Origin of the sequence: Streptomyces sp. CAI-85 (assembly GCF_013363615.1) — a bacterium.
Classification (GTDB): Bacteria; Actinomycetota; Actinomycetes; order Streptomycetales; family Streptomycetaceae; genus Streptomyces; species Streptomyces antibioticus_B.
The window spans coordinates 1-46,577 of sequence record NZ_JAANNX010000040.1; the positions used below are offsets into that span (position 1 = coordinate 1).

A 46,577-nucleotide genomic window follows, 5' to 3' on the forward strand; every position below is an offset into this window, starting at 1 on the left:
CTACGTCGTCGTCAAGGCCCCGCGCTTCGCCTTCGAGAAGTTCCCCTCCGCCGACTCCACCCTCACCACCACCATGAAGTCGGTGGGCGAGGCCATGGCCATCGGCCGCAACTTCACCGAGGCGTTCCAGAAGGCGCTGCGCTCGCTGGAGAAGAAGGGCAGCCAGTTCACCTTCACCGGCGAGACCGGCGACAAGGCCGAGCTGCTGGCCGCGTCCGTGCGCCCCACCGACGGCCGGATCAACACCGTCATGCAGGCGATCCGCGCGGGCGCCACCCCGGAGGAGGTCTTCGAGTACACGAAGATCGACCCCTGGTTCGTCGACCAGCTCTTCCTGATCAAGGAGATCGCCGACGAGCTGGCGGACGCCCCCGAGCTGACCGGCGAGCTGCTCGCCGAGGCCAAGCGGCACGGCTTCTCCGACCAGCAGATCGCCGAGATCCGCGGACTGCGCGAGGACGTGGTGCGCGAGGTCCGGCACGCGCTGGGCATCCGCCCGGTCTACAAGACGGTCGACACCTGCGCCGCCGAGTTCGCCGCCAAGACCCCGTACTTCTACTCCTCCTACGACGAGGAGAGCGAGGTCGCGCCCCGCGAGAAGCCCGCGGTGATCATCCTGGGCTCGGGCCCCAACCGCATCGGCCAGGGCATCGAGTTCGACTACTCCTGCGTCCACGCCTCCTTCGCGCTCTCCGACGCCGGGTTCGAGACCGTCATGGTCAACTGCAACCCGGAGACCGTCTCCACCGACTACGACACCTCCGACCGGCTCTACTTCGAGCCGCTCACCCTGGAGGACGTGCTGGAGATCGTCCACGCGGAGGCGCAGGCCGGACCGATCGCCGGTGTCGTCGTCCAGCTCGGCGGCCAGACCCCGCTGGGCCTGGCGCAGGCGCTCAAGGACAACGGCGTGCCGATCGTCGGCACCCCGCCCGAGGCCATCCACGCCGCCGAGGACCGCGGCGCCTTCGGCCGGGTGCTCGCCGAGGCCGGCCTGCCGGCCCCCAAGCACGGCACCGCCACCACCTTCGCCGAGGCCAAGGCCATCGCCGACGAGATCGGCTACCCCGTCCTGGTCCGCCCGTCGTACGTCCTCGGCGGCCGCGGCATGGAGATCGTCTACGACGAGACCCGGCTGTCCGCCTACATCGCCGAGTCGACCGAGATCAGCCCCACCCGGCCGGTCCTCGTCGACCGCTTCCTCGACGACGCCATCGAGATCGACGTCGACGCCCTCTACGACGGCCACGAGCTGTACCTCGGCGGCGTCATGGAGCACATCGAGGAGGCCGGCATCCACTCCGGCGACTCGGCGTGCGCCCTGCCCCCGATCACCCTGGGCGGCTTCGACATCAAGCGGCTGCGCGCCTCCACCGAGGCGATCGCCAAGGGCGTCGGCGTGCGCGGCCTGATCAACATCCAGTTCGCGATGGCCGGCGACATCCTCTACGTCCTGGAGGCCAACCCGCGCGCGTCCCGCACGGTCCCCTTCACCTCGAAGGCGACCGCGGTGCCGCTGGCGAAGGCCGCCGCCCGCATCTCGCTGGGCGCGACCGTCGCCGAACTGCGCGCCGAGGGCCTGCTCCCGGCCCACGGCGACGGCGGCGAACTGCCGCTGGACGCGCCGATCTCCGTCAAGGAGGCCGTGATGCCGTGGAGCCGCTTCCGGGACACCTCCGGACGCGGCGTCGACACCATCCTCGGCCCGGAGATGCGCTCCACCGGCGAGGTCATGGGCATCGACTCCGTCTTCGGCACGGCGTACGCCAAGTCGCAGGCGGGCGCGTACGGCCCGCTGCCCACCAAGGGACGGGCGTTCATCTCGGTCGCCAACCGCGACAAGCGCTCGATGATCTTCCCGGCGCGCGAGCTGGTCGCCCACGGCTTCGAACTCCTCGCCACCTCCGGCACCGCCGAGGTCCTCAAGCGCAACGGCATCAACGCCACCGTGGTGCGCAAGCAGTCCGAGGGCACCGGCCCGAACGGCGAGAAGACCATCGTCCAGCTCATCCACGACGGCGAGGTCGACCTCATCGTCAACACCCCGTACGGCACCGGCGGCCGCCTCGACGGCTACGACATCCGTACGGCCGCCGTGGCCCGGTCCGTGCCCTGCCTGACGACGGTCCAGGCGCTCGCCGCCGCCGTCCAGGGCATCGACGCCCTCAACCACGGAGGTGTGGGCGTCCGCTCGCTCCAGGAACACGCGGAACATCTGACCGCGGCCCGCGACTAGCAGCCCGAGGGGGACACCGGAAACGGTGTCCCCCTCCGTATGAGGACACAGTGATGTACAAGCTTTTCTTCCGTCTGGTGTTCACCCGGATGGACCCGGAGCAGGCGCACCACCTGGCCTTCCGCTGGATCCGCCTCGCCGCCCGCGTCCCCGTCCTGCGCACCTTCGTCGCCGCCGCCCTCGCCCCCCGCTTCGAGGAGCTGCGCACCGAGGCGTTCGGGCTGCGCATGCACGGCCCCTTCGGGCTCGCCGCAGGCTTCGACAAGAACGCCGTCGCGATCGACGGGATGTCGATGCTGGGCTTCGACCACGTCGAGATCGGCACGGTCACCGGCGAGCCGCAGCCCGGCAACCCGAAGAAGCGGCTGTTCCGGCTCGTGCAGGACCGGGCGCTCATCAACCGCATGGGCTTCAACAACGAGGGCTCGCTGGCCGTCGCCGCCCGACTGGCTTCCCGTACGCCGGTGTTCCGCACGGTCGTGGGCGTCAACATCGGCAAGACCAAGGCCGTACCGGAGGAGGAGGCCGTCGGCGACTACGTGAAGTCGACCGAGCGGCTCGCCCCGTACGCCGACTACCTGGTCGTGAACGTCTCCTCGCCGAACACCCCCGGGCTGCGCAACCTCCAGGCGACCGAGGCCCTGCGGCCGCTGCTGAGCGCCGTCCGCGAGGCCGCCGACCGCACCGTGCCCGCGCGGCACGTCCCGCTGCTGGTGAAGATCGCCCCTGACCTCGCCGACGAGGACGTGGACGCGGTCGCCGACCTGGCCGTCGAACTCGGCCTGGACGGCGTCATCGCCACCAACACCACCATCGCGCGCGAGGGCCTCGGCCTGCGCTCCGACCCCGCGACGGTCGCCGAGACCGGCGGACTGTCCGGAGCCCCGCTCAAGGCCCGCTCCCTGGAGGTGCTGCGCCGCCTCTACGCGCGCGTGGGCGACCGGATCACCCTGGTCGGCGTCGGCGGCATCGAGGACGCCGAGGACGCCTGGCAGCGCATCCTGGCCGGCGCCACCCTGATCCAGGGCTACAGCGCCTTCGTCTACGAGGGGCCCTTCTGGTCCCGCGCCCTGCACAAGGGGCTCGCCGCCCGGCTGCGCACGAGCCCGTACGCCACTCTCGCCGACGCGGTCGGCGCCGACGTGAGGACAACGGCATGACCATGGAACCCTTCGGCGCGCGGCTGCGGCGGGCGATGGACGAACGCGGCCCGCTCTGCGTCGGCATCGACCCGCACGCCTCCCTGCTCCTCGAATGGGGCCTCAACGACGACGTGGCGGGCCTGGAGCGGTTCAGCCGTACGGTCGTCGAGGCGATGGCCGACCGGATCGCCGTCCTGAAGCCGCAGAGCGCGTTCTTCGAGCGGTTCGGCTCGCGCGGGATCGCGGTGCTGGAGAAGTCGGTCCAGGAGGCCAGGGCCGCCGGCGCCCTGGTGGTGATGGACGCCAAGCGCGGCGACATCGGCTCGACCATGGCCGCCTACGCCGAATCCTTCCTGCACAAGGACGCCCCGGCGTTCTCCGACGCCCTCACCGTCTCCCCGTATCTCGGCTACGGCTCGCTGAGCCCGGCCGTGGCGCTGGCCCGGGAGAGCGGCGCGGGTCTGTTCGTCCTGGCGCTGACCTCCAACCCGGAGGGCGGCGAGGTCCAGCACGCGGTGCGCGCGGACGGCCGGGACGTGGGCGCGACCATGCTGGCGCACCTGGCGGTCGAGAACGCGGGGGAGGAGCCCCTGGGGTCCTTCGGGGCCGTCGTCGGCGCCACCCTGGGCGATCTGTCGTCCTACGACCTCGGCATCAACGGTCCGCTGCTCGCGCCGGGAGTGGGCGCCCAGGGGGCCACGCCGAAGGATCTGCCGCGGGTCTTCGGCAGCGCGCTGCGCAACGTCGTGCCGAGCGTCAGCCGGGGTGTGCTGCGCCACGGTCCCGACGTGAGTGCCCTGCGTGACGCGGCGGAACGCTTCGCGGAGGAGATCCGCGTCACGTTGACGGCCGCCTGAGACCCCGTCCGCACGCTTTTCAAACCTCCGATGAGTGGCTCTTGGACCATTTGAGGCTGGATACATCCTCAAATCCGGGGCAGTATGTCTGGAATGTCCCGTCCTGACAGAGGCTGACCAGGACTTTTCCGCTGTTCTCGCTGACTCGGGCGGACTTGGCCGCTAGTCTCCGAGCAGAGTGAACGGGCAGACCGTCTTGCCCGTAGCTCCAGTAGGTGAGGCGCCTTCGGGTTCCTCATCGGTCCGTATCCGACAGTTCGACATCCGAGGTGACGTAGGCGTGGCTCTTCCGCCCCTTACCCCCGAACAGCGCGCAGCCGCGCTCGAAAAGGCCGCCGCGGCTCGCCGGGAGCGGGCCGAGGTCAAGAATCGACTCAAGCACTCCGGCGCCTCCCTGCACGAGGTCATCAAGCAGGGTCAGGAGAACGACGTCATCGGCAAGATGAAGGTCTCCGCCCTGCTCGAGTCCCTGCCGGGCGTGGGCAAGGTCCGCGCCAAGCAGATCATGGAGCGACTCGGCATCTCCGAGAGCCGCCGTGTGCGCGGTCTCGGGTCCAACCAGATCGCTTCCCTGGAGCGTGAGTTCGGCAGCACCGGCGCCTGACACCGGTCACTGCCGGGAAGGGAGTCCCGGGCACTCCGGGATTGCTGGAATAATCGCTGCATGGCTGCAACATTCCGGGGGACGACCCCCGAGCCCCCGGACGTACGTCCGCGGCTGACCGTGCTCTCCGGCCCCTCAGGGGTCGGCAAGAGCACGGTCGTCGCCCATATGCGCAAAGAACACCCTGAGCTGTGGCTCTCGGTGTCGGCGACGACCCGCAGGCCCCGGCCCGGGGAGAAGCATGGCGTCCACTACTTCTTCGTCTCCGACGACGAGATGGACAAGCTGATCGCCAACGGCGAGCTGCTGGAGTGGGCCGAGTTCGCCGGCAACCGCTACGGCACCCCGCGCGCCGCGGTGCTGGAGCGTCTGGAGGCGGGCGAGCCCGTCCTCCTGGAGATCGACCTCCAGGGTGCCCGGCAGGTCCGCGAGTCGATGCCCGAGGCCCGGCTCGTCTTCCTCGCCCCGCCCTCCTGGGAGGAACTGGTGCGCCGGCTCACCGGCCGCGGCACCGAGCCGCCCGAGGTGATCGAGCGCCGTCTGGAGGCGGCGAAGGTCGAACTGGCGGCCGAGCCGGAGTTCGACGAGACGCTGGTCAACACCTCCGTCGAGGATGTGGCGCGCGAGCTGCTAGCCTTGACGGATGTCGTGTGATCACAGCCTGTTCCGTGATCACGGTGCATGATTTCGGTCTTTTCCCATCCATCGGAAGGTAGAGCGTGTCCTCTTCCATCTCCGCGCCCGAGGGCATCATCAACCCGCCGATCGACGAGCTCCTCGAGGCCACCGACTCGAAGTACAGCCTCGTGATCTACGCGGCCAAGCGGGCCCGTCAGATCAACGCGTACTACTCGCAGCTCGGCGAGGGCCTCCTCGAGTACGTCGGTCCGCTCGTGGACACGCACGTCCACGAGAAGCCGCTCTCGATCTCCCTGCGCGAGATCAACGCGGGTCTGCTGACCTCCGAGGCCATCGAGGGCCCCGCGTAACAGCACCCCGCCACAGGCCCGGCAGCGCGACTGCCGGGCCTGTGGTGTGTCATGGAGGGCGTACGTTTCCGAGCGTGGGGAGAGACGGTGGACAAGCCGAAGGTCGTACTGGGCGTCAGTGGTGGCATCGCCGCGTACAAGGCGTGCGAGCTGCTGCGCAGACTGACCGAGTCCGGCCATGACGTGCGGGTGGTCCCCACCGCCTCCGCCCTGCGCTTCGTGGGCGCCCCCACCTGGTCCGCGCTCTCCGGCCACCCGGTCTCCACCGAGGTCTGGGACGACGTGCACGAGGTGCCGCACGTCCGGATCGGCCAGCACGCCGACCTGGTCGTCGTCGCCCCGGCCACCGCCGACCTGCTGGCCAAGGCCGCCCACGGCCTCGCCGACGACCTCCTCACCAACACCCTGCTCACGGCCCGCTGTCCGGTCGTCTTCGCCCCCGCCATGCACACCGAGATGTGGGAGCACCCGGCCACCCGGGAGAACGTCGCCACGCTCCGCCGCCGCGGCGCCGTCGTGATCGAACCGGCCGTCGGCCGGCTGACCGGCGTGGACACCGGCAAGGGCCGGCTGCCCGACCCCGCCGAGATCTTCGAGGTCTGCCGCCGTGTCCTGGCCCGGGGCGTCCGCGAACCCGACCTCGCCGGCCGCCATGTCGTGATCAGTGCCGGCGGCACCCGCGAGCCCCTCGACCCGGTCCGCTTCCTCGGCAACCGCTCCTCCGGCAAACAGGGCTACGCGCTCGCCCGCACCGCCGCCGCCCGGGGCGCCCGGGTCACGCTGATCGCCGCCAACACCGGGCTGCCCGACCCGGCCGGCGTCGACGTCGTCCCCGTCGGCACCGCCGTGCACCTGCGCGAAGAGGTCCTCAAGGCCGCCACCGACGCCGACGCGGTCGTGATGGCGGCCGCCGTGGCCGACTTCCGGCCCGCCGCGTACGCCTCCGGGAAGATCAAGAAGAAGGACGGCAAGGAGCCCGACCCGATCGTCCTCGTACGGAATCCGGACATCCTCGCGGAGCTCTCCGCCGACCGCGCCCGCCCCGGGCAGGTGGTCGTCGGCTTCGCGGCCGAGACCGACGACGTGCTGGCCAACGGCCGCGCGAAGCTTCGCCGCAAGGGCTGCGATCTGCTGGTCGTGAACGAAGTGGGGGAGCGTCGCACGTTCGGCTCCGAGGAGAACGAGGCAATCGTGCTGGCCTCCGACGGGGGCGAGACACCGGTGCCCCACGGACCCAAAGAGGCATTGGCCGAAATCGTATGGGACCTGGTGACGGCACGCTTGACCTGAGGGTTTGATGCGTTTCGCCGTTCCCCGTCCCGCGCTCGATCCGGGCGTGGCGACCCTGGCCAAGGGTGCCCAGCATTGGGCAGAATGCCCGTGCCGCAGGTCACAGCGCTCCCGAGAGGCGAGACAGGTGGGCCGGTGGTCGAGCGCGACCGATAAACTGTTTCTCGGACGGCGCCGGGCGCAGCCCCCGAGCCCGTCCGCCCATGATCAGCCAGCAGCCGCTGCAACCCCAGGGAGCGTTGTGTCCCGTCGCCTGTTCACTTCGGAGTCCGTGACCGAGGGTCACCCCGACAAGATCGCTGACCAGATCAGCGACACCATTCTCGACGCGCTCCTGCGCGAGGACCCGACCTCTCGGGTCGCCGTCGAGACCCTGATCACGACCGGCCTGGTCCACGTGGCCGGAGAAGTCACCACCAAGGCGTACGCGCCGATCCCGCAGCTCGTGCGGGACAAGATCCTCGAGATCGGCTACGACTCCTCCAAGAAGGGCTTCGACGGCGCCTCCTGCGGTGTCTCGGTGTCCATCGGCGCCCAGTCCCCCGACATCGCCCAGGGCGTCGACACGGCGTACGAGTCCCGCGTCGAGGGCGACGAGGACGAGCTGGACCGGCAGGGCGCCGGCGACCAGGGCCTGATGTTCGGCTACGCCTCCGACGAGACGCCCACCCTGATGCCGCTGCCGATCTTCCTGGCGCACCGGCTGTCCAAGCGCCTCTCGGACGTCCGCAAGAACGGCACCATCCCCTACCTGCGCCCCGACGGCAAGACCCAGGTCACCATCGAGTACGACGGCGACAAGGCCGTCCGCCTCGACACGGTCGTCGTCTCCTCGCAGCACGCCTCCGACATCGACCTGGAGTCGCTGCTCGCCCCCGACATCCGCGAGTTCGTCGTGGAGCCGGAGCTGAAGGCGCTCCTGGACGAGGGCATCAAGCTGGACACCGAGGGCTACCGCCTGCTGGTCAACCCGACCGGGCGCTTCGAGATCGGCGGCCCGATGGGCGACGCCGGCCTCACCGGCCGCAAGATCATCATCGACACCTACGGCGGCTTCGCCCGGCACGGCGGCGGCGCCTTCTCCGGCAAGGACCCGTCCAAGGTGGACCGCTCGGCCGCCTACGCCATGCGCTGGGTCGCCAAGAACGTGGTCGCCGCGGGCCTCGCCTCCCGTTGCGAGGTCCAGGTCGCGTACGCGATCGGCAAGGCCGAGCCGGTCGGTCTGTTCGTCGAGACCTTCGGCACCCACAAGGTCGACGTCGACAAGATCGAGAAGGCCATCGACGAGGTCTTCGACCTGCGTCCGGCCGCGATCATCCGCGACCTCGACCTGCTGCGCCCGATCTACGCCCAGACCGCCGCGTACGGCCACTTCGGCCGTGAGCTGCCCGACTTCACGTGGGAGCGCACGGACCGCGTGGAGGCGCTGCGCAAGGCCGCGGGCCAGTAGGAGCCAGGGTTTCCACTCACGCACGTTCACGTCCGACGCCCGGTTTCCCGAGGGGAGGCCGGGTTTCGGCGTTGTTCAGGGGTTCCGGAGTTCCGGCGTTTCCGGGGCAACGGTTTCGGAGGGTCGCGGACTCATAGGAGTAGTCGCGCGAAGTGGCGGCGGTGCGGGGCCGGTGGGCGGTGGCGGCGGGGTGCCGGGTGCGGGGCGTCGGGGGAGGGGGCGTTGTCAGTGGCGTTCGGTAAGAATGCTGGGGTGAGCGGCGAGAACGGGCAGGGGGGCGGTGGCGCGGCCGCGGAGGGCGGGCCGCCCGAGCAGCTCGCGCTGATCCGGGAGAGCGTACGGCGGGCCAAGGCGCCCCGCGCCAAGCCGCGGACCTGGCGGGGGGCCGAGCTGGCCCCGGAGCTGCCGGTGGCGCGGGTCCTCGTCGACAAGGGTGTGCTCCATCTCGACCGCTACTTCGACTACGCGGTCCCCGCCGAGCTGGACGCCGAGGCACAGCCCGGGGTGCGGGTGCGGGTGCGGTTCGGCGCCGGGCGGGGCCGGGTGCGGGAGGGCCGGCGCGAGGGCGGCGGGCTCATCGACGGCTTCCTGATCGAGCGGCTCGCCGCGTCCGACTACTCCGGCCCGCTCGCGGCGCTCGCCCAGGTGGTCTCGCCCGAACCCGTGCTCGGCGAGGAGCTGCTCGGGCTGGCGCGGGCCGTCGCCGACCGGTACGCGGGCAGCCTGGCGGACGTCCTCCAGCTCGCGGTGCCCCCGCGCAACGCGCGCGCCGAGCAGCGGCCCTCACCCGCCCCGCTGCCCCCGCCCCCGGCACCCGAGCCCGGGTCCTGGGCGCGGTACGAGCGGGGGAGCGCCTTCCTGGAGTCCCTGGCCGCGGGCGGAGCACCGCGCGCCGTGTGGAACGCGCTGCCGGGACCCGAGTGGAGTCAGGAGCTGGCCCGGGCCGTCGCCGCGACGCTCGCCTCGGGGCGCGGGGCCCTGGTCGTCGTGCCGGACGGACGGGCCGCCGCCCGGGTCGACGGCGCGCTGACGGCCCTGCTGGGCGAGGGACGGCACGCCCTGCTCACCGCGGACGCCGGGCCGGAGAAGCGGTACCGCGAGTGGCTGGCCGTACGGCGCGGGAGCGTACGGGCGGTGGTCGGCACCCGGGCCGCCATGTTCGCCCCGGTCCGCGACCTCGGCCTGGTCGCGCTCTGGGACGACGGGGACGACAGCCACAGCGAGCTGCACGCCCCGCAGCCGCACGCCCGTGAGGTACTGCTGCTGCGGGCCGCGCAGGACCGGTGCGCCTTCCTGATGGGCGGCTGGAGCTGCACCGTGGAGGGCGCGCAGCTCGTGGAGAGCGGCTGGGCGCAGGGGCTGGTCGCCGCCCGGGAGCAGGTGCGGCGGGCCGCTCCCCTGGTGCGCACCGTGGGGGACCAGGACCTCGCGAGGGACGAGGCGGCGCGGGCCGCCCGGCTGCCCACGCTCGCCTGGCAGACGGTCCGGGAGGGGCTGCGGCACGGGCCGGTGCTGGTCCAGGTGCCCCGGCGCGGGTACGTGCCGCGGATGGCGTGCGCGCAGTGCCGGGCCGCCGCCCGGTGCCGGCACTGCGCCGGTCCGCTGGAGGCGCGGGACGGCGGGGCGCTGGGGTGCGGCTGGTGCGGGCGTGAGGAGAGCGCCTGGCACTGTCCGGAGTGCGGGTCGTTCCGGCTGCGGGCGCAGGTCGTGGGGGCCAGACGGACCGCCGAGGAGCTGGGGCGGGCGTTTCCGGCCGTGCCGGTGCGGACCTCCGGGCGCGAGCAGGTGCTGGACACGGTGCCGGGGGCTCCCGCGCTGGTGGTGAGCACCCCGGGCGCCGAGCCGGTCGCCGAGGGCGGCTATGCGGCGGCGCTGCTGCTGGACGGCTGGGCGATGCTCGGCAGACCCGATCTGCGGGCCGGGGAGGACGCGCTGCGGCGGTGGATCGCGGCGGCCGCGCGGGTGCGCCCGCAGGGGGACGGGGGGACGGTCGTCGTGGTCGCCGAGCCGACGCTGCGGCCGGTGCAGGCGCTGGTGCGGTGGGACCCGGTCGGGCACGCGGTGCGGGAGCTGGCCGAGCGGGCCGAGCTGGGGTTCCCGCCGGTCTCGCGGATGGCGGCGGTGTCCGGGAAGGGGGAGGCGGTGGCCGCGTTCCTGACGGCGGTCGAGCTGCCGGGGGAGGCGGAGGTGCTGGGTCCGGTGCCGCTGCCGCCGAGCCCCGCCGGGCGGCCCGCGCGGCCGGGGGCGCCGCCGCCCGGGGAGCACTGGGAGCGGGCGCTGATCCGGGTGCCGCCGGGGAGAGGGGCCGCGCTGGCCGCCGCCCTGAAGGCGGCGCAGGCCGCGCGGATGGCACGCGGTGGGCAGGACGCGGTGCGGGTGCGGATCGATCCGCCGGACATCGGCTGAGGGGCCCGAGAGGGAGCGAGAGGGAGAACGTCCCGAGGAGGATGTGCGGCTGCCCTCCCGGGCGGGGGCCGAGAGGGCAGGGGGGAGGACGGAAGGGGGCGACGGAGGGTGGATCAGCCGTTGCGGGGGCCGGGGAAGGCGGTGGGTCTCGCCTCGTCGCGCAGGGCCGGGCTGCCGGCGGTCGGCTGGGTCGGCATGGAGCGGGCGGCGGGGACCGTGGGCAGCGCGGTGGTCACGCCGACCGTGCGGGTGGTGCCGGCCGGCTCCGGGGCGCGCTCGGGCTCGGGGGTCTGCTGGGCGGCGGCGCGGCGGGCGCCGTAGCGGCGGTGCACGGCCTGCTTGGTGACGCCGAGCGCGGAGCCCACCGCGTCCCACGAGAAGCCGAGCGAGCGGTCGAAGTCCACCGCCGCGGTGACCAGGGTCTCGACGCTGTCCCGCAGTTCCTGGGCGAGGCGGACCGTCGGGGCGGGGGCGCGTCCGTAGACGACGAAGCCCGTGGCGGGGCCGGAGCGGCGGGGACGGTAGACGTTGCCCAACTGGGCGGTCAGGGTGCGCAGCGCGTCCACCTGCCGGCGGACCCGCTCGATGTCCCGCACCAGCAAGTGCAGGCTGGCCCGGGCCTGGGCGTCGTGGGTTGCATGGTCGGCCATGAACAAGCCTCTCGAACCGGCGTAGAAGAGATGGGAAGTCAACTCGTTCTTGACCAACGCGGGTTCGCTCCGCTGGTCACGGTGTGGGGGCGTATGGGCATATGCGTACGCCCCCCGTGAGGTTGGCCTCGGGGGCGGTCATCTGGTGTGTCGTCATAAAATTGTGTGCTGCGTGTGCAGCCCGTCTTCCCGTTCCGTCCGAGAGGCCCGTGTCCCTTCATGAAGCTCGTCTTCGCCGGTACCCCCGAGGTCGCCGTTCCCGCCCTGGACGCCCTGATCGCCTCCGGGCGGCACGAGGTGGCCGCCGTCGTCACGCGGCCCGACGCGCCGGCCGGGCGGGGGCGCCGGCTGGTCGCGTCGCCCGTGGCCCAGCGGGCCGAGGAGGCCGGGATCGAGGTGCTCAGGCCGGAGCGGCCCCGGGACCCCGACTTCCTGGAGCGGCTGCGGGAGATCGCGCCGGACTGCTGTCCCGTCGTCGCCTACGGGGCGCTGCTGCCCCGGGTCGCGCTGGACATCCCCGCGCAGGGCTGGGTGAACCTGCACTTCTCGCTGCTGCCGGCCTGGCGCGGCGCCGCCCCCGTGCAGCACGCGATCATGGCGGGCGACGAGATCACCGGCGCCTCCACCTTCCTGATCGAGGAGGGGCTCGACTCCGGGCCGGTCTACGGCACGGTCACCGAGGTGATCCGGCCCACCGACACCAGCGGGGACCTGCTGACCCGGCTCGCCTTCGCGGGCGCCGGGCTGCTCTCCGCGACCATGGACGGCGTCGAGGACGGCAGCCTGAAGGCCGTACCGCAGCCGCACGACGGCATCAGCCTCGCGCCGAAGATCACCGTCGAGGACGCGCACGTCGACTGGGCCGCCCCGGCGCTGCGCGTCGACCGTGTGGTGCGCGGCTGCACCCCCGCGCCCGGCGCCTGGACGGTCTTCCGGGGCGAGCGCCTCAAGCTCATCCAGGTTCAGCCCGTCCCGGGCCGTGACGACCTCGCCCCGGGCGCCCTGGCCGTCGGCAAGAACAGCGTCCACGTCGGCACCGGCTCCTACGCCGTCGAGCTGCTGTGGGTCCAGGCCCAGGGCAAGAAGCCGATGCGGGCGGCCGACTGGGCCCGCGGGGTGCGGATCGCCGACGGGGAGCGGCTGGGGGAGTAGGCCCGGCGGCCCCGGCCGGCCGGCGGCAGGCGCCGCGCGTCCGGGTCCCGGCACCGTCGTACGCTGGGACGCGGACCCCGAATTCCAGAAAGCGGAGCACCTTTTTCGTGAGCGAGTCGTCCTCCCGTCCCCGTAAGCCCGCCAAGCCGTACCGGCGGCCGCAGAAGGACCCCGTCCGTTTCCTCGCCTTCGAGGCCCTGCGGGCCGTGGACGAGCGGGACGCGTACGCGAACCTCGTGCTGCCGCCGCTGCTGCGCAAGGCCCGGGAGAAGGAGGGGCCGGAGAAGTTCGACGCGCGCGACGCGGCCCTCGCCACCGAGCTGGTCTACGGCACACTGCGCCGGCAGGGCACCTACGACGCCGTGATCGCGGCCTGTGTGGACCGGCCGCTGCGGGAGGTCGACCCGCCGGTGCTGGACGTGCTCAGCCTCGGGGTGCACCAGTTGCTCGGCACGCGCATCCCGACGCACGCGGCCGTCTCCGCCTCCGTCGAGCTGGCGCGGGTGGTGCTCGGCGACGGCCGGGCCAAGTTCGTCAACGCCGTGCTGCGCAAGGTCGCCGCCCAGGACCTGGACGCCTGGCTCGCCCAGGTCGCGCCGCCCTACGACGACGACCCCGAGGACCATCTCGCCGTCGTGCACTCGCATCCGCGCTGGGTGGTCTCCGCGCTGTGGGACTCCCTGGGCGGCGGGCGCGCCGGGATCGAGGACCTGCTGGAGGCCGACAACGAGCGCCCCGAGGTGACCCTGGTGGCCCGGCCCGGCCGTGCCACCACCGACGAGCTGCTCGACGTGGAGTCGGCCGTCCCGGGCCGCTGGTCGCCGTACGCGGTGCGGCTCGCCGAGGGCGGTGAGCCTGGCGCCGTCGACGCGGTGCGCGAGGGGCGCGCCGGGGTGCAGGACGAGGGCAGCCAGCTCGTGGCGCTGGCCCTGGCGAACGCCCCGCTGGAGGGCCCCGACCGGCTCTGGCTCGACGGCTGCGCGGGCCCCGGCGGCAAGGCCGCGCTGCTCGCCGCGCTCGCCGCGGAGCGCGGGGCGACCCTCCTCGCCGCCGAGAAGCAGCCGCACCGGGCGGGCCTGGTGGCGAAGGCGCTGAACGGCAACCCGGGCCCCTACCAGGTGATCACCGCCGACGGCACCCGTCCGCCGTGGCGGCCCGGCTCCTTCGACCGGGTGCTGATGGACGTGCCGTGCACCGGCCTCGGCGCCCTGCGGCGCCGTCCCGAGGCGCGCTGGCGCCGCCGTCCGGAGGACCTGGACACCTTCGCGCCCCTTCAGCGCGGGCTGCTGCGCACCGCGCTGGAGTCGGTCCGGGTCGGCGGGGTCGTCGGCTACGCCACCTGCTCGCCGCATCTCGCCGAGACCCGGGCGGTGGTCGCCGACGTCCTCAAGCAGTTCCCGGACGCCGACCTGATCGACGCCCGCCCCCTGCTGCCGGGCGTGCCGGCCCTGGGCGAGGGGCCCGACGTCCAGCTCTGGCCGCATCTGCACGGCACCGATGCCATGTATCTGGCGCTCATCCGCCGGACCGGCTGACCTCCTCCGGTCCCGTGGCGGCGGCCGTGCCGTCCTCGTGTGCGAGGCGGTGCGGCCACCACACCTTCGGGCCGATGTCCAGGAACAGGGACGTCACCAGGACCGAGCGCACCACGAAGGTGTCGAGAAGGACGCCCAGGGCGACCGCGAAGCCGATCTCGGCGAAGGCGACCATCGGCAGGGTGCCGAGGGCGGCGAAGGTGCCGGCCAGCACCAGACCGGCGGAGGTGATGACCGCGCCGGTGGCCGCCAGGCCCGTCACCACGCCCCGGCGGGTGCCCTGGCGGCCGGTCTCCTCGCGGATCCGGGTCGTCAGGAAGATGTTGTAGTCGATGCCCAGGGCGACCAGGAAGACGAAGACGAAGAGGGGGAAGTCCGTCGACTCGCCCGCGTAGTCGAACACATGCCGGAAGGCGAGCGCGCTGAGGCCGAGCGCCGCCGCGAACGACAGGATCACCGTCCCGACCAGCAGCAGTGGCGCGATCACGGCGCGCAGCAGGGCGGCCAGGATCAGCAGGACCACGATCAGCACCAGCGGGATGATCAGCAGATTGTCGTGGGTGGTCGCCCGGTCCATGTCGAGCAGGGCCGCCGTGCCGCCGCCCACCTGGGCGTCGGCCTCGGGCACCGCGTGCACGGCGTCCCGGACCCGCTCGACGGTCTGTTTCGCGGCCTCGCTGTCCGACGGGTCGGTCATCGTCGCCTCGAACAGCACCTGGCCGTCGTGGACCGGTTTCGTGCCCGGCGGCCGGCCGAGGGAGTCCGGCACCACGCCCTCGGTGCCCGCGACCGCCCGGCTCACCTCCGCCGCCTGGGCCTCGTTGGAGACGATCACCAGGGGATCGCCGCTGCCCGCCGGGAAGTACTCCTCGGAGACCCGCTGGCCGGTGATGGAGTCGGGGGTGCCGGTGAAGGCGTCGGCGTTGCTGATGCCCTCGGCGCGCAACTGGATCAGGCCGAGCGAACAGACGGCCAGAACCAGGGCCGTCACGATCCAGACCGTGCGCGGACGCCGGGCGATCCCGCGCCCGGTGCGGGCCCAGACGCCTCTCTCGGTCGGGTCGGGCGCCCCGAAGTGCGGGATCACCGGCCAGAAGATCCAGCGGCCGAAGATCACCAGCAGGGCCGGGAACAGGGTCATCATCGCCAGCAGCGCGACCGCCACCCCGATCGCGGCGACCGGGCCGAGCCCGCGCGTGGAGTTCATCTCGGCGGCCAGCAGCACCAGCATGCTCAGCACCACCGTGGCCCCGGAGGCCAGCACGGCCGGGCCCGCCCGGTGCAGGGCGAGCGCCATCGCCTCGTGCCGGTCCTCGTGCCGGCGCAGTTCTTCCCGATAGCGGGCCACCAGCAGCAGGGCGTAGTCCGTCCCCGCGCCGAACACCAGCACGGTCAGAATGCCCGCGCTCTGTCCGTTCACGGTCAGGCCCGCGTGCTCGGCCAGGAAGTAGATCACGGACTGCGCGGTGAACAGCGCGGCGATCACCGCGAGCAGCGGCACCACGAGCAGCGTCGGACTGCGGTAGGTGATCAGGAGCATGACGATGACGACGCCCATCGCCGCGAACAGCAGGGTGGAGTCGATGCCCTCGAACGCCTCGGAGAAGTCCGCCGAGGTGCCGCCGGGTCCGGTGATGTGCACGGCGAGACCGTCGCCGCCCTCGCCGACGACGTCGCGGATCGAGTCGACGGCCGGCGCGATGCGCTCCCAGCCCTGTTCGTCCATGGTGACCGGGACGTAGATCTGGGCGGCGCGCGGATCCACCGGCCGGTCGAAGACCGGGCCGCGGGTCTCGGCGCCCCGGATGCCGTGGTCGGTGAGCTGCCTGAGCTGCACCGCGTCCTCGGCGATCGCGGCGCGGTCCTGTGCCGTCAGACCGCCGTCGCGCGCGTACACCACGACCGCGGGGATCTGCTCGGGCCGGAAGTCCTTGGAGATCTCCAGCACCTGGGTGGACTCCGCCGAGCCCGGCAGCCAGGAGGCCGCGTCGTTGTCCTGGGCGTCGGTGAGCTTCTGGGCGAACGGCGCCGTCAGGAACAGCAGCACCAGCCAGAGCACCAGCACCAGCCACTTGGCGCGCCGCCCGCAGACGAGATGCGCGATCCCGCGTTGCCCGCTCGTCATGCCGACCCCCGTCGGTCAGGGGCGCGGGGAACTGCGCGACAAGCCCCCCACGGCCCGCGGTGTTCCCACGACGGTACCGGCACCCGCGCCCGCGCACCCAGCCCGAGCGGACCGGTGCGGCCAACCCCCGGAGGGCATGGCAGGCTTGGGGCATGGCCGCGCAGATCAACCCCAGCATCCTGTCCGCCGACTTCGCCCGCCTCGCGGACGAGGCCAGGGCGGTGGAGGGAGCCGACTGGCTCCACGTCGACGTGATGGACAACCATTTCGTCCCGAACCTCACGCTCGGTGTGCCGGTCGTAGAGTCGCTGGCCCGTGCGACGGACACCCCGCTGGACTGCCATCTGATGATCGAGGCCCCCGATCGCTGGGCCCCGCAGTACGTCGAGGCGGGTGCCTCGTCCGTCACCTTCCACGTCGAGGCCGCCGCCGCCCCGGTGCGGCTCGCCCGTGAGATCCGGGCCAAGGGCGCCCGTGCCTCCATGGCGCTCAAGCCCGCGACGCCGATCGAGCCGTACGAGGATCTGCTGCCCGAGCTGGACATGCTGCTGATCATGACGGTCGAACCGGGCTTCGGGGGCCAGGCGTTCCTCGACATCATGCTCCCCAAGATCCGCCGCACCCGCGAGTTGATCAGCAAGCACGGCCTCGAACTGTGGCTTCAGGTGGACGGCGGCGTCTCGGCCTCGACGATCGAGCGGTGCGCCGACGCGGGGGCCGACGTCTTCGTGGCCGGTTCCGCGGTCTACGGCGCCGACGACCCGGCCGAGGCGGTCCGAGCGCTGCGCGCCCAGGCGGAGGCGGCGACCGGCCGGGCGACCTGGGCCTGCGCCCACTGAGGCCCGCCCCGAGGGAGGGGCCGTTCACCGGACGGATCGCCGTACGGACAGCCCGCTGAACACGCACTCCGTGCGGACGGCGGGCCACAGGAACGTGAACGACTCCCATCAGGGCTGATCAAGACCGCCGAATCTGCGAGGATGAACGGCGTATCCAGAGTGTGAACAGCAGTGAGGAGATCGCCGTGTCGGGTATGTCGGCAGGCCGGTCAGCCATGCGGATGGGACCCGCAGAGCTGGTGCAGGCGGCGGCCATGGCCCGCCGCTTCTACCTCGAGGGCAAATCGAAGATCCAGATCGCGGAGGAGTTCGGCGTCAGCCGCTTCAAGGTGGCCCGGGTCCTGGAGACCGCCCTCGAACGGGATCTCGTACGCATCGAGATCCGGGTGCCGGCCGAACTGGACGCGGAGCGCTCCGACGCGCTGCGCGCCCGCTACGGCCTCCGGCACGCCGTGGTGGTGGAGTCGCCGGCCGACGCCGAGGACTCGCCCGATCCGGAGAATCTGGGGGAAGTGGCCGCCGATCTGCTCGGCGAGCTGGTGAACGAGGGGGACGTCCTGGGCCTGGCCTGGGGCCGCTCCACCATCAACATGGCGGCGGCCCTCGACCGGCTGCCGCCGTGCACGGTCGTGCAGCTCACGGGCGTGTACGACGCCGGGACGGCCGAGCGCGGCTCGGTGGAGGCCGTCCGCCGCGCCGCCCAGGTGTCCGGCGGCGACGCGCACCCCATCTACGCGCCGATGCTGCTGCCGGACGCGGCCACCGCGGCCGCGCTGCGCAACCAGACCGGGATCGCCCGGGCCTTCGAGTACTTCGACAAGGTCACGGTCGCCTGTGTCTCCATCGGCTCCTGGGAGCCGGGCATCTCGACGGTGCACGACATGCTGAGCGACGAGGAGCGGGCGCACTACGCCTCGCTCGGCGTCGCCGCCGAGATGTCCGCGCACCTCTTCGACGCCGACGGCCGCCGGGTCGGGCGCGATCTGGGCGAGCGGTGCATCACGGTCAAGGCCGACCAGCTCCGCCGGATCCCCGAGGTCGTCGCGATCGCGGGCGGGCAGCGCAAGGCCGCCGCGATCGACGCGGTGCTGCGGTCCGGGCTGGTCACCAGCCTGGTCACGGACACGGCCGCGGCCGACTATCTGATGACGGCGGGGCCGACGCCCAAGCCGGCGCTGAACCGGTCGGATCCGGACGGGATCTGACCGCCTCGGACGGGGCATCGGGAGAGGGGGCGGCCACGCACTGGCCGCCCCCTCTCCCGCATCGGCCGGCACTCGGTCGACGGGCCCTCGGAGGATTCTCCAAGGGCCCCCTGAGCTGCTTGGACGTTCCGCCCGGGCGTTCCGGCCCGGTCGTCATGGGACAATGAAGTACGTGCTTTTCCCTCTGGCCGGCCGGTCGGGGGGTCACCTCTGATCGACCGGGATGTGCAGCACGTGCGTTTCCTCAACGACATCCAGCCCGCCTACGACCTCACCTACGACGACGTCTTCATGGTGCCGAGCCGCAGCGCGGTCGGATCTCGTCAGGGCGTGGACCTCTCCTCACCGGACGGCACGGGCACCACGATCCCGCTGGTCGTCGCCAACATGACCGCCGTCGCCGGCCGCCGGATGGCCGAGACGATGGCCCGCCGCGGCGGACTCGTCGTGATCCCGCAGGACATCCCGATCGACGTCGTCACCGACGTGGTCTCCTGGGTCAAGAGCCGCCACCTGGTGCTGGACACCCCGATCCGGCTCGCCCCGCACCAGACCGTCGCCGACGCCCTCGCCCTGCTGCCCAAGCGGGCGCACAACGCCGGGGTCGTCGTCGACGAGCAGGGCCGTCCCGTCGGTGTCGTCACCGACCAGGACCTCAACGGCGTCGACCGCTTCACCCAGCTCGAGGTCGTCATGTCCCGCGACCTGCTCCTGCTGGACGCCGGAATCGACCCCCGCGAGGCGTTCAACGTCCTCGACGCGGCCAACCGGCGCTACGCCCCGGCCGTCGACGAGGACGGCAAGCTGGCCGGCATCCTCACCCGCCGGGGCGCCCTGCGCGCCACGCTGTACACCCCGGCCACCGACGCCCGCGGCCGGCTGCGGATCGCCGCCGCCGTCGGCATCAACGGCGATGTGGCCGGCAAGGCCAAGCAACTGCTCGACGCGGGCGTGGACACGCTCGTCATCGACACCGCGCACGGCCACCAGGAGTCGATGATCAGCGCGATCCGCACCGTGCGCGCCCTCGACCCGCAGGTGCCGATCGCGGCCGGCAACATCGTCGCCGCCGAGGGCGTCCGGGACCTGATCGAGGCGGGCGCCGACATCATCAAGGTCGGCGTCGGACCGGGCGCCATGTGCACCACCCGCATGATGACCGGCGTGGGCCGGCCGCAGTTCTCCGCGGTGCTGGAGTGCGCGGCCGAGGCGAAGAAGTACGGCAAGCACGTCTGGGCCGACGGCGGTGTCCGCCACCCGCGTGACGTCGCGATGGCCCTGGCGGCCGGCGCGTCCAACGTGATGGTCGGCTCCTGGTTCGCCGGCACCTACGAGTCGCCCGGCGACCTCCAGCAGGACGCGAACGGCCGTCTGTACAAGGAGTCGTTCGGCATGGCGTCGGCGCGTGCCGTGCGCAACCGCACCTCCGAGGAGTCCTCCTACGACCGTGCCCGCAAGGCGCTGTTCGAGGAGGGCATCTCCACCTCCCGGATGTTCCTCGACCCGGCCCGCCCGGGCGTCGAGGACCTGGTCGACTCGATCATCGCGGGCGTCCGCTCCTCCTGCACCTACGCCGGCGCGGGCTCGCTGGAGGAGTTCGCCGAGAAGGCGGTCGTCGGCATCCAGAGCGCGGCCGGCTACGCGGAGGGCAAGCCGCTGCACGCGAGCTGGTAGCGCCCGATGGCCCCGCGGGGGTGTTTTCCGCGGGGCCGCAACGAAAGCGCAGCCTTGTGCGAGGAACGCAACGATCTTGCGTGGATGCGCAAGGTTGCTGCATTACACCCGCTATGCCCCTGCTCATAGGGTCGTGCGCTGTACGTAGCGCGGCGGGGACCCCGCTCGGTGGGTCCCTGCTCGCGCAGGTGTGCCTCCGGTCCCCGTCGCGCCGAGAGCCAGCGACGAAGGAGTCCCCGCGTGCTCGACCAAGGCGCACCCCCGCAGGACCGCACCCAGGCCGCCCCACCGTCCCCCGGGCCGGCCGCCCGTCTGATGCGGCGCAAGCCGGTCGAACGCCTGGTCGCCGAGGGCGGCCACGGCGAGGGAGGCTCCCTGCGGCGCACCCTCGGGCTCTGGCAGCTCACCATGATCAGCATCGGCGCGACGCTCGGCACCGGCATCTTCGTGGTCCTCGGCGAGGCCGTCCCCAAGGCCGGTCCCGCCGTCACCCTGTCGTTCGTGATCGCCGGTCTCACGGCGCTCTTCTCCGCCCTGTCCTACGCCGAGCTGGCCGGCACCATCCCGGTCGCCGGCTCCTCGTACTCGTACGCGTACGCGACGATGGGCGAACTCGTCGCCTGGGTCTGCGGCTGGTGTCTGGTCCTGGAGTACGGCGTCTCGGTCGCCGCCGTGGCCGTCGGCTGGGGCGAGTACCTCAACGAACTGCTCGACGGCACGATCGGCGTCACCATCCCCGACGCGCTGTCGGCGCCGCCCGGGGACGGCGGCGTCTTCAACCTCCCCGCGCTGATCGTCGTCCTGCTCGCCATGGCGTTCCTGCTCGGCGGCGCCCGGGAGTCGGCGCGCGCCAACACCGTCATGGTGGTCGTGAAGATCGCCGCGCTGGTGATGTTCTGCGCGATCGGCGTCCAGGGCCTGCGCTCGGGCAACTACGAGAACTTCATGCCGCTGGGCATGGCGGGCGTCAGCGCCGCCGGGGCCACGCTCTTCTTCTCGTACATCGGCTTCGACGCCGCCTCCACCGCCGGTGAGGAGGCCAAGAACGCCCAGCGCGACCTGCCGCGGGCGATCATGCTGTCCCTGGTCGTCGTGACCGCGCTGTACGTCCTGGTCGCCGCCGTCGCCGTCGGCGCCAAGCCCTGGCAGCGGTTCGGGGACTCCGAGGCCGCGCTCGCCCAGATCATGCGCGAGGTGACCGGCCAGTCCTTCTGGGGCACCCTGCTCGCCTTCTGCGCGGTCATCGCCATCGCCAGCGTCGTCCTGACCGTGCTCTACGGCCAGACCCGCATCCTGTTCGCGATGTCCCGCGACGGCCTGGTGCCCAAGGTGTTCTCGAAGGTCCACCCGAAGACCGGCACGCCCCGCGCCAACACGCTGATCGTCTCCCTGTTCTGCGGGGTGCTGGCCGCCGCGATCCCGCTGGGCCAGCTCGCCGACGCCACCAGCATCGGCACGCTGTTCGCCTTCGCGCTCGTGAACGTGGCCGTCGTGGTGCTGCGCCGCAGCCGTCCCGAGATGCCCCGCACCTTCCGGGTGCCGCTCTCGCCGGTGCTGCCCGCGCTGGGCTTCGCCTTCTGCGTCTGGATGATGGGCAGCCTGTCGGCCGTCACCTGGGTGGTCTTCGGAGTCTGGATGGCGGTCGGGCTCGTGTTCTACTTCGGATACGGCTACCGCCGCTCCCGGCTCGCCGTGACCGCACCGTCCGTAGCATCCGCACCATCCGAGAAGTGATCATCCCACTGTGCTGAACGATCTCGACGAACGCATCGTGCACGCCCTCGCCGAGGACGCCCGCCGCTCCTACGCGGACATCGGCGCCCTGGTGGGCCTGTCCGCCCCCGCCGTGAAACGGCGCGTGGACCGGCTGCGGGCGACCGGCGCCATCACCGGCTTCACCGTACGGGTGGACCCGGCGGCGCTCGGCTGGGAGACCGAGGGGTTCGTCGAGATCTACTGCCGGCGCAACACCTCCCCGGAGACCATCCAGCGGGGTCTGGAGCGCTACCAGGAGGTCGTGGCCGCCTCCACCGTCACCGGGGAGGCGGACGCGGTCGCCCAGGTCTTCGCCTCCGACATGCGCCACTTCGAACGCGTCCTGGAGCGGATCGCGGGGGAGCCCTTCGTGGAGCGCACCAAGTCGGTCCTGGTGCTGTCCCCGCTGCTGAGGCGCTTCTCCTCGGGCTCACCCACCTGACAGGGACTCATCCGGCCGTCTTGCGCGCCAGCGCGTTGTTGCCGATCGAGTTGTGGACGCTGAAGCTCACCGCGTCCGAGCGGTACCGGTCGTCCGACCACTCCACCGGACGCCCCTCGTGGGTGGTCGTCACCCGCCGGACCCGCAGCAGCGGGCTGGTGCGGCGCACGCCGAGCAGTTCGGCGTCCCGTGCCCCCGCCGCGACCGCGTCGATGACGTGCTCGCCGTAGGCGAAGACCAGCCCGGTGTCGTCCAGCAGACGCTGGGTCACCGACGGGCAGTCCGGCTCGATCGGCTCGACGGCGGGGGCGATCCAGCCGGCGTACACGGTCCGCTCCAGCAGCACCGGTTCGCCGTCGAGCCCGCGCACCCGCAGCACATGCAGCACCGGGCTCCCGGTGTCCACCTGGAGGCGTACGGCGTCCTCGGCGCCGGCCGGCCGGTACTCCTGCGCGACCACCATGCCGGTCGCCGCGCGGCCCATCGCGCGCGCCCACTGGGCGAAGCTGCGCAGTTCGGCGAAGCTCTGGCTGCGGCGGCTGGCCAGCACCACCCGGCGGGCGCCCTGCCGAGAGCCGATCAGCCCCTCGGCGGTCAGGGCGGCGACGGCCTGGCGGACCGTGCCGCGCGAGACGCCGTAGCGGGCGGCGAGGTCGGTCTCGGCGGGCAGCAGCGCACCGACCGCGTACTCCTCGCGGCCGATCGCGCGGCGCAGTTCGTCGGCGATCTCCTCGTGTCGCGCCGGCATGCTTCCCCTTCGTGTCGACCACTGTGCACAGTCTGACCAGCGTAGTCGACCCGCGGCGCGACCCGTCTCCGGTCGCAACTGTCCGTGAAATCGGGGCTCAGGGTTTCGCCGGTGTTCATGAAGGGGACACCAGCGGCGTGCGTACTGAGGGCAACTTGTTCAGACAAGTTGTCCTCGTCTCCTGCATTCTCACGCGTCCCCTGGAGAAGCCGTGACCGTGTCCCTGCCGAGAACCGCCGCCCTCGGCGTCGTCGCCGCGCTCGCCCTGAGCGCCTGCGGCGCCGCCCCCGACGACTCCACCACCGCCGACGGCAAGAACGCCGCCACCGCCACCTCCGCCGCCGACTTCGGCGGACTCGACGCCCTGGTGAAGGCGGCGAAGAAGGAAGGCACGCTCAACGCCATCGCGCTGCCCCGCGACTGGGCCAACTACGGCGCCCTCATCGACGGCTTCCAGAAGAAGTACGGCATCAAGATCGAGGTCGAGAACCCGGACGGCTCCAGCCAGGACGAGATCAACGCCGTCACCACCCGCAAGGGCCAGGACCGCGCGCCCGACGTCCTCGACCTCGGCAGCTCCTTCGCGCTGAGCGCCGCCCAGCAGGGCCTGCTCGCGCCGTACAAGGTGGCCGCGTTCGACGACATCCCGGAGGGCCAGAAGGACGCCCGGGGCCGCTGGTACAACGACTACGGCGGCTACATCTCCATAGGCTGCGACGCCAAGCGCGTCAGCTCGTGTCCCACCACCTTCGCCGACCTGCTCAAGCCCCGCTACAAGGGCCAGGTCGCCCTCAACGGCAACCCCACCAAGTCCGGCGCTGCCTTCGGCGGCGTCTACGCGGCCGCGCTCGCAAGCGGTGGCTCCTTCGACGACATCCAGCCCGGCCTCGACTTCTTCGCGAAGCTGAAGAAGAACGGCAACTACACGCCCGTCGAGTCCACCCCGGCCACCGTCGAGAAGGGCGAGACCCCGATCAGCATCGACTGGGACTACCTCAACGCCGGGTACGCGGACGAGTTCAAGAGCAAGGGCGTCGACTGGAAGGTCGCGGTCCCCTCCGACGGGCAGTTCGCCCAGTTCTACTCCCAGGCCGTCAACAAGGACGCCCCGCACCCGGCCGCCGCCCGGCTGTGGCAGGAGTACCTCTACAGCGCCGAGGGCCAGAACCTCTGGCTGGCCGGCTACGCCCGGCCGGTGCTGATGAACGCCCTCGACCAGGCCGGCACCCTCGACAAGGCGGCCGCCGCCAAGCTGCCCCAGGTCTCCGGGACGCCTGAATTCCCGAGCGAGGAGCAGCAGAGCAAGGCCAAGACCGTGCTCGCCCAGGGCTGGGCGAAGGCCGTCTCCGGATGACGGCCACCGCCGTACGGGCCGACACGGCGTCCGCCGCTCCACCGAAGCGGCGGCGCCGGTCCCTCGGCTGGGTCGCCGTCGTCCCGCTGCTCGCCTTCACCGCCCTGGCCTTCGGCCTGCCCGCCCTCGCCATGCTGAACGGCGCGTTCACCGTGGACGACCCGGCCACCGGCGCCAGTACGTACACCGCCGACAACCTCACGGCCTCGCTCCAGGGCGCCTACCTCACCGCCCTGCTCGGCAGCGTCAAGCTGTCCGCCGTCTCGGCGGGCCTCGGCGCGCTCCTCGGGCTGCCGCTCGCCCAGGCCGTGGTCACCTCCCGGTTCCGCGCGCTGCGCGAGGCCGTCCTCACCGCCTCCGGCGTCCTCGCCAACTTCGGCGGGGTTCCGCTGGCCTTCGCGTTCGTCGCCACCCTCGGCAACGCGGGCGTGCTGACCCGGCATCTGGGCCTGACCGACAAGGGCTGGGACCTCTACAGCTTCTGGGGACTGGTCATCGTCTACCTGTACTTCCTGATCCCGCTGATGGTCCTCACCATCACCCCCGCCCTGGAGGGCCTGCGCCCCCAGTGGCGCGAGGCCGCCCAGAACAACGGCGCCACCCCCGCCCAGTACTGGCGGCACGTGGCGCTGCCGGTGCTGCTGCCCTCGCTCCTCGGCGGACTGGTCCTCCTGTTCGGCAGCGCCTTCGCCGCCTACGCCACCGCCGCCGCCATGGTCGGCAGCTCCATCCCGCTGGTCACCCTCCAGATCGCCGACGCGATCTCGGGCAACGTGCTGGTCGGGCAGGAGAACGTGGCGCTCGCCCTCAGCCTCGACATGGTGCTGGTCGCGGGCCTGGTGATGGCCGTCTACCTGCCCCTCCAGCGAAGGAGCGCGCGATGGCTCGCCTGAACCTGTGGCGGTGGGGCGTGCTCGGCCTCGCCGGCCTGTACTTCCTGGTGCCGCTGGCCGCCTCCGTCGTCTTCACCGTCGACGTCCCCGGACAGGGCGTCACCTTCGACGCCTACACCAGGATCTTCGCCACCGAGGGCTTCACCTCCAGCCTGCTGCTCTCCCTGGAGCTGGCCGTCGCGACCATCGCCGTCGTCCTGCTGCTGACCGTGCCCGCCGTGGTCGCGCTGCGGCTCGGCGCGCCCCGGCTGCGGCCGGTCGTGGAGGTGGTCTGCGCGCTGCCGCTGGTCGTGCCGCCGATCGCCTTCGTGGCCGGTATCGGCACGGTCCTGCGCTGGGGCCCCGAGCATTTCTCCCGCACCCCGCTGTTCCAGACCTTCGTGGCCGTCCAGAACCCGGACTTCCCCTTCGTCCTGGTCCTGGCCTACGTCGTGATGGCGCTGCCGTTCGTCTACCGGGCGCTGGACGCGGGCCTGCGCGCCGTCGACGTCCGCACCCTCGTCGAGGCCGCCCGCAGTTGCGGTGCCAACTGGCCGCAGGCGCTGCTGCGGGCGGTCCTGCCCAATCTGCGCGGCGCCCTGCTCAACGCGTCCTTCCTCACGCTGGCCCTGGTGCTCGGCGAGTTCACGGTGGCCCAGTTGCTCGGCTTCCGGCCCTTCGCCGTGTGGATCGTGAACGTCAGCGGCTCGCAGGCCCAGCTCTCCGTCGCGGTGTCCGTGCTCAGCCTGCTCGTGACCTGGCTCCTGCTCCTCGCGCTCGCCGGTGCCGGCGGCCGCACCCGTCCAACCTCCCGGGGATGAACCACCATGACCGTGACGACCGTTCAGAAGGCCGCGACCGTCGAATTCCGCTCCCTGCGCCGTGAGTTCGGGCCGACCGTCGCCCTCGACGGACTCGACCTGACCGTCCGGCCCGGCGAACTCCTCGCCCTCCTCGGCCCGTCCGGCTGCGGCAAGACCACCGCCCTACGGCTGCTCGCCGGCTTCGAACACCCCGACTCCGGCGCGGTGCTGGTCGACGGCGAGGACGTGACCCGGATCCCGGCCCACCGCCGCGACGCCGGGATGGTCTTCCAGTCGTACAGCCTCTTCCCGCATCTCGACGCGCTCGACAACGTGGCCTTCGGGCTGCGGATGCGGAAGGTGCGCACGGCCGAACGGCGGTCCCGCGCCGCCGAGTTGCTGGAGCTGGTCGGCCTCGCCGACAAGGGCGGACGGTTCCCGCACCAGCTCTCCGGCGGCCAGCAGCAGCGCGTCGCCCTGGCCCGCGCCCTCGCCCTGCGGCCCCGCGTCCTGCTCCTGGACGAACCGCTGTCGGCGCTCGACGCCAAGGTCCGCCTCAGCCTGCGCGAGGAGATCCGCCGGCTCCAGCGGGAGCTGGGCATCACCACCCTGTTCGTCACCCACGACCAGGAGGAGGCCCTGTCCATGGCGGACCGGGTCGCCGTGATGCACGCCGGACGCCTCGAACAGTGCGCGGAACCCGCCGAGTTGTACGGCCGGCCCGCGACCGCCTTCGTCGCCGAGTTCGTCGGCACCATGAGCCGGATCCCGGGCCGCACGGCCGGCGGCGAGGTCGAGGTGCTCGGACAGCGGCTGCCCGTCGACGGCCCCCTGCCGGCCGCCGCCGAGGTCGACGTCCTGGTCCGGCCCGAGTCCGTCCAGGTGCGGGCCGACGCCGACGGCGACGCCCTGGTCGTCGCAACGTCCTTCCTGGGCGCGGCCGTTCGCGTCACCGTCCGGCTCGCCGACGGCACCGAGGTCAAGGCCGACCTGCCCGCCCACGAGGCCGCCGGACTCGCCGCGGGCTCCCCGGTCACCGTGTCGCTGCCGCCACGCCCGGTGCTGGTCGCGGACCGCACGGCCTGAACGCCCCCCACCATCCCCCCACACCCGTAGGGAAGAGAGAACCGTGACCCGACTCCCGCTCCAGGCCGTCCTGTTCGACATGGACGGCACGCTCGTCGACACCGAGCGCCTGTGGTGGGAGGCGGTGGAGCAGGTGGCCGGCCGGACGCTGACCGAGGCGGACCGGCCGGACGTGCTCGGCCGCGCGGTCGAGCACACCGCCGGCTGGCTCGCCGCCGCCACCGGCGCCCCGGCCGCCGGACTCGCACGGGCCCTGCACCGCGAGTTCGCCGACCGCGTCCGCACCGGCATCGCCCCCCGCCCCGGCGCCCTCGCCCTGCTCGACGCCCTGGCCCGCGAGGGCGTCCCCACCGCCCTGGTGACCGCCTCCCCGCGCTCGGTCGCCGACACCGTGCTGGCCGCACTCGGCGCCCACCGCTTCGCCGTCTCCGTCACCGCCGACGACACCGCCCGCACCAAGCCCGCCCCCGACCCCTACCTCGCCGCCTGCCGGGCCCTCGGCGTCGACCCGCTGGCCTGTGTCGCCGTCGAGGACACCGAGACCGGGGTCGCCTCCGCCGAGGCGGCCGGCTGCGCGGTCCTCGCCGTGCCCTCCCTGGCCCCCGTCCCGCCGGCGCCCGGCCGGACCCTGCGCACCAGCCTGGAGGGCGTGACCGTCACCGACCTGCGCGCCCTGCCGCCGCACCGGCTGCGGGTGATGACCTGGAACCTCTGGTACGGCGGCACCAAGGTCCGCGACCACCGCGCCAAGCAGCTCAAGGCCATCACGGAGACCGACGTCGACGTGGTCGGCCTCCAGGAGACGTACGGCACCGCCGCCCGGGAACTCGCCGACGCCCTCGGCTGGTACGTCCACGAGGCCGGCGACAACCTGGGCGTGATCAGCCGCTTCCCCGTCACGGCCCGGCTCGGCGACCCCGGCGTCGGCTTCTACGGCGCGGCCGGCGCCCGCGTCCGGATCGCCGAGGGCGTGGAGGCCGACATCTGGACGGCCCATCTGCACTACACGCCGTACGGGCCCTACGAGGCCGCCTTCGACGCGGTGCCGGCCGACGACCTGGTCGCCCACGAGGGGGTGCGGCTCGCGCAGCTCCGGGACGCCCTGGAGCGCATCGACGACAGCGGCCCGGTCGTTCTGGTCGGTGACTTCAACTGCCCCTCCCACCTGGACCGGACCGACGCCCCCTGGCCGGTGACGAAGGCGGCCGAGGCGGCGGGCTTCGCCGACTCCTACCGCGAGGCGCATCCCGACCCCGTCCGGGACCCCGGCCACACCTGGTCCCCGGTGCACGCCGAGCACGAGGACGGCAGCGGCCGCCCCGAGCCCCAGGACCGGATCGACTACGTCCTGCACCGGGGTGGCCTGCGGGTGCTCGACTCCCGGACCTACGTCCGCGGCACACCCCGGCCCTGGCCGGACGTCGAGGACAACGCCTGGCCGTCCGACCACGCGGCGGTGATCACCACGTTCGTCGTGACCGAGAAGTGATCTGGAGTAACCCGTGGCAACCATTGCGGCGCCGACTGATCATCCCGTAGCTTGTGCCGCACTTTGTACTGACTGGTAACCACGGCAGGTGATCCATGCGCTGGCCCATCGGCCGTCCCACCACCGTCCGCACCCGGATCGTGGCGCTCGCACTCGCCCCGGTGGTGGCCCTGATGGCGCTGTGGACCTTCGCCATGGTGTCGGTCACCGCCGATCTGCGCGCCCTGATCCGCCTCCAGGGCGTGTACGAGGACTTCGGCACCCCCGTCGACACCGCCGTCGGACAGATCCAGATCGAGCGGCGGCTGTCGGCCGCCTACCTCGGCGCGTCCCACGACACGGACGCCGCCGGGGAACTCCTCGCCCAGCAGCGGCGCACCGACCGCGCCGTCAGCGCCATGCGCGACGCGATCCAGGACGGCGACCGCAGCCGGCTCTCAGGCACCCAGCGCGAGTCGCTGGAGGCGATGCTCCGGGCCTCCGACGGCCTCGACCCGCTGCGTGACCGGGTGCTCTCCCGCAAGCTCACCTGGGACCGGGCCGTCACCGAGTACGGCGCGATCGTGGAACCCGGCTTCGACGCCGAGTCCGCGCTCACCGCCCTCCAGGCCGGACAGCTCGCCCGCGAGTCCCAGGTCGTCATCGAACTCGTCCGGGTACGGGAGTTCGTCTCCCGCGAGGACGCCCTCGTCGCCGGGGCCCGCGTCGCCGGCACCCTGACCGACCGGCAGTACGACACCCTGACGGCCACCATCGAGGACCGGCGCGTCTTCGAGCACACGTACGTGCCGGACCTGCCGGCCGACTCGCGCGCCCTCTTCGAGACCTTCCAGCGCGGGGAGCTGCACCGCTCGCTGGTCGAGGGCGAGGACGCCCTGCTGCGGGCCGGTCCGGCGCGCGCCGGGAAGGCCGTCGCGGCCGACACCTGGCGCACCACCACCGACCGTGCCGTCAAGCGCTACATGGAGCTGTGCACCCAGGCTGCCGAGAACTCGGCGGCCCGCGGGCGGGACTTCGCCTATGGGGAGCTGACCAAGGCGGCCGTGGCCGGCTTCGTCGGACTGGCCGCCGTCGGCCTGTCGCTGTGGTTCTCGGTGCGCGGCGCCCGGCGCATCTCGCGCCGCCTGGAGACCCTGCGGGACGACGCCGACCTGCTCGCCACCCGCCAACTCCCCGACGTGATGCGGCGGCTGAGCGCCGGTGACGACGTGGACGCCGTCGCCGAGGCACCGCCGCTGGCCGCCGAGGAGGGCGAGGCCGACGAGATCGACCAGGTCGGCCGCTCCTTCAACAGCGCCCGCCTGGCCGCCGTCGAGGCCGCCGTCACCCAGGCCACCCTGCGCCGCGGTCTGTTCGCGGTGCTCCTCAACATCGCCCGCCGCAACCAGGCGCTGGTCCACCGCCAGCTCAAGCTCGTCGACACCCTGGAACGGCGTACCGACGACCCGGAGATCCTCGGCCAGCTCTTCGGGATCGACCATCTGACCACCCGGATGCGCCGCCACGCCGAGAGCCTGATCATCCTGTCCGGCGCGGTCCCCGGGCGCCGGTGGCGGCGCCCCGTGCCGGTCGCGGACGTGGTGTCCTCCGCGGTGGGCGAGATCGAGGACTACACCCGGGTCGTCGTCCCGCCGATGCCGGAGATCGGTGTCGCCGCCGACGCCGTGGCCGACGTGGTCCACCTGATCGCCGAACTGCTGGAGAACGCCACGGTGTTCTCCCCGCCGCACACCCAGGTCACCGTGCGGACCGGGCGGGTGTCGGGCGGCTTCGTCGTGGAGATCGACGACCGGGGCCTCGGCCTCGACCCCGACCAGCTCGCCGACGCCCAGCGCACGCTCACCGACCCGGACGCCTTCGACCCGACCCGGCACGACCGGCTCGGCCTCTACGTCGTCGGACGCCTCGCGGCACGCCACGACATCCAGGTCACCCTGCGCGACTCGCCCTACGGCGGCACGACCGCGGTGGTGCTCCTCCCGTCGACGGTCCTGGCCCCGGTGACCCCGCCCGGCCCGGACCCGGCCGCACCCGCGGACGACACGGCGCCCGAGGACACCCGGACACCCCGCCGCGCCGTCCCGGAGACCCGGACCCCGGACCCCGCCCACCCGGCGGACCGCAGTGCCGACGCCCGCGATGTGGCGGAATCAGCGGCCGAGGACGCCCGGACGTCGCGCGGCCCCGTCGCGGGGGCCCGTACCTGGGACACTGGCAGCTCGACGGACCGCAGCGCCGAGGCCCGCGACGTGGCGGAATCAGTGGCCGAGGACGCCCGGACGTCGCGCGGCCCCGTCGCGGGGGCCCGTACCCCGGACACCGGCCGCCCGGCGAACCGCACCGGCGAGGCCGTGGCGGACCCGGCGGACGACCGTGTCCCGGCTCCCCGCGTCGCCGGGTCCGGCCCGGCGGAGCCGGCGGCCGACCACGATCGCGCCCCCGGGCCGCTCCCGGACGGAGTCCGGGCGGACGACCCGGCAGCCGGGCACGACAGGGTCCGCGGGCCCGCGGGAGCGGCGGGGGCCGAGGCGTTCGCGAAGTCGCCCGGGGCGGCGGGGCCGGCGGCACCCGAGGGCGCGGCGGAGTCCCCGGGCTCCGCGGGGTCGGCGGCGCCCCCGGCGTCCGCGCTGCCCCGGCGTGTCCGCCAGGCGTCCCTGGCCGCGCCGCTGCGCGACGAGCCGCCGGCCCGGGACACCGCGCCCGAGCGGGAGGTCGACGCCGAGGAGATGCGGGCCGTCTTCGGCTCCTTCCAGCGAGGTCTGGAACGCGGCCGCCAGGGCCTGCCCACGCGGACAGACGGCGACGAAGGCACGGAGGCCGACCATGCACAGTGACGACCAGACCCCCGAGCCCGTGGCACCCGCCGCCGACACCCCCGGCGCACCCGGCACGGGCCTCGGCTGGCTCCTCGACGACCTCGTCGCCCGGACCGACCATGTCCGCCACGCCGTCCTCCTCACCGCCGACGGCCTGCCCCTGAGCCACTCGGAGGGGATGCCGGGACGGGACATCGAGCACCTGGCCGCCGTCTGCTCCGGCTTCCACAGCCTGGCCCGCTCGGCGGGCGAGCGCTTCGAGGCGGGCGAGGTCCGGCAGACGATGGTGATGCTGGAGGAGGCGTACCTCTTCATCACCCCGGCCGGCGACGGCAGCCGGCTCGCCGTGCTCAGCGACGTGCGCACCGACGTCGGACAGCTCGCCCACGAGACGGCCCTGCTGGTCCGTCGGCTGGGCAGCCATCTGGACGCCGCCGCGCGCACGGCCACCTGACCCGGCTGTGACGGACCACTGGTACGAGGACGAGACCGGGCCGATGGTGCGCCCCTACACCGTCACCCGCGGCCGCACCCGGCCCTCGGGACGGCACACCATCGACCTGATGTCCTGGGTCACCGCCCTGGACGCGGAGCCGTCCGGCCCCGAGGTCGACCACGCCGGCAGCGCCCTGCTCGACCTGGTGCGCCGCGGTGCCCGCCCGGTCGTCGAGCTGGCCGCGGACGCCGACCTGCCGCTCACCGTCGTCCGCGTGCTGCTCGGCGACCTGGCCGAGGCCGGCCTCGTGCGCATCGACGCGCCGCGCCGGGTCCTGCCCCCGGGTCTGAAGGCGGACCCGGGCCTGCTCCAGGAGATCGTCGACCGGCTGCGCGAACTCTGAAATCCGCTGGGCAGCGGCGGCCCGGCTGTCTACCATCGAAGACATGACCTGGCGACATTGATCCTCACCCGCACCCCGACACCCCGCCGCGACCGGAGTCCGGCGGCTCACCGGCACGCTCTACGGCTACGCGTTCCTCGACGAGTTCGTGCTGCTGTACCCGGTGTACGCGCTGCTGTTCGCCGACACCGGCCTGTCCGTCTGGCAGATCTCCTCGCTGTTCGTCCTGTGGTCGGCGACCGGCGTCCTGCTGGAGGTTCCCTCCGGCGCCTGGGCGGACGCCTTCTCCCGCCGCGCCCTGCTGTGGCTCGGCCCGCTGCTGGGCGCCGTCGGCTTCGCGCTGTGGGTGCTCGTCCCCTCGTACGGGGCGTTCGCGGCCGGGTTCGTCCTGTGGGGCGTGCGCGGCGCGCTCGGCTCCGGTGCGCTGGAGGCACTCGTCTACGAGGAGCTGGAGCGGCTCGGCGCCGCCCACCGGTACGCCCGGGTGATGGGCCGCGCCCACGCCGTCGGACAGGCCGCCGCGATGGCCGCCATGGGCCTGGCCGGGCCGCTCTTCGCCGCCCACGGCTACCCGGCGGTCGGTGCCGCCAGCGTGCTGGCCTGTCTGCTGTGCGCCGCGACCGCGACCCGCTTCCCCGAACACCGCGTCCCGGCCGACGGTACCGACGGCACCGAGGGCCCCGGCTGGGCGGCGACCCTGCGCGCCGGGCTCGGCGAGGCCCACCGGGACCGCTCGGTGCGGGGCGCGCTGCTGCTGGTGCCGGCCGTCTCCGCGGTCTGGGGCGCCCTGGACGAGTACACACCGCTGCTGGTCCGTGACACCGGCGTCGCCGACGCGACCGTCCCCTACCTCCTCATGCTGCTCTGGGCCGGGGTCACCGCCGGCAGTCTGCTCGCCGGGCCCGCCGAGCGGCTGGGCCGCACCGGGTTCGCCGTCCTGCTCGCCCTCTCTGCGCTCGCCCTCGCCGCGGGCGCGGCCACCGGCATCCCGGCCGGTATCGCGCTCGTCGCCCTCGCCTTCGGCGGGTTCCAGCTCGCGACCGTCCTGGCCGACGTCCGGCTCCAGCACCGCATCGAGGACGGCGCCCGCGCCACCCTCACCTCGGTGGCGAGCCTGGGCACCGAGGCCGTCACCATCGGCGTGTACGCCGCCTACGCGGCCCTCGCCGGCCTCGGCGGCCATGCCGCGGCCTTCGCGCTGTGCGCGGTTCCGTACCTGGGCACAGCCGTGGTGACGGCCTCGGCGAGGAGAAAGTGACGGCCCCCACAGAACCCCGCGATCAGGGCGCGCAACGAATCGCCGCCGGGCGCCCCGGGCACGCAACGTTCCGCTCACCGGCGCGCAACGGCTCCTTCTTGTCCGGCTCACGCCGCCGCCGTACCTTCGAAACAACCCCCCGAATCCCCGTCCCGGTGAGGATCCCGCATGCGCACCGCCCTGCTCCAGAGCTCCGGCCGCCCCGGCTCCGTCGTCGAGAACCTCAAGGTCCTCGACGAGGCCGCGGGCCGGGCCGCCGCCGCGGGCGCCGCGCTGCTCGTCACACCGGAGATGTTCCTCACCGGCTACGCGATCGGCGACGGCATCGGCCGCCTCGCCGAGCCCGCCGACGGCGACTCCGCCGACGCGGTCGCCGAGCTGGCCGCCCGGCACGGCCTGGCGATCGCCTACGGCTACCCGGAGCGCGCCGGTGACGTCGTGCACAACTCCGTCCAGCTCGTCTCCGACGGCGGCGACCGGCTCGCGAACTACCGCAAGACCCACCTCTTCGGCTGCTTCGAGCGCGACCACTTCACCCCGGGCACCGAGCCGGTCGTCCAGGCCACCCTCGGCGGCCTCACCGTCGGCCTGCTGATCTGCTACGACGTCGAGTTCCCGGAGAACGTCCGCGGCCACGCCCTGGCCGGCACCGACCTCCTGCTCGTGCCGACCGCGCAGATGCACCCGTACCAGTTCGTCGCCGAGTCGATGATCCCGGTGCGCGCCTTCGAGAACCAGATGTACGTGGCGTACGTCAACCGGGTCGGCCCGGAGGGCGAGTTCGAGTTCGTCGGGCTCTCCACGCTGGCCGGTCCCGACGGGATCGCCCGGACCCGCGCCGGACGCGGCGAGGACCTGGTGTTCGCCGACGCCGACCCCGAGGCCCTGGCCGCCTCCCGCGCGGCCAACCCGTATCTGCTCGACCGCCGCCCCGGCCTCTACGGGTCCCTGGTCTGACCCCCGCCCGCCCCGCCCCCACCCCCCGCTCATCTTTGCCGCAAGGAGTCCGTACCCCATGACGTCCATGGTGCCCAACGCCGTCGAGCACACCGACGAGCAGCAGCCGCCGATCACCATGTTCGGCCCGGACTTCCCGTACGCCTACGACGACTTCCTCGCCCATCCGGCGGGGCTCGGCCAGGTCCCGGCGACCGAGCACGGCACCGAGGTCGCCGTCATCGGCGGCGGACTCTCCGGTGTCATCGCCGCCTACGAACTGATGAAGATGGGCCTCAAGCCCGTCGTCTACGAGGCCGACAAGATCGGCGGACGGCTGCGCACGGTGGGCTTCGAGGGCTGCGACCCCTCGCTCACCGCCGAGATGGGCGCGATGCGCTTCCCGCCGTCCTCCACGGCGCTCCAGCACTACATCGACCTGGTGGGTCTCGAGACCAGCCCGTTCCCCAACCCGCTCGCCGAGACCACCCCGTCGACGGTGGTCGACCTCAAGGGCGAGTCGCACTACGCCGAGACGGTCGAGGACCTTCCGCAGGTCTACCGTGACGTCGCCGCGGCCTGGAACAAGTGCCTGGAGGACGGCGCCGACTTCTCCGACATGAACCAGGCCATGCGCGAGCGGGACGTGCCCCGGATCCGCGAGATCTGGGCGAAGCTGGTCGAGAAGCTCGACAACCAGACCTTCTACGGCTTCCTCTGCGACTCCGAGGCGTTCCAGTCCTTCCGGCACCGCGAGATCTTCGGCCAGGTCGGCTTCGGCACCGGCGGCTGGGACACCGACTTCCCCAACTCCATCCTGGAGATCCTGCGGGTCGTCTACACCGAGGCCGACGACCACCACCGCGGGATCGTCGGCGGCTCCCAGCAGTTGCCGGTGCGGCTGTGGGAGCGGGCGCCGCAGAAGATCGTCCACTGGGCGCAGGGCACCTCCCTGGCGAGCCTGCACACGGACGGCGCGCCCCGCCCGGCCGTGACCCGGCTGCACCGCACCGCCGGCAACGCGATCACCGTGACGGACGCCGACGGCGACATCCGCACCTACAGGGCGGCGATCTTCACCGCCCAGTCCTGGATGCTGCTGTCGAAGATCGCCTGCGACGACTCGCTCTTCCCGATCGACCACTGGACGGCGATCGAGCGCACCCACTACATGGAGTCCAGCAAGCTCTTCGTGCCCGTCGACCGGCCGTTCTGGCTCGACAAGGACGAGGAGACCGGCCGGGACGTCATGTCGATGACGCTCACCGACCGTATGACGCGCGGGACTTACCTGCTGGACGACGGCCCCGACAAGCCGGCCGTGATCTGTCTGTCGTACACCTGGTGCGACGACAGCCTCAAGTGGCTGCCGCTGTCCGCGAACGAGCGGATGGAGGTCATGCTGAAGTCGCTCGGCGAGATCTATCCCAAGGTCGACATCCGCAAGCACATCATCGGCAACCCGGTGACGGTGTCCTGGGAGAACGAGCCTTATTTCATGGGCGCGTTCAAGGCCAACCTGCCCGGCCACTACCGCTACCAGCGGCGTCTGTTCACGCACTTCATGCAGGACCGGCTGCCCGAGGACAAGCGGGGCATCTTCCTGGCCGGCGACGACATCTCCTGGACGGCCGGCTGGGCCGAGGGTGCCGTGCAGACCGCGCTGAACGCCGTCTGGGGCGTCATGCACCACTTCGGCGGCACGACCGACGCCACCAACCCGGGCCCCGGTGACGTGTACGACGAGATCGCGCCCGTCGAACTCCCCGAGGACTGACCGGGGTTCAGCGGGTCGACCTCACAGGGGCGTGAGCAGCATGCGCCCCGCGAAGCCGACCGCCGTGTCCAGGCGGTCGGTGAACTCCCGGGCCACGTCCGGGAGTCCGCGCAGCGCCCAGAGCGCCCGGGCCGCCGTCCAGGTGGCGTCCCGGGCCCGCTCCAGGCTCCAGGCGCCGAGCAGATGGGTCAGCGGGTCGGCGATCTGGAGGAGATCGGGGCCCGGCATCAACTCCTCGCGGATGCGCTCCTCCAGCGCGACGAGGACATCGCCCACCCGCTCGTAGTCGTCCTCCAGATCACCCGGTTCGCAGCCGAGGCTACGACAGGCGTCCACGACGGCCAGCGCCAGATCGTGCCCGATGTGCGCGTTGATGCCCGCCAGCGCGAACTGAAGCGGCCGTACCCCGGGATGGCGGCGCATCTGGACGAGCGGACGCCAGCAGGCGGGCGGACGCCCGTCCCCCAGGGCCGCGTCGACGGCCGCGAGGTAGCGCTCCGCGAACCGCACGTCCAGGGTGGCCGTGGCCCGCGCGTCCCCGAACCGGCCGGTGTCGATCCGCCGGTCCACCTCCAGGGTCACGGCGAGATAGACGCGGTTGAAGACGGCGATCCCGTCGTGCGGCGGCAGTTCCGCGTCCAGGACGCGCATCCGGGCGAGGACGTCGTCGACCGCCGTGTCCACAGGCGTCTCGACGGAAGTGGTGAACTGTTCCGATCGCGGCATGGGGGAAGGGTGACAGCCCTAGGCTGGCCCGCGCGTCGGCGGGCCGGAGGCTTCCCCGGAACGGGGGAACGAGTCCGTCGCGCGGGAGGGGAACGGCACGGTGCGAGGCTCAGTTGTGCGACGGGCGGGCCGCCGCGGGGCGATGGTGGTGGCCGCCTCGGCGGTGGTGGCGGTGGCCTCCGCGGCGGGGACGATGACCGCGCTCGGCGAGGACGGGGCGGACGACCGGCGGGCGGCGCGGCACGACGCCCCGCGGACCGATCCGTCGGCGGCGGGGTCGGCCGGGTCGCCGCTCCCGTCCCCGTCCGTCTCCTCGGCGACACCGAGCGGGTCGCCGTCACCGAGCGCCTCGCCCAGCCCCTCGGCGACCCGGAAGCCGCGGGCGGCGGCCGCCCCCGCCCGGCTCTACCACCATCCCGAGTCCCAGGTCCTCGACTGGGTCCGCGACCACCCGGACGACCCGCGCCGCGCGGTCGTCGAGTCGCGGATCGCGAGCCGTCCCGCGGCGGTGTGGTTCGCCGACTACGCGCCCGAGACCCTGACGTCACGGGTGCGGGCGGTCACCTCGGGCGCCGCCGCCCAGGGCCGGGTGCCGGTCCTGGTGGCGTACGCGATCCCGGACCGGGACTGCGGCGGTGCCTCCGAGGGCGGGGCGCCCGATCTCGACGCCTACGCCGGCTGGATCGACCGGTTCGCGGCGGGCCTCGGCTCGCGCGAGACCATAGTGATCCTGGAGCCCGACTCGATCGCCCAGACCGGCTGCCTCTCGGCGGACCGCAGGGACGCCCGGCTCGCCGCGCTGGCCCGTGCGGGACGGGTCCTGCGCGCTGCCAACCCGAAGGCGCGCGTCTACTACGACGCCGGGCACTCCCACTGGAACAGCCCCGCCCATCAGGCGGCGCTGCTCCGGCAGGCCGGCGCGGCCTCCTCGGCGGGCGTCTTCAGCAACGTCTCCAACTTCCGCCGCACCGCCGACGAGATCGTCTACGACCGTCAGGTCCTCGATCTGCTCGGCGGGCCGCCCGGACTCGGGGCGGTCGTCGACACCAGCCGCAACGGCAACGGCGCGCCCGCCGACGGCGAGTGGTGCGACCCGGACGGCCGCACGATCGGCCGCGCCCCCACCCTCGACACCGGCGAGCCCCGCATCGACGGCTATCTGTGGGTGAAGCTGCCGGGGGAGTCCGACGGCTGCAAGGGCGCGGCGGGCGAGTTCAGCCCGGCGTACGCCTACGAGCTGGCGTCGTCGTCGTAGGAGCTGGTGCCCTCGTCCAGCAGGGGCCGCTGGGTCTTGAGGTGGGCGGGGGCGAAGGCGCGCAGGGCGTGGTAGCCGATGATCACGACCAGGGTGCCCAGGGCGATACCGCTGAGCGAGAAGGTGTCCGTGAACTCCATGGTCACGTTCCCGACACCGATGATGATGCCGGCGGCGGCCGGCACCAGGTTCAGCGGGTTGCGCAGGTCGACGCCGGCGTTCAGCCAGATCTGGGCGCCGAGCAGGCCGATCATGCCGTAGAGGATGACGGTGATGCCGCCGAGGACCCCGCCGGGGATCGCGGCGACGACCGCGCCGAACTTGGGGCACAGGCCGAAGAGCAGCGCGAAGCAGGCGGCGGCCCAGTAGGCGGCCGTGGAGTAGACGCGGGTCGCGGCCATCACACCGATGTTCTCGGAGTAGGTGGTGTTGGGCGGGCCGCCGACCGCGGTGGAGAGCATGGAGCCGACGCCGTCGGCGGAGATCGCGGTGCCCAGCTTGTCGTCCAGCGGGTCGCCGGTCATCTCGCCGACCGCCTTGACATGGCCCGCGTTCTCGGCGACCAGCGCGATCACCACGGGCAGCGCGACGAGGATCGCCGACCACTCGAAGGACGGGCCGTGGAAGTGCGGCAGCCCGATCCAGTCGGCCTGTCCCACGCCGGACAGGTCCAGCCGCCAGTGGTCGGTGACCTTGCCGCTCGCGTCGGCGGAGTGGATCCGGCCGAAGATCCGGTCGAACGCCCAGGAGACCGCGTATCCGAAGACCAGGCCCAGGAAGATCGCGATCCGCGACCAGAAACCGCGCAGACAGACGACGGCCAGCGCGGTGAACGCCATCACCAGCAGGGCCGTCCACTGGTCCTGCGGCCAGTAGGTGGAGGCGGTGACCGGGGCGAGGTTGAAGCCGATCAGCATGACGACCGCGCCGGTCACGATCGGCGGCATCGCCGCGTGGATGATCCGCGCCCCGAAGCGCTGGACGGCCAGCCCGACCGCGAACAGCGCCACACCGACCACGAACACCGCGCCGGTGACGGTGGCGCTGGTGCCGCCCTGGGCCCGGATCACCGCGGCCACGCCCACGAACGACAGGGAGCACCCGAGGTAGCTGGGCACCCGGCCGCGGGTGGCCAGCAGGAAGATCGCGGTCGCGACGCCCGACATCATGATCGCCAGGTTCGGGTCGAGACCCATCAGGACCGGCGCGACGAAGGACGCTCCGAACATCGCCACCACGTGCTGGGCGCCGAGCCCGACCGTGCGGGGCCAGGAGAGCCGCTCGTCGGGGCGGACCACCGCCCCGGGCGCCGGGGTGCGTCCGTCGCCGTGCAGTGTCCAGCGGACGCCAAGATCCATGGTGCGGTTCGCTTTCGCTCGTGCGGATGTGCCGGACCATTCTCGGGGCAATCCGGAGGGTGAGCGACCGCTTAGGCGCCGGTTAGGATGAGGATCGTTGACTCGTACACGCACAGGAGCCCCGCCGTGACCGCCGAAGCCCCGACCGCCCCCGCCCTCTCCCAGGGCCGGCTGATCCCCGTCACCGTCCACTTCGACGACCTGGACGCGCTCGGACTCCTGCACAACGCCCGCTACCCCGTGATGGTCGAGCGCGCCTGGACCGAGCTGTGGCAGGAGCACGGGGTGCGCTTCGAGGGCGACTGGGCGACCGCCGGCGACGCCTGCAACGCGGTGAAGGAACTGCGCGTCAGCTACGAGGCCCCGGTCACCCGCACCGGCACCTACGCCGTCCACCTCTGGCTGGAGCGGCTCGGCACCACCGGCCTCACCTACGGCTTCCGGTTCTGCTCCCCGGACGGCTCCCTCACCTACGCGCGGGGCACCCGGGTCCTGGTCCGCCTTGACCCGGCCACCCTGCGCCCCGCGCCGTGGAGCGAGACCCTCAGGAGCGCGGGCCGGGCACTGCTGCGGCCGGCGGACTGACTTCCGCGCCCCGGGCGCCCTTGCGCTCGCCGCCGCGCAGCACCCCGGCGAACACCACCAGACCGCAGGACAGCGCCGTGACCACCATGAACGACACCATCAGACTGGTGAGCTGAGCCACCCCGCCGATCAGGCTCGGCGCGATCAGCCCCGAGGTGTAGGTGATCGTCGCCACGCCCGCGATCGCCTGGCTGGGGTTCGGCCCGCTGTGCCCGGCCGCGGCGAAGCACAGCGGTACGACGACGGCGATCCCCAGCCCCATCAGCCCGAACCCGGCCATCGCGAGGGCCGGCTGCCCGGCCACGACGACCAGTACTCCGCCGGCCGCGGCGAGCACCCCGCCCGCCCGGACCGTGCGCACCGCGCCGAACCGGTTCACCACCGCGTCCCCGACCAGCCGGGCCACCGCCATGGTGAGCATGAACCCGGTCGTGCAGGCCGCCGCGAGACCGGCCGAGGAGCCGATGTGGTCCTCCAGATACACCGCGGACCAGTCCAGGCTGGCGCCTTCCGCGAAGACCGCGCAGAACCCGACCGCGCCGATCAGCAGCGCCGAGCGCGGCGGCAGCGCGAACCGCGGCGGCGGCTCCTCGTCCTCCGTGGGCCGCAGATCCAGCACCCAGCCGCAGGCCAGCAGGCCCAGCGCGGTGAGCACGGCCGCCGCCAGCGCGTGGTGCACGCGCGCGTCCGAGCCCAGATGGGCGGCGAGCGTGCCGCCCGCCGAGCCGATCAGGGCGCCCGCGCTCCACATGCCGTGCAGCCCCGACATGATCGACCTGCCGAGCCGCTGCTCGACCTCGACACCGAGGGCGTTCATCGCCACGTCCGCCATCCCGGCGGAGGCGCCGTACACGAACATCGCCAGGCACAGGGTGAGCATGTTCGGCGCCAGGGCCGGCAGGACCAGGGACAGGGTCCACAGGGTCAGCAGGGCGCGCAGCGCGGTCCGGCTGCCGAGCTGATGGGTGATCCGCCCGGCCAGCGGCATCGAGCAGGAGGCCCCGAACGCGGTGAAGGCCAGGGCGAGTCCGAGCTGCCCGGCGCCCACCCCGGCGTGGTCCTGGATCCACGGCACCCGGGTGGCGAACGAACCGGTCACCGCGCCGTGCACGGCGAAGACGGCCGCCACGGCGTACCGGGCGCGCCGTACCTCCGTCGGTGCCTGGACCACTGTGCTCATTCTCCCGCCCCTTCCGGACTTCCGTGCCCCCGCCGGGCTCCGCCGCCGTAAACTATCAGGAACCCTGCCTGATAAATAGAGGCCGGTGCGGAGGGCGCCTCCGGCCGCCCGTGGGAGGATCCCGGCATGCGCGCATCACCGAGCACCGCACGGGCCATCAACGACCGGCTCGCCCTGCGGCTGCTCCAGGACGAAGGCCCGCTGACGGCCGCGCAGTTGAAACTGCTCACCGGACTCTCCCGGCCGACCGTCTCCGACCTCGTCGAACGCCTCGCCGCCTCCGGTCTGATCGAGGTCGTCGGCGAGACCGGCGCCCAGCGGCGCGGCCCGAACGCCCGGCTCTACGGCATCGCCGCCGGCCGCGCCCAGCTCGCCGCGCTGGACGTGCGCACCGAGAGCGTCGCCGTCCTCGTCTCCGACCTGGTCGGCCGGGTCCTCGCCGAGGCGTCCGTGCCGATCGGCGGCGACACCGGCACCGGACCCGCCGTCGAGCAGGCGGTCACCCTGGTCGAACGGGCGGCGAAGGAGGCCGGCGCCGACCGGCTGCACACCGTCGGCATCGGCGTGCCGGGCCTGATCGACCCGGCGAGCGGCGAACTGCGCACCTCCTCGGGGCTGCCCGCCTGGCACCGGCGCCTGATCGCCGAACTCCAGGAACGCCTCCCCAAGGCCCGGGTGAGCGTCGAGAACGAGACCAACCTCGCCGCGCTGGCCGAGCGGGGCGAGGGCGCCGCCCGGGACCACGACACCTTCGTGCTGCTCTGGCTGGGCCACGGCACCGGCGCCGCCGTCGTCCTCGACGGCAGGCTGCGCCGCGGCGCCTCCGGGGGCACCGGCGAGATCGGCTTCCTGCCGGTGCCGGGCACCTCGGGACTGCCCTCGGCGACGGACTGCGAGGGCGGCTTCCACTCCCTGGCCGGGGCGGCGGCGATCATCGGGCTTGCGGGGGAGTACGGCATCGACGCGGGGACGGGAGCGGGCGCGGAGACGGACGGTGCCGCCGCCGGGGCGGCGGTCGTCGGGGCGGCGCTGCGCGCGGTGTCGGACGCCGGGGCCTCGACGGCTTCCTCCGCCGCGGCCGAGGGTTTTCTCGACGCGCTGGCCGAACGGCTCGCGCTGGGCGCCGCCTCCGTCGTCGCCGTCCTGGACCCCGGGTGCGTGGTCCTGGGCGGTGAGGTCGGCCAGGCGGGCGGCCCCGAGCTGGCCGGGCGGGTGGCCCGCAGGCTGCGGACCATGACCCCGCTGCCCACCGAGGTGCGGCCCAGCGTCCTGGGCGGCGGCGCGGTACTGCGCGGCGCGCTGCTCACCGCGCGCGAGGCGGCCCAGGAGACGCTGTTCACGACACCGCTTCAGACATGACGATCCGTCAAGATCGCTGATGGACAAGCCAGTTGTTTCACCGCCGACTGCGCGCCGCCAGGTACTCCTCGAAGGTCCCCTTGCCCACCGCGTGCTCCGGCGCCAAGTGACCGCCCGCGCGGAACTGACGGTAGGCCGCGCCCCACAGCCGCACGTTGACCACCGGACGGCTCCGCTTGCCGCTGGCCTTGAGGTACTCGCGGGCCAGCGACTCCAGGGTGCGCACCTCGGGACCGCCCAGGTCCGCCACCCGCCCCGCCGGATCGCCCACCGCCAGCTCCGCGAGCCGCCGGGCGACCTCGGCGACCTCCACCGGCTGGTCGCTCACCCCGGCGGGCAGCAGCAGCACTGGCACCTTCGCCAGCGCCTCGAACAACTGGAGCAGCAGATCGTGGAACTGGGTCGCGCGCAGCACCGTCCAGCCAAGACCCGAGGACTCCACCAGCTCCTCCACGGCGAGCTTGCTCCGGTAGTAGCCGAACGGCACCCGGTCCACGCCGACGATCGAGATGTAGACCAGATGGGCGACGCCCGCGTTCCGGGCCGCCTCGATCAGCAGCTCGGCCGCGCGCACGTCGTCGCTGCGCGGGCTGGACGCGCAGTGCACGACCGTGTCCACGCCCGCCACGGCCGCGTCCAGCCCGGGTCCGCCCTTCGTCAGATCCACCGCGTACGGCTCGGAGTGCCGGCTCAGCACCCGCACGTCGTGCCCGTCCGCGCGCAGCAGCTCGGTCACCAGCCGGCCGAGGGTTCCGGTACCGCCGGTCACCAGGATCGTGCTCATGCTCTTCAGCCCCTCGGAAGACACCGGGCGCTCCCGGCCGGAGCGCCTCTCCACAGCGGAGACCGGACAGCCCCGCGCGATGTGACAGCCCTCAGGCCGTCCGCGGGGGTGAGCGGCCTCACACCGGTCCGAGCTGACGCCGTACGAAGTCCAGCTTGTCGGGGTTGACCACGGCCCGCACGCCCGTGATGCCGTCCGCGCCGCATTCGAAGGAGAAGGTGGTGACCAGCGTGCCGTCGCCGTCCAGGGCCAGCAGCGCGGGGGCGCCGTTCAGCTCGGCGGGTTCCAGCGTCGTATCCGGAGCGACGGCCTTGAGCACGCCGGCCAGGAAGCGCAGCACCTTCGCGCGTCCCTCGATCGGCCGCAGCGCCGCCTTGGCCTTGCCGCCGCCGTCGCTCCACCAGGTGACGTCCTCGGCGAGGATCCGTTCGAGGCCGGCCAGATCGCCGTTCCTCGCGGCCGACAGGAACGAGTCGACCAGCTCCTCCTGGCGCTCGGGCGCCGCCTCGAACCGCCCCTCCGGCGCGGTCAGCCGCTGCTCCGCCCGCCGGTAGAGCTGACGGCAGTTGGCCTCGCTCAGGCCCAGCGTGTCGGCGATCTCCCGGTGCCCGTAGGCGAACGCCTCGCGCAGGACGTACACCGCGCGTTCCGTCGGGGTGAGCCGCTCCAGCAGGACCAGCATGGCGAGGGAGACCGCGTCGCGCTGTTCGGCCGACTCCAGCGGGCCGAGGGTGCCGTCGGAGGTGACGACGGGCTCGGGCAGCCAGTCCCCGACATAGCTCTCGCGCCGCGCGCGGGCCGAGGTCAGCCGGGTCAGACACAGCCGGGTGACGGTGGTGGCGAGCCAGGCGGCCGGGTGCTCGATCACGTCCCGGTCGGCGCCGCTGAACCGCAGATAGGCGTCCTGGACCATGTCCTCGGCCTCATGGGCCGAGCCCAGCATCCGGTAGGCCAGACCGAACAGCCTGGGCCGGTGCGTCTCGAACTCGTCGGCGATCGCGGTCGTCATGTACACACCCTGCCAGAGGGCGGGGCGGGGGACCGGGCCGGTGCCGCGTTGAAGGGCCCGGCGGCGGGCAAGGGCCGTCGTCACCGCCGCCGGGACCGCACGCGACGACCCTAAGAGGACTAGACCACTGAGTCAATAGGTATGGACCAATCCCAAGCGGGCCGAAAGGGAGGGGAGTTGGACCCCTCGGACCCGTGCGAGAAGTCCAGCGACATGGCTTGTGAGCCACCCCACACCGTTCACCCGGATAGACCTCTATCGGCCGTGGCACACTGGCCCTGTACCTAAAGCAGCGCACTCCGGGGTCGGTGAAAGTCCGAACCGGCGGTTACAGTCCGCGACCCGGTCACGTCCAGTGACCGGTTGACCAGGTGAAATTCCTGGACCGACGGTTAAAGTCCGGATGGGAGGCAGTGCGCGGCGGGCGAGCATCCGTGCGCGCCGCCGTCTGTGTACTCGTCCATGGACGAGTCCGTCCGGCGTCGCCCCGGTAGCCCTCGTCCGTCTTTCTGTCGTCCTCGACAGTGCCCCGGAGTCCGTGCCCGAATGAGGCAGGAGGACCCGGGAAGTGTTCACCGGAATCGTCGAAGAGCTGGGTGAGGTCACCGCCGTCGAGAATCTCGGCGACGCCTCCCGCTTCCGGCTGCGCGGCCCCGTCGTGACCGACGGCGCGAAGCACGGCGACTCCATCGCCGTGAACGGCGTCTGTCTCACCGTCGTCGAGCACGAGGGTGACGAGTTCACCGCCGACGTCATGGCCGAGACCCTCGACCGCTCCAGCCTCGGCGCCCTCGGCGTCGGCTCCCGCGTCAACCTCGAACGCCCCACGGCCGTCGGCGACCGCCTCGGCGGACACATCGTCCAGGGCCATGTCGACGGCACCGGCGAGATCCTGGCCCGCACCCCCTCCGAGAACTGGGAGATCGTCAAGATCTCCCTCCCCGCCGGCCTCGCCCGGTACGTCGTGGAGAAGGGCTCCATCACCGTCGACGGCATCAGCCTCACCGTCGTCGAGGCCGGCGCCGCCCACTTCACCGTCAGCCTCATCCCCACCACCCTCGCCCTGACCACGCTCGGCCTCAAGCAGCCCGGCGACCCGGTCAACCTCGAGGTGGACATCGTCGCCAAGTACGTCGAGCGGCTGCTCGCCACCACCACCGGGGGAGCGGAGCGGTGAACTCCCTCAACTCCGAGGCGTTCACCGTCCTCGGCCAGCACATCCTCTGGTCGGACATGACCGGCAACATCCTCGGTCTGACCGCCCTCGCCCTCGGCTGGCGGCGCTCCCTGTGGAGCTGGCCCGTCCAGTTCCTCTCCGGCCTGATCCTCTTCGGCGCCTTCTACGGCCATCTCACCGGCAGCGCCGGCAAGCAGGCCGTCGTCATGGCCGTCGCCCTGTACGGCTGGTGGCAGTGGAAGCGCCACACCGACGGCACCGCCGACCGCCACATCACCCCGCGCTTCGCCACCGGGCGCGAACGCGCGGCGATGCTCGGCGCCGCCGCCCTCGGCACCGTCGCCGTGGCCCTGCTCTTCACGGCCTACCCCAGCCTGTCCTGGGACCCCTGGCCGGACGCCTACATCTTCGTCGGCACCGTCGTCGCCATGTACGCCCAGGCGCGCGGCATGGTCGAGTTCTGGTTCGCCTGGCTCCTCGTCGACCTGGTCGGCGTCCCCCTCAACTTCGCCAACGGCTACGCCTTCTCCGGCTTCGTCTACGTCATCTACGGCGCGCTCGTCCTGTGGGGCATGCGCGACTGGTGGCTGCGCTCCCGCCGGGGCGCGCGGCCCGCTCTGGAAGGAGCGCCCGCATGAGCACGGCACCGATCCTGTACAGCACCGACGGCCCCGAGGACCTCGCCCTCGACCCGGTCGAGCAGGCCATCGCCGACATCGCCGCCGGCCGCCCGGTCGTCGTGGTCGACGACGAGGACCGGGAGAACGAGGGCGACCTCGTCATCGCCGCCGAGAAGGCCACCCCCGAGATCGTCG

At 72.9% G+C, this 46,577-nt stretch carries 41 protein-coding genes and 1 riboswitch; of the genes, 33 read left to right on the forward strand and 8 right to left on the reverse strand.

Annotated features, from left to right (window positions below; all coding sequences use genetic code 11):
• The 9 genes from carB to G6W55_RS28180 all read left to right on the forward strand — a co-directional run.
• Positions 1-2,236: carbamoyl-phosphate synthase large subunit (gene carB / locus G6W55_RS28140; RefSeq protein ID WP_175523600.1), on the forward strand; the 2,236-nt coding region annotated here is incomplete at its 5' end.
• Positions 2,237-2,289: 53 nt separating this feature from the next.
• Positions 2,290-3,396, forward strand: coding sequence for a quinone-dependent dihydroorotate dehydrogenase (locus G6W55_RS28145; RefSeq protein ID WP_175523601.1), 1,107 nt, complete (start codon positions 2,290-2,292; stop codon positions 3,394-3,396).
• Positions 3,393-4,235: an orotidine-5'-phosphate decarboxylase gene (gene pyrF, locus G6W55_RS28150; protein ID WP_175523602.1), complete on the forward strand. Its 843-nt coding sequence runs from the start codon at positions 3,393-3,395 to the stop codon at positions 4,233-4,235. The genes G6W55_RS28145 and pyrF overlap by 4 nt, the downstream gene beginning before the upstream one ends.
• A 280-nt stretch (positions 4,236-4,515) precedes the next feature.
• Entirely contained in the window at positions 4,516-4,839 is a 324-nt protein-coding gene (locus G6W55_RS28155; protein ID WP_026246651.1) for an integration host factor, read from the forward strand.
• 60 nt (positions 4,840-4,899) lie between these two features.
• Positions 4,900-5,493, forward strand: a complete 594-nt coding sequence (gene gmk, locus G6W55_RS28160; protein WP_030785849.1) for a guanylate kinase — start codon at positions 4,900-4,902, stop codon at positions 5,491-5,493.
• A gap of 65 nt (positions 5,494-5,558) precedes the next feature.
• Positions 5,559-5,828 (forward strand): DNA-directed RNA polymerase subunit omega, encoded by a 270-nt coding sequence (gene rpoZ, locus G6W55_RS28165; protein WP_030785847.1) that lies wholly within the window; start codon positions 5,559-5,561, stop codon positions 5,826-5,828.
• Positions 5,829-5,915: 87 nt separating this feature from the next.
• Positions 5,916-7,118: a bifunctional phosphopantothenoylcysteine decarboxylase/phosphopantothenate--cysteine ligase CoaBC gene (coaBC, locus tag G6W55_RS28170; protein WP_175523603.1), complete on the forward strand. Its 1,203-nt coding sequence runs from the start codon at positions 5,916-5,918 to the stop codon at positions 7,116-7,118.
• Positions 7,119-7,359: 241 nt separating this feature from the next.
• Entirely contained in the window at positions 7,360-8,568 is a 1,209-nt protein-coding gene (gene metK / locus G6W55_RS28175) for a methionine adenosyltransferase (protein WP_030785842.1), read from the forward strand.
• Positions 8,569-8,820: 252 nt separating this feature from the next.
• Entirely contained in the window at positions 8,821-10,974 is a 2,154-nt protein-coding gene (locus tag G6W55_RS28180; protein ID WP_175523604.1) for a primosomal protein N', read from the forward strand.
• A gap of 113 nt (positions 10,975-11,087) precedes the next feature.
• Here G6W55_RS28180 and G6W55_RS28185 read toward each other — a convergent pair whose 3' ends face one another.
• Complete coding sequence (locus tag G6W55_RS28185) at positions 11,088-11,624, reverse strand: hypothetical protein (protein ID WP_175523605.1); 537 nt, start codon at positions 11,622-11,624, stop codon at positions 11,088-11,090.
• Positions 11,625-11,843: 219 nt separating this feature from the next.
• Here G6W55_RS28185 and fmt point away from each other — a divergent pair, with 219 nt between their 5' ends.
• Entirely contained in the window at positions 11,844-12,776 is a 933-nt protein-coding gene (fmt, locus tag G6W55_RS28190; protein ID WP_175523606.1) for a methionyl-tRNA formyltransferase, read from the forward strand.
• A 107-nt stretch (positions 12,777-12,883) separates the two neighbouring features.
• Positions 12,884-14,311 (forward strand): transcription antitermination factor NusB, encoded by a 1,428-nt coding sequence (locus G6W55_RS28195; RefSeq protein ID WP_175523607.1) that lies wholly within the window; start codon positions 12,884-12,886, stop codon positions 14,309-14,311.
• Here the strand turns inward: G6W55_RS28195 and G6W55_RS28200 are convergent.
• Positions 14,292-16,436, reverse strand: coding sequence for an MMPL family transporter (locus tag G6W55_RS28200; protein ID WP_175523608.1), 2,145 nt, complete (start codon positions 16,434-16,436; stop codon positions 14,292-14,294). The genes G6W55_RS28195 and G6W55_RS28200 overlap by 20 nt on opposite strands.
• Before the next feature lie 152 nt (positions 16,437-16,588).
• Between G6W55_RS28200 and rpe the strand changes: the two genes are divergently transcribed.
• The 5 genes from rpe (at position 16,589) to G6W55_RS28225 (ending at position 22,351) form a co-directional block, all read left to right on the forward strand.
• Positions 16,589-17,275, forward strand: a complete 687-nt coding sequence (gene rpe, locus G6W55_RS28205; protein ID WP_175523609.1) for a ribulose-phosphate 3-epimerase — start codon at positions 16,589-16,591, stop codon at positions 17,273-17,275.
• A gap of 161 nt (positions 17,276-17,436) precedes the next feature.
• On the forward strand, positions 17,437-18,480 hold the full coding sequence (locus G6W55_RS28210) for a sugar-binding transcriptional regulator (protein WP_085208413.1): 1,044 nt from the start codon (positions 17,437-17,439) through the stop codon (positions 18,478-18,480).
• A gap of 234 nt (positions 18,481-18,714) precedes the next feature.
• Positions 18,715-20,154 carry a GuaB1 family IMP dehydrogenase-related protein gene (locus G6W55_RS28215; protein ID WP_175523632.1) on the forward strand — a complete coding sequence of 480 codons (1,440 nt, stop codon included), beginning with the start codon at positions 18,715-18,717 and terminating at the stop codon, positions 20,152-20,154.
• Between the two features lie 240 nt (positions 20,155-20,394).
• Positions 20,395-21,888, forward strand: coding sequence for an amino acid permease (locus G6W55_RS28220; RefSeq protein ID WP_175523610.1), 1,494 nt, complete (start codon positions 20,395-20,397; stop codon positions 21,886-21,888).
• Between the two features lie 10 nt (positions 21,889-21,898).
• Positions 21,899-22,351 carry an Lrp/AsnC family transcriptional regulator gene (locus tag G6W55_RS28225; protein WP_030785806.1) on the forward strand — a complete coding sequence of 151 codons (453 nt, stop codon included), beginning with the start codon at positions 21,899-21,901 and terminating at the stop codon, positions 22,349-22,351.
• Between the two features lie 7 nt (positions 22,352-22,358).
• Here G6W55_RS28225 and G6W55_RS28230 read toward each other — a convergent pair whose 3' ends face one another.
• Complete coding sequence (locus G6W55_RS28230) at positions 22,359-23,099, reverse strand: GntR family transcriptional regulator (protein ID WP_175523611.1); 741 nt, start codon at positions 23,097-23,099, stop codon at positions 22,359-22,361.
• A 211-nt stretch (positions 23,100-23,310) separates the two neighbouring features.
• Here G6W55_RS28230 and G6W55_RS28235 point away from each other — a divergent pair, with 211 nt between their 5' ends.
• The 11 genes from G6W55_RS28235 to G6W55_RS28285 all read left to right on the forward strand — a co-directional run bounded on the left by G6W55_RS28235 (position 23,311) and on the right by G6W55_RS28285 (position 36,329).
• On the forward strand, positions 23,311-24,453 hold the full coding sequence (locus G6W55_RS28235) for an ABC transporter substrate-binding protein (protein ID WP_175523612.1): 1,143 nt from the start codon (positions 23,311-23,313) through the stop codon (positions 24,451-24,453).
• Positions 24,450-25,346 (forward strand): ABC transporter permease subunit, encoded by an 897-nt coding sequence (locus G6W55_RS28240; RefSeq protein WP_175523613.1) that lies wholly within the window; start codon positions 24,450-24,452, stop codon positions 25,344-25,346. The genes G6W55_RS28235 and G6W55_RS28240 overlap by 4 nt, the downstream gene beginning before the upstream one ends.
• Positions 25,334-26,146, forward strand: a complete 813-nt coding sequence (locus tag G6W55_RS28245; protein WP_175523614.1) for an ABC transporter permease — start codon at positions 25,334-25,336, stop codon at positions 26,144-26,146. Before G6W55_RS28240 ends, G6W55_RS28245 begins: the two co-directional genes overlap by 13 nt.
• Before the next feature lie 6 nt (positions 26,147-26,152).
• The gene (locus G6W55_RS28250; protein ID WP_175523615.1) at positions 26,153-27,214 is read left to right on the forward strand and encodes an ABC transporter ATP-binding protein; all 1,062 of its coding nucleotides are present in this window, start codon (positions 26,153-26,155) and stop codon (positions 27,212-27,214) included.
• A 43-nt stretch (positions 27,215-27,257) separates the two neighbouring features.
• Positions 27,258-28,703, forward strand: a complete 1,446-nt coding sequence (locus tag G6W55_RS28255; RefSeq protein WP_175523616.1) for an HAD-IA family hydrolase — start codon at positions 27,258-27,260, stop codon at positions 28,701-28,703.
• Between the two features lie 95 nt (positions 28,704-28,798).
• Positions 28,799-31,537: a nitrate- and nitrite sensing domain-containing protein gene (locus G6W55_RS28260; RefSeq protein WP_175523617.1), complete on the forward strand. Its 2,739-nt coding sequence runs from the start codon at positions 28,799-28,801 to the stop codon at positions 31,535-31,537.
• Complete coding sequence (locus tag G6W55_RS28265) at positions 31,527-31,973, forward strand: roadblock/LC7 domain-containing protein (RefSeq protein WP_175523618.1); 447 nt, start codon at positions 31,527-31,529, stop codon at positions 31,971-31,973. Before G6W55_RS28260 ends, G6W55_RS28265 begins: the two co-directional genes overlap by 11 nt.
• A gap of 7 nt (positions 31,974-31,980) precedes the next feature.
• A complete protein-coding gene (locus G6W55_RS28270; RefSeq protein WP_309243835.1) occupies positions 31,981-32,358 on the forward strand; it encodes a DUF742 domain-containing protein in 378 nt (125 codons plus the stop codon).
• Positions 32,359-32,506: 148 nt separating this feature from the next.
• A complete protein-coding gene (locus tag G6W55_RS28275; protein WP_175523619.1) occupies positions 32,507-33,616 on the forward strand; it encodes an MFS transporter in 1,110 nt (369 codons plus the stop codon).
• 168 nt (positions 33,617-33,784) lie between these two features.
• Positions 33,785-34,573 carry a carbon-nitrogen hydrolase family protein gene (locus tag G6W55_RS28280; RefSeq protein ID WP_175523620.1) on the forward strand — a complete coding sequence of 263 codons (789 nt, stop codon included), beginning with the start codon at positions 33,785-33,787 and terminating at the stop codon, positions 34,571-34,573.
• A 58-nt stretch (positions 34,574-34,631) separates the two neighbouring features.
• Positions 34,632-36,329, forward strand: a complete 1,698-nt coding sequence (locus G6W55_RS28285) for an NAD(P)/FAD-dependent oxidoreductase (protein ID WP_175523621.1) — start codon at positions 34,632-34,634, stop codon at positions 36,327-36,329.
• Between the two features lie 21 nt (positions 36,330-36,350).
• Here the strand turns inward: G6W55_RS28285 and G6W55_RS28290 are convergent, their stop codons facing one another.
• The gene (locus G6W55_RS28290; RefSeq protein ID WP_175523622.1) at positions 36,351-37,055 is read right to left on the reverse strand and encodes a DUF5995 family protein; all 705 of its coding nucleotides are present in this window, start codon (positions 37,053-37,055) and stop codon (positions 36,351-36,353) included.
• A 142-nt stretch (positions 37,056-37,197) separates the two neighbouring features.
• Here G6W55_RS28290 and G6W55_RS28295 point away from each other — a divergent pair, with 142 nt between their 5' ends.
• Complete coding sequence (locus G6W55_RS28295; RefSeq protein ID WP_175523634.1) at positions 37,198-38,310, forward strand: glycoside hydrolase family 6 protein; 1,113 nt, start codon at positions 37,198-37,200, stop codon at positions 38,308-38,310.
• Here the strand turns inward: G6W55_RS28295 and G6W55_RS28300 are convergent.
• Positions 38,286-39,668 carry a uracil-xanthine permease family protein gene (locus G6W55_RS28300; RefSeq protein WP_175523623.1) on the reverse strand — a complete coding sequence of 461 codons (1,383 nt, stop codon included), beginning with the start codon at positions 39,666-39,668 and terminating at the stop codon, positions 38,286-38,288. The genes G6W55_RS28295 and G6W55_RS28300 overlap by 25 nt on opposite strands.
• Before the next feature lie 126 nt (positions 39,669-39,794).
• On the opposite strand from G6W55_RS28300, the gene G6W55_RS28305 reads away from it, so the two are divergent.
• Positions 39,795-40,253, forward strand: a complete 459-nt coding sequence (locus G6W55_RS28305) for a thioesterase family protein (RefSeq protein ID WP_175523624.1) — start codon at positions 39,795-39,797, stop codon at positions 40,251-40,253.
• Here G6W55_RS28305 and G6W55_RS28310 read toward each other — a convergent pair.
• The gene (locus tag G6W55_RS28310) at positions 40,213-41,433 is read right to left on the reverse strand and encodes an MFS transporter (protein ID WP_175523625.1); all 1,221 of its coding nucleotides are present in this window, start codon (positions 41,431-41,433) and stop codon (positions 40,213-40,215) included. The two genes, G6W55_RS28305 and G6W55_RS28310, sit on opposite strands and share 41 nt — an antisense overlap.
• A gap of 126 nt (positions 41,434-41,559) precedes the next feature.
• Between G6W55_RS28310 and G6W55_RS28315 the strand changes: the two genes are divergently transcribed.
• Positions 41,560-42,792, forward strand: a complete 1,233-nt coding sequence (locus tag G6W55_RS28315; RefSeq protein WP_175523626.1) for an ROK family transcriptional regulator — start codon at positions 41,560-41,562, stop codon at positions 42,790-42,792.
• Between the two features lie 37 nt (positions 42,793-42,829).
• Here G6W55_RS28315 and G6W55_RS28320 read toward each other — a convergent pair whose 3' ends face one another.
• The gene (locus tag G6W55_RS28320) at positions 42,830-43,576 is read right to left on the reverse strand and encodes an SDR family oxidoreductase (RefSeq protein WP_175523627.1); all 747 of its coding nucleotides are present in this window, start codon (positions 43,574-43,576) and stop codon (positions 42,830-42,832) included.
• A 118-nt stretch (positions 43,577-43,694) separates the two neighbouring features.
• On the reverse strand, positions 43,695-44,585 hold the full coding sequence (locus G6W55_RS28325; protein WP_175523628.1) for an RNA polymerase sigma-70 factor: 891 nt from the start codon (positions 44,583-44,585) through the stop codon (positions 43,695-43,697).
• A gap of 290 nt (positions 44,586-44,875) precedes the next feature.
• Positions 44,876-45,006, forward strand: a riboswitch (FMN riboswitch).
• Positions 45,007-45,153: 147 nt separating this feature from the next.
• On the opposite strand from G6W55_RS28325, the gene G6W55_RS28330 reads away from it, so the two are divergent.
• The 3 genes from G6W55_RS28330 to G6W55_RS28340 all read left to right on the forward strand — a co-directional run.
• On the forward strand, positions 45,154-45,762 hold the full coding sequence (locus G6W55_RS28330) for a riboflavin synthase (protein WP_175523629.1): 609 nt from the start codon (positions 45,154-45,156) through the stop codon (positions 45,760-45,762).
• A complete protein-coding gene (pnuC, locus tag G6W55_RS28335) occupies positions 45,759-46,400 on the forward strand; it encodes a nicotinamide riboside transporter PnuC (RefSeq protein ID WP_175523630.1) in 642 nt (213 codons plus the stop codon). Before G6W55_RS28330 ends, pnuC begins: the two co-directional genes overlap by 4 nt.
• A partial coding sequence (locus G6W55_RS28340; RefSeq protein WP_175523631.1) for a 3,4-dihydroxy-2-butanone-4-phosphate synthase occupies positions 46,397-46,577 on the forward strand: 181 nt, incomplete at its 3' end. The genes pnuC and G6W55_RS28340, both read left to right, overlap by 4 nt.

Coding starts and splice junctions, on each gene's coding strand:
- G6W55_RS28260 (WP_175523617.1), top strand. CDS start 28,799: ATGCGCTGGCCCATCGGCCGTCCCACCACCGTCCGCACCCGGATCGTG.
- G6W55_RS28315 (WP_175523626.1), top strand. CDS start 41,560: ATGCGCGCATCACCGAGCACCGCACGGGCCATCAACGACCGGCTCGCC.
- G6W55_RS28295 (WP_175523634.1), top strand. CDS start 37,198: ATGGTGGTGGCCGCCTCGGCGGTGGTGGCGGTGGCCTCCGCGGCGGGG.
- G6W55_RS28230 (WP_175523611.1), bottom strand. CDS start 23,099: ATGCCGGCGCGACACGAGGAGATCGCCGACGAACTGCGCCGCGCGATC.
- G6W55_RS28265 (WP_175523618.1), top strand. CDS start 31,527: ATGCACAGTGACGACCAGACCCCCGAGCCCGTGGCACCCGCCGCCGAC.
- G6W55_RS28325 (WP_175523628.1), bottom strand. CDS start 44,585: ATGACGACCGCGATCGCCGACGAGTTCGAGACGCACCGGCCCAGGCTG.
- rpe (WP_175523609.1), top strand. CDS start 16,589: ATGGCCGCGCAGATCAACCCCAGCATCCTGTCCGCCGACTTCGCCCGC.
- G6W55_RS28290 (WP_175523622.1), bottom strand. CDS start 37,055: ATGCCGCGATCGGAACAGTTCACCACTTCCGTCGAGACGCCTGTGGAC.
- G6W55_RS28145 (WP_175523601.1), top strand. CDS start 2,290: ATGTACAAGCTTTTCTTCCGTCTGGTGTTCACCCGGATGGACCCGGAG.
- G6W55_RS28250 (WP_175523615.1), top strand. CDS start 26,153: ATGACCGTGACGACCGTTCAGAAGGCCGCGACCGTCGAATTCCGCTCC.
- G6W55_RS28240 (WP_175523613.1), top strand. CDS start 24,450: ATGACGGCCACCGCCGTACGGGCCGACACGGCGTCCGCCGCTCCACCG.
- G6W55_RS28310 (WP_175523625.1), bottom strand. CDS start 41,433: ATGAGCACAGTGGTCCAGGCACCGACGGAGGTACGGCGCGCCCGGTAC.
- G6W55_RS28285 (WP_175523621.1), top strand. CDS start 34,632: ATGACGTCCATGGTGCCCAACGCCGTCGAGCACACCGACGAGCAGCAG.
- G6W55_RS28245 (WP_175523614.1), top strand. CDS start 25,334: ATGGCTCGCCTGAACCTGTGGCGGTGGGGCGTGCTCGGCCTCGCCGGC.
- G6W55_RS28185 (WP_175523605.1), bottom strand. CDS start 11,624: ATGGCCGACCATGCAACCCACGACGCCCAGGCCCGGGCCAGCCTGCAC.
- pyrF (WP_175523602.1), top strand. CDS start 3,393: ATGACCATGGAACCCTTCGGCGCGCGGCTGCGGCGGGCGATGGACGAA.
- G6W55_RS28300 (WP_175523623.1), bottom strand. CDS start 39,668: ATGGATCTTGGCGTCCGCTGGACACTGCACGGCGACGGACGCACCCCG.
- G6W55_RS28280 (WP_175523620.1), top strand. CDS start 33,785: ATGCGCACCGCCCTGCTCCAGAGCTCCGGCCGCCCCGGCTCCGTCGTC.
- fmt (WP_175523606.1), top strand. CDS start 11,844: ATGAAGCTCGTCTTCGCCGGTACCCCCGAGGTCGCCGTTCCCGCCCTG.
- G6W55_RS28320 (WP_175523627.1), bottom strand. CDS start 43,576: ATGAGCACGATCCTGGTGACCGGCGGTACCGGAACCCTCGGCCGGCTG.
- G6W55_RS28200 (WP_175523608.1), bottom strand. CDS start 16,436: ATGACGAGCGGGCAACGCGGGATCGCGCATCTCGTCTGCGGGCGGCGC.
- gmk (WP_030785849.1), top strand. CDS start 4,900: ATGGCTGCAACATTCCGGGGGACGACCCCCGAGCCCCCGGACGTACGT.